The 54563-nt window shown below is 68.9% G+C and carries 60 protein-coding genes (2 of these 60 cut by a window edge); 39 read left to right on the forward strand and 21 right to left on the reverse strand.

The window, feature by feature from the left end:
- The 4 genes from EV644_RS16970 to EV644_RS16985 form a co-directional block, all read left to right on the forward strand.
- A protein-coding gene (locus EV644_RS16970) for an AAA family ATPase (RefSeq protein ID WP_132189227.1) crosses the window boundary here: on the forward strand, positions 1-11 show its 3' portion. It extends 2437 nt beyond the left edge of the window; the window shows 11 of its 2448 coding nt (coding positions 2438-2448); its start codon lies beyond the left edge, outside the window; the stop codon is at positions 9-11.
- A 1-nt stretch (position 12) separates the two neighbouring features.
- Positions 13-1248, forward strand: coding sequence for a hypothetical protein (locus EV644_RS16975; RefSeq protein ID WP_132189228.1), 1236 nt, complete (start codon positions 13-15; stop codon positions 1246-1248).
- A gap of 3 nt (positions 1249-1251) precedes the next feature.
- Positions 1252-2703: a M20/M25/M40 family metallo-hydrolase gene (locus EV644_RS16980; RefSeq protein WP_132189229.1), complete on the forward strand. Its 1452-nt coding sequence runs from the start codon at positions 1252-1254 to the stop codon at positions 2701-2703.
- Positions 2704-2801: 98 nt separating this feature from the next.
- Positions 2802-3194: a helix-turn-helix transcriptional regulator gene (locus EV644_RS16985; protein ID WP_132189230.1), complete on the forward strand. Its 393-nt coding sequence runs from the start codon at positions 2802-2804 to the stop codon at positions 3192-3194.
- Here EV644_RS16985 and EV644_RS16990 read toward each other — a convergent pair.
- Positions 3191-4048: a class I SAM-dependent methyltransferase gene (locus EV644_RS16990; protein ID WP_132189231.1), complete on the reverse strand. Its 858-nt coding sequence runs from the start codon at positions 4046-4048 to the stop codon at positions 3191-3193. The two genes, EV644_RS16985 and EV644_RS16990, sit on opposite strands and share 4 nt — an antisense overlap.
- Positions 4049-4161: 113 nt before the next feature.
- On the opposite strand from EV644_RS16990, the gene EV644_RS16995 reads away from it, so the two are divergent.
- On the forward strand, positions 4162-4839 hold the full coding sequence (locus tag EV644_RS16995) for a winged helix-turn-helix transcriptional regulator (RefSeq protein WP_132189232.1): 678 nt from the start codon (positions 4162-4164) through the stop codon (positions 4837-4839).
- 90 nt (positions 4840-4929) lie between these two features.
- Positions 4930-5289, forward strand: coding sequence for a cupin domain-containing protein (locus EV644_RS17000; RefSeq protein WP_132189233.1), 360 nt, complete (start codon positions 4930-4932; stop codon positions 5287-5289).
- Between the two features lie 343 nt (positions 5290-5632).
- Here EV644_RS17000 and EV644_RS17005 read toward each other — a convergent pair whose 3' ends face one another.
- Positions 5633-6496, reverse strand: coding sequence for a DUF427 domain-containing protein (locus EV644_RS17005; protein WP_132189234.1), 864 nt, complete (start codon positions 6494-6496; stop codon positions 5633-5635).
- 109 nt (positions 6497-6605) lie between these two features.
- Between EV644_RS17005 and EV644_RS17010 the strand changes: the two genes are divergently transcribed.
- From EV644_RS17010 to EV644_RS17020, 3 genes are read left to right on the forward strand one after another with little or no spacing between them, the layout of a single operon-like run.
- Positions 6606-7190: a CGNR zinc finger domain-containing protein gene (locus EV644_RS17010; protein WP_199239862.1), complete on the forward strand. Its 585-nt coding sequence runs from the start codon at positions 6606-6608 to the stop codon at positions 7188-7190.
- Complete coding sequence (locus tag EV644_RS17015; RefSeq protein ID WP_241998269.1) at positions 7187-8014, forward strand: pyridoxamine 5'-phosphate oxidase family protein; 828 nt, start codon at positions 7187-7189, stop codon at positions 8012-8014. The genes EV644_RS17010 and EV644_RS17015 overlap by 4 nt, the downstream gene beginning before the upstream one ends.
- The gene (locus tag EV644_RS17020; protein ID WP_241998271.1) at positions 8014-9771 is read left to right on the forward strand and encodes an MOSC and FAD-binding oxidoreductase domain-containing protein; all 1758 of its coding nucleotides are present in this window, start codon (positions 8014-8016) and stop codon (positions 9769-9771) included. Before EV644_RS17015 ends, EV644_RS17020 begins: the two co-directional genes overlap by 1 nt.
- A gap of 15 nt (positions 9772-9786) precedes the next feature.
- Here the strand turns inward: EV644_RS17020 and EV644_RS17025 are convergent, their stop codons facing one another.
- Positions 9787-10179 (reverse strand): VOC family protein, encoded by a 393-nt coding sequence (locus EV644_RS17025; protein WP_132189235.1) that lies wholly within the window; start codon positions 10177-10179, stop codon positions 9787-9789.
- A 102-nt stretch (positions 10180-10281) separates the two neighbouring features.
- Between EV644_RS17025 and EV644_RS17030 the strand changes: the two genes are divergently transcribed.
- Positions 10282-10788, forward strand: coding sequence for a tetratricopeptide repeat protein (locus EV644_RS17030; RefSeq protein WP_199239863.1), 507 nt, complete (start codon positions 10282-10284; stop codon positions 10786-10788).
- Positions 10789-10880: 92 nt separating this feature from the next.
- On the opposite strand, the gene EV644_RS17035 is transcribed toward EV644_RS17030, so the two are convergent.
- From EV644_RS17035 to EV644_RS17055, 5 genes are all read right to left on the reverse strand, one after another.
- Entirely contained in the window at positions 10881-11474 is a 594-nt protein-coding gene (locus EV644_RS17035; protein WP_132189236.1) for a dihydrofolate reductase family protein, read from the reverse strand.
- Between the two features lie 104 nt (positions 11475-11578).
- Positions 11579-12034 carry a rhodanese-like domain-containing protein gene (locus EV644_RS17040; RefSeq protein ID WP_132189237.1) on the reverse strand — a complete coding sequence of 152 codons (456 nt, stop codon included), beginning with the start codon at positions 12032-12034 and terminating at the stop codon, positions 11579-11581.
- A 93-nt stretch (positions 12035-12127) separates the two neighbouring features.
- On the reverse strand, positions 12128-12775 hold the full coding sequence (locus EV644_RS17045) for a DNA-3-methyladenine glycosylase family protein (RefSeq protein WP_132189238.1): 648 nt from the start codon (positions 12773-12775) through the stop codon (positions 12128-12130).
- On the reverse strand, positions 12772-14706 hold the full coding sequence (nhaA, locus tag EV644_RS17050; protein WP_132189239.1) for a Na+/H+ antiporter NhaA: 1935 nt from the start codon (positions 14704-14706) through the stop codon (positions 12772-12774). The genes EV644_RS17045 and nhaA overlap by 4 nt, the downstream gene beginning before the upstream one ends.
- Positions 14699-15496 carry a TetR/AcrR family transcriptional regulator gene (locus EV644_RS17055; protein ID WP_241998273.1) on the reverse strand — a complete coding sequence of 266 codons (798 nt, stop codon included), beginning with the start codon at positions 15494-15496 and terminating at the stop codon, positions 14699-14701. Before EV644_RS17055 ends, nhaA begins: the two co-directional genes overlap by 8 nt.
- Before the next feature lie 63 nt (positions 15497-15559).
- On the opposite strand from EV644_RS17055, the gene EV644_RS17060 reads away from it, so the two are divergent.
- From EV644_RS17060 to EV644_RS47520, 4 genes are all read left to right on the forward strand, one after another.
- Positions 15560-15886 carry a hypothetical protein gene (locus EV644_RS17060; protein WP_132189240.1) on the forward strand — a complete coding sequence of 109 codons (327 nt, stop codon included), beginning with the start codon at positions 15560-15562 and terminating at the stop codon, positions 15884-15886.
- 234 nt (positions 15887-16120) lie between these two features.
- Positions 16121-16825, forward strand: coding sequence for a GAF and ANTAR domain-containing protein (locus EV644_RS17065; protein WP_132189241.1), 705 nt, complete (start codon positions 16121-16123; stop codon positions 16823-16825).
- Between the two features lie 61 nt (positions 16826-16886).
- Positions 16887-18050, forward strand: a complete 1164-nt coding sequence (locus tag EV644_RS17070) for an ROK family transcriptional regulator (protein WP_132189242.1) — start codon at positions 16887-16889, stop codon at positions 18048-18050.
- Between the two features lie 45 nt (positions 18051-18095).
- The gene (locus EV644_RS47520; RefSeq protein ID WP_132189243.1) at positions 18096-18785 is read left to right on the forward strand and encodes a GNAT family N-acetyltransferase; all 690 of its coding nucleotides are present in this window, start codon (positions 18096-18098) and stop codon (positions 18783-18785) included.
- A 5-nt stretch (positions 18786-18790) separates the two neighbouring features.
- On the opposite strand, the gene EV644_RS46310 is transcribed toward EV644_RS47520, so the two are convergent.
- Positions 18791-19348 carry a CGNR zinc finger domain-containing protein gene (locus EV644_RS46310; RefSeq protein WP_241998275.1) on the reverse strand — a complete coding sequence of 186 codons (558 nt, stop codon included), beginning with the start codon at positions 19346-19348 and terminating at the stop codon, positions 18791-18793.
- 214 nt (positions 19349-19562) lie between these two features.
- Between EV644_RS46310 and alr the strand changes: the two genes are divergently transcribed.
- From alr to fdhD, 9 genes are all read left to right on the forward strand, one after another.
- Positions 19563-20690, forward strand: a complete 1128-nt coding sequence (gene alr / locus EV644_RS17085; RefSeq protein ID WP_132189244.1) for an alanine racemase — start codon at positions 19563-19565, stop codon at positions 20688-20690.
- Positions 20687-21652 carry a D-alanine--D-alanine ligase family protein gene (locus tag EV644_RS17090; protein WP_199239864.1) on the forward strand — a complete coding sequence of 322 codons (966 nt, stop codon included), beginning with the start codon at positions 20687-20689 and terminating at the stop codon, positions 21650-21652. The genes alr and EV644_RS17090 overlap by 4 nt, the downstream gene beginning before the upstream one ends.
- Positions 21649-22284 (forward strand): M15 family metallopeptidase, encoded by a 636-nt coding sequence (locus EV644_RS17095; protein WP_132189246.1) that lies wholly within the window; start codon positions 21649-21651, stop codon positions 22282-22284. The genes EV644_RS17090 and EV644_RS17095 overlap by 4 nt, the downstream gene beginning before the upstream one ends.
- A 172-nt stretch (positions 22285-22456) precedes the next feature.
- Positions 22457-22951 carry an NAD(P)H-dependent oxidoreductase subunit E gene (locus tag EV644_RS17100; RefSeq protein WP_132189247.1) on the forward strand — a complete coding sequence of 165 codons (495 nt, stop codon included), beginning with the start codon at positions 22457-22459 and terminating at the stop codon, positions 22949-22951.
- On the forward strand, positions 22948-24513 hold the full coding sequence (locus EV644_RS17105) for a formate dehydrogenase beta subunit (RefSeq protein WP_132189248.1): 1566 nt from the start codon (positions 22948-22950) through the stop codon (positions 24511-24513). The genes EV644_RS17100 and EV644_RS17105 overlap by 4 nt, the downstream gene beginning before the upstream one ends.
- Entirely contained in the window at positions 24510-27332 is a 2823-nt protein-coding gene (fdhF, locus tag EV644_RS17110; RefSeq protein WP_132189249.1) for a formate dehydrogenase subunit alpha, read from the forward strand. The genes EV644_RS17105 and fdhF overlap by 4 nt, the downstream gene beginning before the upstream one ends.
- On the forward strand, positions 27332-27571 hold the full coding sequence (locus EV644_RS17115) for a formate dehydrogenase subunit delta (protein WP_132189250.1): 240 nt from the start codon (positions 27332-27334) through the stop codon (positions 27569-27571). The genes fdhF and EV644_RS17115 overlap by 1 nt, the downstream gene beginning before the upstream one ends.
- Before the next feature lie 14 nt (positions 27572-27585).
- A complete protein-coding gene (locus EV644_RS17120) occupies positions 27586-28782 on the forward strand; it encodes a molybdopterin molybdotransferase MoeA (RefSeq protein WP_132189251.1) in 1197 nt (398 codons plus the stop codon).
- On the forward strand, positions 28770-29606 hold the full coding sequence (gene fdhD, locus EV644_RS17125; RefSeq protein WP_132189252.1) for a formate dehydrogenase accessory sulfurtransferase FdhD: 837 nt from the start codon (positions 28770-28772) through the stop codon (positions 29604-29606). Before EV644_RS17120 ends, fdhD begins: the two co-directional genes overlap by 13 nt.
- A gap of 5 nt (positions 29607-29611) precedes the next feature.
- Here fdhD and EV644_RS17130 read toward each other — a convergent pair whose 3' ends face one another.
- Positions 29612-30253: a response regulator transcription factor gene (locus EV644_RS17130; RefSeq protein ID WP_369410499.1), complete on the reverse strand. Its 642-nt coding sequence runs from the start codon at positions 30251-30253 to the stop codon at positions 29612-29614.
- Positions 30250-32358, reverse strand: a complete 2109-nt coding sequence (locus EV644_RS17135) for a sensor histidine kinase (protein WP_132189253.1) — start codon at positions 32356-32358, stop codon at positions 30250-30252. The genes EV644_RS17130 and EV644_RS17135 overlap by 4 nt, the downstream gene beginning before the upstream one ends.
- 158 nt (positions 32359-32516) lie before the next feature.
- On the opposite strand from EV644_RS17135, the gene EV644_RS17140 reads away from it, so the two are divergent.
- On the forward strand, positions 32517-33221 hold the full coding sequence (locus EV644_RS17140; RefSeq protein ID WP_132189254.1) for a DUF4386 family protein: 705 nt from the start codon (positions 32517-32519) through the stop codon (positions 33219-33221).
- Positions 33222-33232: 11 nt separating this feature from the next.
- Here the strand turns inward: EV644_RS17140 and EV644_RS17145 are convergent, their stop codons facing one another.
- Positions 33233-33712, reverse strand: a complete 480-nt coding sequence (locus tag EV644_RS17145; RefSeq protein ID WP_132189255.1) for a MerR family transcriptional regulator — start codon at positions 33710-33712, stop codon at positions 33233-33235.
- 34 nt (positions 33713-33746) lie between these two features.
- Entirely contained in the window at positions 33747-34793 is a 1047-nt protein-coding gene (locus tag EV644_RS17150) for an aminotransferase class V-fold PLP-dependent enzyme (protein ID WP_132189256.1), read from the reverse strand.
- A 58-nt stretch (positions 34794-34851) separates the two neighbouring features.
- On the opposite strand from EV644_RS17150, the gene EV644_RS17155 reads away from it, so the two are divergent.
- Positions 34852-35976: a GNAT family N-acetyltransferase gene (locus EV644_RS17155; protein ID WP_132189257.1), complete on the forward strand. Its 1125-nt coding sequence runs from the start codon at positions 34852-34854 to the stop codon at positions 35974-35976.
- Positions 35977-36068: 92 nt separating this feature from the next.
- Here EV644_RS17155 and EV644_RS47525 read toward each other — a convergent pair whose 3' ends face one another.
- From EV644_RS47525 to EV644_RS17170, 3 genes are read right to left on the reverse strand one after another with little or no spacing between them, the layout of a single operon-like run.
- On the reverse strand, positions 36069-36638 hold the full coding sequence (locus EV644_RS47525; RefSeq protein WP_132189258.1) for a COG4315 family predicted lipoprotein: 570 nt from the start codon (positions 36636-36638) through the stop codon (positions 36069-36071).
- 9 nt (positions 36639-36647) lie between these two features.
- Positions 36648-37151 (reverse strand): Rieske (2Fe-2S) protein, encoded by a 504-nt coding sequence (locus tag EV644_RS17165; RefSeq protein WP_132189259.1) that lies wholly within the window; start codon positions 37149-37151, stop codon positions 36648-36650.
- A 24-nt stretch (positions 37152-37175) separates the two neighbouring features.
- Positions 37176-37820 (reverse strand): DUF6529 family protein, encoded by a 645-nt coding sequence (locus EV644_RS17170; RefSeq protein ID WP_241998277.1) that lies wholly within the window; start codon positions 37818-37820, stop codon positions 37176-37178.
- Positions 37821-38065: 245 nt separating this feature from the next.
- On the opposite strand from EV644_RS17170, the gene EV644_RS17175 reads away from it, so the two are divergent.
- Positions 38066-39115, forward strand: a complete 1050-nt coding sequence (locus tag EV644_RS17175) for an aldo/keto reductase (RefSeq protein WP_132189260.1) — start codon at positions 38066-38068, stop codon at positions 39113-39115.
- A gap of 83 nt (positions 39116-39198) precedes the next feature.
- On the opposite strand, the gene EV644_RS17180 is transcribed toward EV644_RS17175, so the two are convergent.
- The 3 genes from EV644_RS17180 to EV644_RS17190 all read right to left on the reverse strand — a co-directional run bounded on the left by EV644_RS17180 (position 39199) and on the right by EV644_RS17190 (position 41329).
- Positions 39199-39633, reverse strand: a complete 435-nt coding sequence (locus EV644_RS17180; RefSeq protein WP_132189261.1) for a DUF1003 domain-containing protein — start codon at positions 39631-39633, stop codon at positions 39199-39201.
- 117 nt (positions 39634-39750) lie between these two features.
- Complete coding sequence (locus EV644_RS17185) at positions 39751-40125, reverse strand: hypothetical protein (protein WP_132189262.1); 375 nt, start codon at positions 40123-40125, stop codon at positions 39751-39753.
- Between the two features lie 541 nt (positions 40126-40666).
- Positions 40667-41329: a TetR/AcrR family transcriptional regulator gene (locus tag EV644_RS17190; protein WP_132189263.1), complete on the reverse strand. Its 663-nt coding sequence runs from the start codon at positions 41327-41329 to the stop codon at positions 40667-40669.
- A 144-nt stretch (positions 41330-41473) separates the two neighbouring features.
- Between EV644_RS17190 and EV644_RS46320 the strand changes: the two genes are divergently transcribed.
- From EV644_RS46320 to mhpA, 6 genes are read left to right on the forward strand one after another with little or no spacing between them, the layout of a single operon-like run.
- Entirely contained in the window at positions 41474-41707 is a 234-nt protein-coding gene (locus EV644_RS46320) for a VOC family protein (protein ID WP_241998279.1), read from the forward strand.
- Positions 41704-42600 carry a VOC family protein gene (locus EV644_RS17195; protein ID WP_241998281.1) on the forward strand — a complete coding sequence of 299 codons (897 nt, stop codon included), beginning with the start codon at positions 41704-41706 and terminating at the stop codon, positions 42598-42600. The genes EV644_RS46320 and EV644_RS17195 overlap by 4 nt, the downstream gene beginning before the upstream one ends.
- Complete coding sequence (locus tag EV644_RS17200) at positions 42597-43535, forward strand: fumarylacetoacetate hydrolase family protein (protein WP_132189264.1); 939 nt, start codon at positions 42597-42599, stop codon at positions 43533-43535. The genes EV644_RS17195 and EV644_RS17200 overlap by 4 nt, the downstream gene beginning before the upstream one ends.
- Positions 43535-45418 carry an acyl-CoA synthetase gene (locus EV644_RS17205; protein ID WP_132189265.1) on the forward strand — a complete coding sequence of 628 codons (1884 nt, stop codon included), beginning with the start codon at positions 43535-43537 and terminating at the stop codon, positions 45416-45418. Before EV644_RS17200 ends, EV644_RS17205 begins: the two co-directional genes overlap by 1 nt.
- Positions 45415-45768, forward strand: a complete 354-nt coding sequence (locus tag EV644_RS17210) for a DoxX family protein (RefSeq protein WP_132189266.1) — start codon at positions 45415-45417, stop codon at positions 45766-45768. The genes EV644_RS17205 and EV644_RS17210 overlap by 4 nt, the downstream gene beginning before the upstream one ends.
- Positions 45765-47300, forward strand: coding sequence for a bifunctional 3-(3-hydroxy-phenyl)propionate/3-hydroxycinnamic acid hydroxylase MhpA (gene mhpA, locus EV644_RS17215; protein ID WP_132189267.1), 1536 nt, complete (start codon positions 45765-45767; stop codon positions 47298-47300). Before EV644_RS17210 ends, mhpA begins: the two co-directional genes overlap by 4 nt.
- Positions 47301-47341: 41 nt before the next feature.
- Here mhpA and EV644_RS17220 read toward each other — a convergent pair whose 3' ends face one another.
- On the reverse strand, positions 47342-47770 hold the full coding sequence (locus EV644_RS17220; protein WP_132189268.1) for a MarR family winged helix-turn-helix transcriptional regulator: 429 nt from the start codon (positions 47768-47770) through the stop codon (positions 47342-47344).
- A 59-nt stretch (positions 47771-47829) separates the two neighbouring features.
- Here EV644_RS17220 and EV644_RS17225 point away from each other — a divergent pair, with 59 nt between their 5' ends.
- Positions 47830-48234 carry a VOC family protein gene (locus EV644_RS17225; RefSeq protein ID WP_132189269.1) on the forward strand — a complete coding sequence of 135 codons (405 nt, stop codon included), beginning with the start codon at positions 47830-47832 and terminating at the stop codon, positions 48232-48234.
- Here EV644_RS17225 and EV644_RS17230 read toward each other — a convergent pair.
- Entirely contained in the window at positions 48228-48932 is a 705-nt protein-coding gene (locus EV644_RS17230) for a GAF and ANTAR domain-containing protein (RefSeq protein WP_132189270.1), read from the reverse strand. The two genes, EV644_RS17225 and EV644_RS17230, sit on opposite strands and share 7 nt — an antisense overlap.
- 183 nt (positions 48933-49115) lie before the next feature.
- Between EV644_RS17230 and EV644_RS17235 the strand changes: the two genes are divergently transcribed.
- From EV644_RS17235 to sthA, 6 genes are all read left to right on the forward strand, one after another.
- Positions 49116-49319 carry a hypothetical protein gene (locus EV644_RS17235; protein WP_132189271.1) on the forward strand — a complete coding sequence of 68 codons (204 nt, stop codon included), beginning with the start codon at positions 49116-49118 and terminating at the stop codon, positions 49317-49319.
- 115 nt (positions 49320-49434) lie between these two features.
- The gene (locus tag EV644_RS17240) at positions 49435-49641 is read left to right on the forward strand and encodes a hypothetical protein (RefSeq protein WP_132189272.1); all 207 of its coding nucleotides are present in this window, start codon (positions 49435-49437) and stop codon (positions 49639-49641) included.
- A 109-nt stretch (positions 49642-49750) separates the two neighbouring features.
- The gene (locus EV644_RS17245; RefSeq protein ID WP_199239865.1) at positions 49751-50755 is read left to right on the forward strand and encodes a LacI family DNA-binding transcriptional regulator; all 1005 of its coding nucleotides are present in this window, start codon (positions 49751-49753) and stop codon (positions 50753-50755) included.
- 180 nt (positions 50756-50935) lie between these two features.
- Complete coding sequence (gene arfA / locus EV644_RS17250; protein ID WP_132189273.1) at positions 50936-52435, forward strand: arabinosylfuranosidase ArfA; 1500 nt, start codon at positions 50936-50938, stop codon at positions 52433-52435.
- 89 nt (positions 52436-52524) lie between these two features.
- The gene (locus EV644_RS17255) at positions 52525-53157 is read left to right on the forward strand and encodes a TMEM175 family protein (RefSeq protein ID WP_158292848.1); all 633 of its coding nucleotides are present in this window, start codon (positions 52525-52527) and stop codon (positions 53155-53157) included.
- A gap of 141 nt (positions 53158-53298) precedes the next feature.
- Positions 53299-54563, forward strand: the 5' portion of a protein-coding gene (sthA, locus tag EV644_RS17260; RefSeq protein ID WP_132189275.1) for a Si-specific NAD(P)(+) transhydrogenase. Its footprint extends 142 nt past the window's final position; the window shows 1265 of its 1407 coding nt (coding positions 1-1265); its start codon is at positions 53299-53301; the stop codon falls past the right edge of the window.

Consider the following 54563-nt stretch of genomic DNA (forward strand, 5'->3'; position numbering starts at 1 on the left):
AGGAGCAGTGACATGCTTTCCGAGCGGGATTATCAGGATCTGCTGGATCGGATGCAGGCGTTGCGGAGTCAGGTTTCCGAGCGGCTGTCGGGGAGCTTGGTCTCCAATCCGGCGCTGGCCGAGGAGATCAATCGGCAGCTGGAGGATCTGGTCACCGCGGCGCGGGAGGCGGATGCGAGTGGGCCGATGCCGCCGGACCGAGGGCTGGCCGAGCTGGTCGGTGTGGGGCCGGATGCTGCGCAGAAGTTCGGTGACGTCAAGATCCCGCAGGGCGTCGTCGAGTACGACGAGAACGTCAACTCCGAGCGCGTTGTCGCGGTCGGGGATCTCTACTACATCTACCAGCACGAGCGGATCGGCGTGTTCCGTGTCGTGCAGAAGCTCAAGGAACTGTTCGAGGGCGGCGCGATCCGGCTGTCCGGCGGCGAGGGCGCGTACAAGCTCTACCAGTTCGACCGCCGTGACGTACTGCGGTACACCCGGAACGACCGGGTCGCCGCCTACCGCCGGGTGCTCGGCTACGGCCGCGGGCTCGGCGCGGGGCAGAGCCGGCCGAACACCGACTTCCACATGTTGTTCTCGCATTTCGTCAACCAGGTAACGCTGTTCTGGCGGGACAAGCGGATCAGCGACGTGATCCGGGAGCGGGCGCTGGACCCGAGCTTCGGATCGATCGCGGTGGTCCGCCGGGCCGGGCTCGACCTGCGGAACAACCTGAAGTTCACCTCGTACGGTCACCTGAACGTGCTGCGGGTCGAGGTCATGCAACTCCTGGAGGAGTGCTTCGGGATCCTCGGGTCGGAGGACGTCAAGGACCTGTTCGGCGCGGCCAACGCGTGGGACGTGGTCGACGAGGTCCTGATCCGGTACTTCGACGTACGGCTGCAGAGCAGTCCGCGCCAGCGGATGGCGGTCAACGGGCGCGAGGTGCTGCGCTGGCTGTCCGGCAACCATGTGATGGAGACCGGCCGCGGCCAGTTCGAGGCGCTGCTGATGGAGATCGCGGAACCGGCCGAGGAGTGGCTGACGTCGGCACAGGCGATGAGCCTCGCCAAGCGCACGGGCACCGACCGCGTCATGCCGTGGGAGCAGATGGGCCAGGCAGGCGTCGCCGCGCGGTACAGCGAGCGGTCGCCCGCGCAGATGCCACCTGCCGCACGAGCCGGCGGGCCGATCTACCCGCGCCGGAACGGCCTGGGCACTTACCGCGGCGGGCAGGGCGGCGTCCCCGCTCGGCCGCGCCGGTGAGAGGTGTTGCCGCCCGCGGTGCTCGGCACCGCCCGGCGGTGGCGCTCCGACCGGCTGGCCGACCTGCGGGCCTGGCTCGCGATCCCGTCGGTCAGCGGAGACCCGGCGCGAGAGGCTGACGTCGCCCGCGCGGCGCGGTGGCTCGCGTCGTGGCAGCGTGCTCATGGCGCAAGGGTGGAGGTCGTGCCGACCAGCCGCGGGCGGGACGTAGTACTGGGTCATTGGGCTGCACCGCCGGGCGCGCCGTTGGTGGTGATCTACGGCCACTACGACGTGCAGCCCGCCGGGTCGGGGTGGTCGTCCGACCCGTTCACGCCGGTGGTTCGGGATGGCGTGCTCTATGCCCGGGGCGCCGGAGACGACAAGGGGCAACTGTTCGCGCATCTCTGTGCGCTGGACGCCTGGCGGCAGGCCGGTGTCCCGCCGATGCGGGTGCTCGTGATCGCGGAGGGAGCCGAAGAGGTGGGAAGCCCCGGGTTCGAAGCAGTACTGCGCAGGCTCGCCCGGCGGGTGACGCCGCGAGCTGTGGTGGTGTCGGACACCGAGCGGGACGCCGAGGGCGCGCCCACCGTGACCGTCAGCCAGCGCGGTCACCTGGTCGGTCGGCTCGAAGTCGACACCGGTGGACCGGACGTGCACCCGGGCCGGCTCGGAGGCGCCGTCGTCGACCCCAGCCTGGTCCTGGCCGAGGCCCTGCTGGCGCTCCGCGACGGACTACTCCCCCAGTTCGACACCAACCCGGCGCAGTACCTCGGCGCCCACCCCGCGCAGTACAAGGGCGCCGGCGCGGCGCAGTACGTCGAGGCGCGCACGGACGCGGCCGTGGCGAGGGCTGCGGGCGGCCGGGCCATGGTCGGGGCCGGGCTGGATGAGCGGATCACCCTGCGCGGCGCGCTCGACGTCACCCGGCTCGCCACCGAGGCGCGGGGTGGCGCAGTACCGGCCCGGAGTGAGGCGCGGATCGACCTCCGACTGCCGCCACGAGCGGACCCGGCCGCCGTACTGCGCCGCGTGCGTCGGTTGCTCGACGGGCTCGCTCCGCCCGGGACCACTTTGCGACTCCGGGTCGCCGCAACGACTCCGGGAGTGGCAACGATGCCGGATCCACCTACCCGACGAGCTGCCGATGAAGCGTGTGTGGTTGGTTTTGGGCGAACACCGACGTACGTGCGGTCCGGCGGGACCGTGCCCGCGGTAGGCATGATGGCTCGCGCCTTCGGGATTCGCCCACTGTTGTTGGGGTTTGGGACCCCTGATGGCAATGCGCACGGACCGGACGAAGCGATGGATCTGCGCGGCTGGGCGGCCGCTGTAGACACGTCCGCGGCATTTCTTTTCACACTTGCCCGGCAAATTCGCGCCGGTCCTGTTTCCGCGGGGCGCCAAGAGATCACCATGAGGAGAGCCGACAGATTCGCTCCGGCGCTCTCGGCGCGCATCGAGGGGGATGAGTGATGAGTGCGACAGCTGTGCCGATGTCAGCCCGGCGAGACGGCCCCAAAGCCGACCCGCCACCAGAACCGCCCCGAGCCCGAACCACGGAGCCTGCGCACATGGCGGTCCTGAGACAGCACATCGTCGCGGCACTGCGAGCGATGCTCGATCAGGTCGAGCTTCGCGCCATCACCGCGCGGACGACCGAGAACGGTGTCTCCGTGATGCTGGAGCACGACAACGTCCGCTGCGTACTCGTCGTCTCCCCGCAGGTACCCCGCCATTCGCTCAGCCCGCGGGAGCTGCAGATCGCCCAACTGGTCGCGGACGGCGCAACCAACCGCGCCATCGCCAGCTCGCTCGACATCAGCCCCTGGACCGTGTCGACGCACATGCGCCGCATCTTCGCGAAGCTCGACGTGTGCAGCCGAGCCGAGATGGTGGCGCAATTCTTCGGCGGCGGCGAACCCGGCCGCCCGACAATTCCGGGGCGGCTCGACGCTCTCGATTAGCGGGTGCCGGTGATGACCAGCATTTCGCACGGGCCGGTGAAACCGGTGGGGGTTTCGAACTGAGTTAGGTCGCTGGTGATCTCCTGCCAGGCTGCTGCACGGTCTGAGGCGTCGAGGCGGGAAAGCATTTGGTGGAGGGCGCCGAAGGATTCGCGTTCGAAGCGGACACAGTCGGCGGCGGTGGGGAGGCGGACCGGCGACGGGACCGTTGTCACGGTGACGTCGTGGAAGCCCGCTGCGGAGAAAGCCTTCTCGGCGACGCCTGGGCTGCCGAGGCTGAAGGGCCCCGGCTGACCGGGCGCCGGTGCGGGGAGTTCCGCCCGGCGGCGAATGATGCCTACCGGGATCGAGAAGAACCCGTTGCGGTCGGGAGTGGAGTACACGACCGCCGAGAACCTGCCGCCGGGGCGGAGTGCTCGGTGGATGCCGGTCAGCGCGGCCTGCTGATCCGGGAAGTAGATCAGGCCGACCCGGGAGATCGCAGCGTCGAAGCTGCCTTCTTCGAGCTCGAACAGGTCCTCGCCGTCGGCCTCCAACGTCTGCACCGACGACAGGCCTGCCTCGGAGGCGACGCGAGCGGCGTACTCGAGGATGGCCGGCGAGATGTCGGTGGCCAGCACGCGGCCGGCCGGCCCGACCAAGCGCGCCGCGGCGAGGGTCTGACCTCCAGCGCCAGCAGCGACATCGAGAACGCGGTCACCGTCGCCGATAGCGGCGGCGCGGAGCATGACGGCGGTGGCCTCACCGAGCCAGTCCTCGATCGTCGGTCCCCAGCGGTGCCAGGCCTCCGCGGCCTCCTCCCACTGGGCACGGGTGGTCCGCTTGAACACGATCGGGTCGAAGCTGATGGTCATGGTGTCCCCTCCGTCTGATGAGGGCTCCAATGCATCACCGGGCCGAGTCGCTTTCCTAGTACAGGTTCTGGACTCAGCTGGTACAACTCCTGGACCTGGCCGCACAATGAGCCATGCGAGACTACGGGCAGTACTGTCCGGTCGCACTGGCGAGCGCGGTACTGGCGGACCGGTGGATGCCGCTGATCGTGCGCGAGCTGGTGCTCGGCAGCCGCCGGTTCAACGACATCGATCGCGGACTCCCCGGCATCTCGCGGACGCTGCTCAAACAGCGCCTCCACCATCTGGAGCGCAAGGGTGTGCTGCAGCGAGTTCCGGTCGCGCGCGGCCACGAGTACCAACTGACCCCGGCGGGCCGCGACCTCGAGGGCGTGATCATGGCCATCGGCGAGTGGGCGGTGCGATGGATGTTCACCGAACCGCAGCCGAGCGAGGTCGATCCGATCACGCTGACCTGGTGGATGTCGCGCCGGGTCAACCGTGACGAACTGCCCGTGAAGCGGGTCAACATCGAGTTCGACTACCGCGGTGACGATCCGACCCGGATCTGGATCATCCTCGAGCGGCAGGAAGCCTCCGTCTGCACGGAGCATCCCGGGTTCACCTCGGACGTCGTCGTGACCACTGAACCCGTCGAGCTCATGCGGGTCTTCTCAGGCATCATCACCCTGACCCAGGCCACCGCCAATGGCACCGTCGCCCTCGCCGGTCCCCCAAGCCTCCTGCGCGCCCTTCCCACCTGGTTCCTGTGGAGTCCGTTCGCTCCCGCCGTACGAGAACGGATCGGCTAGGCCCGCTGGCTCTCTTTCCCTGCAACGACTCTCTCGCGGGGTAGCTTCGATTTCGTACTGCGGGGCGCCGGCTAGAGGGAGGACAGCGAGATGAGTCAGGTAGATGTCAGTGAACTCGTCATCCGTCGCCAGGACGGACGGGAGGACGGAGAGGACTGGACCGAGAACTACGAGGAGCTACCGGGGTCGGCCGGGATCTCGATCATTCTCGAGTCGACCTCGAAGGAGGGCGTCGGGCCCCGGCTGCACCGGCACCCGTACGCCGAGACGTTCATCATCCGGAAGGGTTCGGCCAACTTCACCATCGGCGACGAGCACGTCCTGGGCACGGCCGGCCAGATCCTGGTGGTACCGGCCGGCGTAGCCCACAAGTTCGCCACCGGCCCCGGAGGCTACGAAGCCGTCCACATCCACGCCAACTCCCGCTTCGAAACCGAGTGGCTGGAGTAGCCGCCGGCCCACCGAAGGCGCCCCATCACTGTCTGTCACCGAAGGGCGCGGTGGTATTGCGGGGTGTGGGTTGCGGGGGCCGACGCGTTGGGAGTGGAAGCTGGATCCGCCTCACCATCAGCGATAGGTCAGGCACCGGCCAGGACGTCGGTGCCTACCTGGCTGATGGTGTGGCGAACTGCGCTGCCGACGCGCTGTGTGGTGACCAGACCGGTTCGGTGTAGCACCCGGGCATGCTCACTTGCCGAGCCCACGGAGATGCCCGCTCGTGCCGCCAGTTCGATGGTCACAGCCTGTCAGGACCTGCAGTTGGCAAATTGTTGCACCCGCGAGAACTAGACGGTCATCGGACTGGCGCCACTTCGTCGATGTCGAGGCCGCGGTCGATGCCGTGGGGGCGGACCTGCTGACCTGGCTCGAGCTTCAGGACCACGCCGTCGAGGGAGACCTCGACCTTGTCCGGCTCGAAGGACACCAGGTCGGACACCCGGTCGACCTCCGGGTAGGCGTCGCGGTACGACCAGGCCGCGCGACCCGCGGTACCGACGTCGTAGTAGTCGGCGAGTCCCTTGTACGGGCAGAACGTCTGTCCGCTGACAGGAGTCAGCGCGTCGCCCACGATGTCAGCTCGCGGCACGTACCACCGCGGCGCGAACCCCGACTCGTAGAGCACCACCGGTCGCGTCGTGTCCGCCACCACCTGCCCACCGGCCCGTACTACGAGGTGGCGCGAGGTCTGCCGGATGTCGATCCGGTGGTAGGCGTCCGCGGCATGTCCGAGGATGCGCTCGTCGTCTTCGTAGAAGCCGTCCATCGCCCGCCAGGCGAACGCCACCCGGCCGGCTAGGTCACCGGCATACGCGGGGAGGTCGATATGTTCCCAGGCGGCGCGTTCCGCCTGGCGGTCGTCGAGGCCCACCGTGAACCACGCAGTGGCACCGAGATCACGGTGCCGGGTCTGCCGGTCGCCGCCGGAGAGCGCGTCCAGCCGGACGTCCTTCCGCGGGAAGTACGCCACCGGGTAGCGGCCGGGCTCGTGCAGGAGCACCACATCCTCACTGTCGGCGATCCACTCGCCGGCGAACTTCACCCGCATCCGCCGCCGCAGGCGCTCGGCGTACAGCAGCCGCTCGGGCAGCGCCTCGGGCGTGAGGAACCTTCCCACCGCGCCGCCACTCAGCGGACCTTGTTGCCAGGACAGACCCATGATCGTTCTCCTTCACCAGAGGCTCTAACGGATAGAATGACAGTAAAACCATTAGTCAATCTTTGGCAAGGCCTTGTGTTCGCCGTCTCCTAATGCCTAGAGTGACGCCATGACCATGAGCCCGAGTGTCGATGACCTGCTGGCGGCCGGCTTCGCGATGGGCGGGGAGCGGCTGGTGGCGATCGATCTGGTCGACACGCTGATGCTGGCGGTCGACCCGCCTGTCGACCTGCTCGAGTCGCCCGAACAGCAGGCGGCGTGGTGGCAGCTGCAAGCACCCAGGCTCCCGGCCGGGCCGATGCCCGAGGAAACGGCTGTCCGCAGGCTGCGCGCCGCGATCCGCGACGTCCTGGACGCGCGGCTCGAACAGCGGAGCCCGGCGCGGAGCTCGATCGACGACATCAATGCCGCCTCGGCGGCCGCGCCTTCGAGCCTGCGCCTGCTGCCGGAAGGCGAGGTCGAGACCCGCTGGCACACGGAGTACGGCGGGAACGCGGCGCTGGCGGCGATCGCCCGCGAGGTGATCGAGCTGATGGGTGACGCTGAGCGGCTGAGCACGTTGCGCAGGTGTGCGAATCCCAACTGCTCCATGCTCTTCCTGGCTGAGCGGTCGCGCCGGCAGTGGTGTATCGGGAGCGTCTGTGGGAACAGGACGAGGGTTGCCCGGCACTACGAGAAGACGAGGCGGTCATGAGCGCCATCGGGTTCCACGAGGGTGAGCTGAGCGTGCAGCGCAAGGCCGGCGTCTCGCACGACGCGGCCAGGTTGGAGGGGATGTTGCGGCCCGCGCTGCTCGAAGGTGGCGCGAAGAAGTTCCTGGCCCAGCGCGAGTTCGCGGCGATCACCGCGCGGGACGGGGCCGGCCGGATGTGGACGACGGCGCTGACCGGCCAACCGGGCTTCCTCGACGCCGCGGGCACGACGTTGACCGTGCACACCGCGCCGGGCCCGGGCGATCCGTTGCACGGACTTCCCGCTCACCAGCAGGTCGGACTGCTCGTCATCGAACTGGCGATCCGCCGGCGGGTGCGGATCAACGGCGAGCTCGTCAGGTCCGCGAGCGACGAGCTCGAGATCGCCGCGGAACAGGCATACGGGAACTGCCCCCAATACATCCACCCACACACGATCACGCAGCCCGCTTCCAGCCTCCCAGTGGTCACCGACGGGGCGCTCGGTGAAGTGGAGACCGCGCTGATCGAGTCGGCGGACACCTTCTTCCTCGGCACCTCGCACCCGACGCGTGGCGCCGACACGTCGCACAAAGGTGGCGAGCCGGGGTTCGTGCGGATCGACGGCCCGGACCTGTGGTGGCCGGACTTCCCGGGCAACAACATGTTCAACAGCCTCGGCAACATCGCCGTTGATCCGACCACCTCGCTGCTCTTCCTCGACTTCGCGACCGGTACCGCCCTGCATCTCTCCGGCACCGCGACCCTCCAATGGGACGCCCCGGGTGAGACCGGCCGGGCGGTCCGCTTCCACCCGACCCGCGCCGTACTGAACAGTTGGGGCTGATGATGGCGACACTTCGCTCACTCAACGTCGGAATGCCGAAGGACGTGGGCTGGCACGGCCGGACCGTGCACACCGGGATCTGGAAGGCACCGGTCGACGGGCCGCGGATGGTCCGCCGGCTCAACATCGACGGCGACGGCCAGGGCGACCTGAACGGACATGGCGGCGAGCAGCGGGCGGTCCTCGTCTACCAGCTCGACTCGTACGACTACTGGCAGCGGCACTTCGGCCGGGACGACTTCAGCTACGGCCAGTTCGGCGAGAACTTCACCGTCGACGGGCTGCCGGACGACGAGGTCTGCGTCGGCGATCGGTACCGGATCGGCGAGGCCGAGTTCGAGGTCACCCAGCCGCGAGTCACCTGCTACCGGGTCGGGATGCGGATGGGCGAGCCCGAGCTGCCCTCCCTGCTGGTGGCGCATCGCCGCCCCGGGTTCTACCTGCGCGTCATCAAAGAGGGCCGCGTAGAGGCGGGCGACGAGATCGTCCGCACACGCGTCGGCCCTGAAGAGCTGTCAGTCGCGGACATCGACGCCCTCCTCTACCTCCCCGACCGCGACGCGACCAAGCTTCGCGCCAGCCTCCACATCCCCGCCCTCAGCCCTGGCTGGCAACAATCCTTCCGCGAACTGGTGGAAGCGCTCGACACCGGTACGCCGACCGCCGACGGCCGGAACGCCGGCCCGTACTCCGAGCCGCAGCCCGGCCTGTCCTCCGGGGCGGCTGAGGTCGACGGCCAGGCGGCTGGCGTGGTCGCCGACTGGCCGGGATTCCGTCCGCTCACGGTGAGCGCGGTGACCCGCGAGAGCGACACGGTCCGCTCGGTCTACCTCGAGTCCGCAGACGGGGAGCCGCTGCCGGCCGCGCGTCCCGGGCAGTTTCTGGTGATCCGCTTCGGTGACCAGGGCATCCGGAGTTACTCGCTCTCCTCGGCGCCCGGCTCCTCGACGTACCGGATCAGCGTCAAGCGCGACGGTGTGGTGAGCACCTACATCCACGAGCACCTGACCGCGGGGATGACGGTCGAAGCGGCCGCACCGCGCGGGGAGTTCGTGCTGACTGAGGAGCCCGGGCCCGTAGTACTGGTCTCCGCGGGAATCGGCATCACGCCGGTCATGGCGATGCTTCACCGACTCGCGGATGAGCGGAGTCGACGGCCTGTCTGGTGGATCCATATCGCGCGGAGTCCGGAGCAGCAGGCGTTCGCGACGGAGGCTGCCGGACTGATCGGATCGCTGACGGACGTCCATCCGCAGGTCTTCTTCACGGCAGGCGGCCATCGGCCGGGCAAGGCACAACTCGCCCGGTTGGGGATCCCGCGGGGCGCGTCGGCGTACGTCTGTGGACCGGCCGGCTTCATGGAACAGATGCGTGTGCTGCTCACCGAGCTCGGAGTCAGCGAGGTCCGAACGGAGTTGTTCGGGGCGCTCCCCTCGATCAACCCGGGCCTAACGGATGCTCGCGCGGTACAGCCTCATCCGCCGGAAGGCGAGCCGGGGACCGGGCCGTTGATCACCTTCTCGCGGAGCGGCCTGTCGGTGCCGTGGTCGGATCAGCACTCGTCGCTGCTGGAACTCGCGGACGCGTGCGACGTCCCGACGCGGTGGTCCTGCCGGACGGGCGTCTGTCACACCTGCGTGACCCCGTTGATCTCCGGCGAAGTCAGCTACCAGCCGCAACCGCTGGAGCCTCCGGCCGCCGGCGAGGTGCTGCCCTGTTGCGCACGCCCCACCGGCGACCTGGTGCTCGATCTCTGAGCTCTGCCTGGCGTTCTACTTGGCGATCTCCCAGATGTGCCCGGCCGGGTCGGCGAAGGCCGCGGTACGGATGCCCCACGGCCGGTCCATCGGCCCGTTCACGAACTCGACGCCGCGGCTGGTGAGCTCGGCGTGCAGGGCGTCGACGTCCTCCACCTCGACGGTGAGCTGGAACCTTCGGCCTGCGTCGGCGCCACCGACCGGCGCCGGCGCGATCAGCTCGGGCGCCGAGGCGACGTCCAGCAGGTTCACCATCAGGTCGCCGAACTTGAAGACCGCCGAAGCGTCGTCCTCGTACGCCACCGGCAGCCCGAACGTCTCCCGGTAGAACTGCTTGCAGCCCGCCAGATCCTCCACGAACAACGTGATCGCGGTAACGCCTCGCGGCCACCCACCCTGCTCAGTCATCACTGTCTCCTCTTCCGCCGGCTATCGCTTGCGCAAGCCACGTCGGACCGGGCCTGGCGACCTCGACATTCTGCCCCGGCGGCCGCGAGGCATGATGGAAGCGTGAGTGACGAACTGACGCCGGACCTGGCCGCGACCATCGAGGAGGCGTTCGCCCGGCGGGACCGGTCGAACATGCAGCCGACGATCGACTTCTTCGAGAACCTGCTGGCCGAGCATCCCGGCAACCCGTACGTGCTGTACGAAGTGGGTGGTTCGTACGACACCGCCGGTCAGGAGGAGAAGGCCATCGGGTACTACGAGCAGGCACTCCCGGGACTCAGTGGTGAGACCAAGCGGAAGTGCCTGCTGCAGTATGGGAGCACTCTGCGCAACCTCGACCGGTTCGACGAGTCGCTCGAGGTGTTCAAGCAGGCGTGCAAGGAGTTCCCGGAGTCGGACTCCCTGCGCGTGTTCAAGGCGCTGACCCTGCAGGCCTCCGGCCACGGAGACAAGGCCCTCGCCACGCTGCTGCTACTCGTTGCCGACCGCATCGATACCGCCGAAATCAAGCGCTACGAGGCAGCCATCCGCGGCAACGCCGAATACCTCGCAACCCGCGAACCCTGAGACCGGCAATCCGGCCATCGCCGCAGCCGGCCAGGCGAGGTTGCTGAGTGGTGGCGGTCCGCTGGACCACCCAGCCTGCGCTGGCGGCGGCGTCAGGCTCGGTAGTGGAGGCCGACGGCGCCGTGCGCGAGGGTGGTGGTCTCGGCAAGATGCCACTTCGACTCGGGCAGGTCGTCGGTGAACAGGCGGAGTCCGCCGCCCACGATCGTCGGCACCACCGCAACGCGGAGGTCGTCGACGAGCCCGGCGCGGAGCAGCGCCTGGATGATGCTGGCGCTGTTGATCGCGAGGATGTCGCGCCCGAGCGCCGCCTTCAACGCCCGCACGGTCCCTTCCAGATCGTCGGAGACCCGGGAGTTCTCCCACTTCGTGTCCGTCAGCGTCCGCGAGAACACCACCTTCTCCACGGAATCGAGCCACTGACCGAGCGCCCGGGTCCGGTCGTCCGTCGCTGGATCGCGGGTGATCCCCGGCCAGACCGAGAAGAATCCCTCATAGTTCGTGCGCCCGAGCAGCGCCGTGTCTGCGCCGCGCCAGATCGACTCGAAGTACGCGAGGGTTTGTTCCTGCGTCGCGTGCTCGTAGAGCCAGGTGTCGTGCTCCGGTCCTTGCGGTCCGCTGGTGTACCCGTCCAGCGAAAGGCTCGTCCACGCGACCAGTCGGCGTCCTGCTGTCTTGTCAGACATACTCATCCCCTTCTCTCGACACCGGTGTACGTCGGTGCCGGTTCGGGTTTCTCGACGCGCAAGTGCCCGGCGACGCCGGGCACTAACCGCGACGAGCGCTCGAGTCAGCAGGCGCAGGCGATGCCGGTGGGCGCGGTGAGCGGGTCTGACGGCCGGCGGGTGATGCCTTCGGACGTCTCGACGGGCAGACCTTCGCGGCTCCAGTACTCGAACCCGCCGATCATCTCCTTGACGGGATAACCCAGCTTCGCGAACTCGAGCGCCGCCCTGGTCCCGCCATTGCACCCAGGACCCCAGCAATACGTCACCACCGCAGTACCAGCCGGTACTACGGACGCGGCGCGAGCGGCGATCTCGCTGGTCGGCAGGTGGATCGCGCCGGCCACGTGGCCCTGCTCCCAACTCTCCTGGCTGCGGCTGTCCACCAGCACCCAGCCGACGACACCGGCCCCGATGTCGGCAGCCACGTCGGACGGGTCGGTCTCGAACGCCAGACGTCCGGCGAAGTGCGCGATCGCCTGGTCCTGGGCGGCAGGCAGGGTGTTCAGCACCGTCGACATACTCGGATCTCCTTCACGGTCAGGTCGGAGATCCCAGCCTCAGGGAGCGCACCCCGCCTCCACCAGTGGCAGAAATGACCTACTACAACAAGATCATGCCAATGCAGGCTGGGCCTCGGCACTCGGCGACAGCGATCGCCAGAGGAGGGCCGCCGCGTAACTCCGGTACGGCGCCCACGGAACCGCGAGCGCCTCGACTTCCTTGACAACGGGCAGCTCCGCCAGACCCCAGGCCTTCTCCACCGCGCGGCGAATCCCGACGTCACCCGCGGGCAGGATGTCCGTCCGGTGCAACTGGGCGAGCAGGAACATCTGTGCCGACCACAAGCCGATCCCCCGGACCGCCGTCAACGCCGCGACCGCCTCGGCGTCGTCGAGCCCGGTCATGTTCTCCAGGTCGATCCTGCCGTCGGCCTGACGCTGCGCGAGATCCAGCAGGTATGACGCCTTCGCGCGGGACAACCCGCACTCGCGGAGCTGGTCCGGAGTCAACGCCAGCAGCGATTCCGGGACCACCTTGCCGCCGGCAGCGGCGAGGACTCGGTCGAAGAGGACGAAGGCGACCTTCGTGGAGATCTGCTGACCGACGATGTGCAGCACCATCGCGGCGAAGTTGCTCGTCTCCATCCGCTCGTCGGACCACCCGAACGGATCGACCTCGCCGTACTCCTCGATCAGTCGGGCGAGCACCGGCTCGCGCTTGGCCAGCTGTTCGTACGCAGCCGTGACCTGGATTGTCATGTCGAATCTCCGGCTCGGGAGCGGCGGCGACGGACGAGAGGGCCGAGGTCCTCGGTCTTGATGGCGGCACGGGCGCGTGCCACCTTGATCGCCGTCGTCAGGGTGTCGACGTCGTATGCGCCGTAGTGGCGTTGCCCGTTGATGAAGAAGGTGGGCGTCCCGGAGACACCGCTGAGGTCCGCCGTCTCGATGTCCCGTGCGACCCGGGCGGCCGCCACGTGCCGCTTCACGTCCTCATGGAGTCGCTCGCGGTCGAGGCCCAACTCTTCCGCATAGCCCATCAGGTCGGCCGGCTGGAGGTTCTCCTGGTTCGCGAGCAGCACATCGTGCATCTCCCAGAACTTGCCTTGAGTCCCCGCGGCCTCGGCCACCTCCGCCGCGATCTGCGCGCGGGGGTGGACGTCGACCAGCGGGAGATGGCGCCACACGTAGCGGAGGTCGTCGTCGTGCAGCAGGTCCCGAACCACGGGCTCCGCCATACCGCAGTACGGGCACTCGAAGTCGCCGTACTCGACCAGGGTCACCGAGGCGGACTCGGGGCCACGGATGTGGTCGAGCTCGGGGTCGACCGGATCGCTGAGATCGACGAGTTGCTCGGCATCACCGAGCATGGCGACGGCTTTGCGGGCCGGCGAGAGCAGTGCGGCGGTGCGGAACACGATCCAGGTCACGAACGACGCCACGATCACCGCCGACAGCAGGCCGAGCTTCGCCTCGATCAAGGCGGGACCCTCGAAAGCCAAAGTTGCTATCAGCAACGAGACGGTGAACCCGATGCCGGCGATCGTGCCACTGCCGACCACCGCGGCCCAGCCGACACCCGGGCTGAGCCGGCCACCGCTGAGGCGAGTCAGCAGCCAGGACGCGGTCGTCACCGCGATCGGCTTGCCCACCACGTAGCCGATCAGGATGCCGAGGGTGATCGGCGAGGTGTAGGCCGTCGCCAGGAACCCCATGTCGATGGTGATGCCCGCGTTGGCCAGGCCGAACAGCGGGACGATCAGGTAGCTCGTCCACGGATGGTAGAAGTGCTGCAGTCTTGCGTTCGGCGAGAGCGTCGAGGTCAGGCCGACCGTCGCCGACCGGGCCAGTTCAGGGGTCGGCTGCTCGCGGAAGAGCCGGAACAACCCGGTCGCCTGCTCGAGCTCGTCGCGCCCGGGCGAGTACGCCGAGGCGGTCAGGCCGATCGCCAGCCCGGCGACCACCGGATCGACGCCGCTGGTCAGCAGCGCGGCCCAGGTGATGATGCCGAAGACAACGTAGAATCCGGCCTGCTTGACCCGCAGCAGCGCCGCGACGAGGAGACCACCGAAGGCCAGCAATGCGACCAGCAGCGGCATGAGTTCGATGTTCTCGCTGTAGACGACCGCGATCACCAGCAGCGCGATCAGGTCGTCGACGACGAACACGGTCAGCAGGAAGACCCGGACCCGATCCGGCACTCCACGGCCGACCAGCGCGAGCAGGCCGAGCGCCAGCGCGGTGTCCGTGGACATCGCGACACCCCAGCCGTGCGCGCCCTCGCCGCCGTAGTTGAAGGCCAGGTAGATCAGCACCGGCGCGACCATGCCGGAGACGCCCGCCACCAGTGGTAGCACGAACCGGCGCCGCTCCCGCAGGTCGCCGAGGTCGAACTCCCGCCGCGCCTCCAAGCCGACCACCAGGAAGAACAGCGTCATCAGCCCGCTGTTGATCCACTCCTGCAGGTCAAGGCTCAGCTCGCGATCCCCGAGACTGATCGAGAGGTCGGTGTGCCAGAACGACTCGTACGACCCCGGCGCGATGTTCGCCCAGAGCAGCGCCAGCACGATCGCGGCCGCGAGCACCCCCGAACTCCCCGACTCGGTCTGCAGGAACGCCCGCAACGGGGCCGCGAACTCCCGCGTCCGGGTCCAGCTGGTCCGCCCACTCAACCCAGAGAAGTCAGCCATCCCATTCCCACCGCCCGCCGGACTCAGGGTCGGCCGAGGCTGCTTCGGCGGAGGTGGAGTCATTGGAGGCCGGGAAGGCGGACGCCGCGTCTGCGGGGGCCGGCCGGGCCGGCCTCGGGTCGGCGGTGGGCGCCCCGGCGGACGTTCGGTTGGTGCGGACTGAGGCTGGGTCGGTGGCGAAGGACTCGATGTAGGTGAGGGTGGCGTCGAGTGCGGTTGCCAGGGGTGCTGGGTCGCGTTTGGTCTGGGTCAGCAACAGTCCTCCTTGCAAGGTGGCGAGCAAGGTCGTCGCCAGCTTGTCGGGGTCGGCCTCCGGGCGGAGGTCACCTCGGTCGTACATCGCCTGCAGGCCTTCTCGCAGCACGCCTTCCCATCGGTCGAAACCACTCGCCAACTGCTGTCGCGTATCCCCGTCCGATTCCACCAGTTCCGCGGCGAGCGAACCGAAGTCGCACCCGCCGGTGCACCCGCGCTCGACCTGCCGCTGGACGTGCAGGTCGGCCCAGTGCCGCAGGTCGGCGAAGCTGTCGAGCCTGCCCATCTCCGGCTGCCGGTGCAGCCGGACCACGACGTCGGCCTGGTGACCCACGACGTCGATCACCAGCCGCCGCTTGTCATGGAAATAGTGCGCCATCTGCGAGCCGCTCACCCCGGCGGCCTTGCGGACATCCTCGATGCTGGTGCCGGCCACGCCGTACTCGAAGATCAGGCCGGCGGCCGCGCTGACGATCCGCTCCTTGGTCGCGCGGCCCTTCTTCGTCAGCCGCGCCGCCTCGACAGTCTCGGTCATGGCGCCAGCTTACCCGCAAAACTGGGATCGACAACCCAAAACAACAGGTCTACGCTCAGAGGCATGACAGCAGGCGACTACATCGCGCGGATCGTCGACGTGCCCGATCACGGCATCCGGCTCGAGCCCGCTCCGGACTCGACCACCCCCGAGCAGGCGAACGAGGTCAACCTGCTCGGCCTGGCGGTCGCGCTCGCCCTGGGCAGCGCGGGATACCACCATCACCCGGAGCCGCGCGATCCCGAGCTGCAGACGCTCGACGCCCTGCTGGCGGGCGAGGTGACGATGCCCTGGCTGAGCGAGGACCCGGCCGGCGAGACCACCTACATCGTCTGCGAGTCCACCTCGACCGGCGCCCCGAAATGCCGCGTGGAGCAACGCCAGCTCTAGCACCCGCAGGACTTCGTACTGCGCCTGAACCCCGCTCCACCGCCGCGTGGACCAGCACCCGCCTCCTCCCCCCGGACTCGCCGACGGGAGGTCCGGCGGGGGCTGGATCACGACACGGACACGGTGGGGGTGGATCGGCTAACGCAAAGGCGGGGCGAGGTTGCATGATGTCCGCTGAAGGATCACTCCAGCCACGGGGTGCCCTGACGGTGACGTATGTCTGGAGCCCCCGGTATGGCTGATTTCCACCTTGCCGCGCCGACCTCGGCCGACGCCTTCGCGCGGCTCGCGATCGAACTGCACGACGCCCCCTCGGTCGAGGAGACGGTCGATGCCGTCGTCCAGTTCGCGCTGCAGGCCCTGACTTGTACGTACGCGGGAATCGCCCTCAACGTCCGGGGACCGCGGGCCGAGATCGCGGCGGTCACGGACCCGGTCGTCGCCGATGTCTACCAGCTCCAGATCAGCACCGACAACGGCCCGCTGGTGACCGCGATGAAGCAACGCACGCCGATCCTGATCAGGGACACCGCCACGGACGACCGGTGGCCGCAGTGGGCCGCGAAGGTCTCCGCGCTCGGCGTACGCAGCGTGCTGGACGTCCCCCTGACGACAGGCGACTGTTCCCGCGCCGCGATCGGCGTACTGGGGTTGTACAGCCCCGCGCCGGACGCGTTCGACGAGGACGACGAGGCGATCGCCCACATCCTCGCCCGGCACGCCTCGGTCGCGGTGGCGTCCGCGCGGCACGAGGAGACGATGGCGAAGGCGGTCGACGCCCGCAAGCTGGTCGGACTGGCGATGGGCATCCTGATGGAGCGCTTCGACGTGGACGACGACCGCGCCTTCGCCATCCTCAAGCGCTACTCCCAGGACACCAACACCAAGCTCCGCGACGTTGCCCAGCAACTCGTCGACACCCGCAGACTCCCCCGCTGACTCCGGCCGGGCCGGAGTGCTTGCTCGATCGGGCCGGAGGGCGCGGCGTAAGCTCAACGCGATGTCGTCGGGGAAGGAGACCCGGGTGGGTGCAGGCGCCTGGCAGCCGCTGACCGGGCCGTCGCACCAACTTGCCCTGGAGATCCTGCTCGACGGACCGCTCTCGCGGGCTGAGCTCGCGCGGCGGGTCGACCTGTCGGCCGGAAGCCTGACCCGGCTGACCAAGCCGATGCTCGAGTCCGGCCTGCTCGTCGAGGTGTCCGGCGGCCCCACCGATCCCCGCGTCGGACGCCCTTCCCAGCCGCTCGACATCGTGCCCACCTCGCACCACTTCGTCGGCGTGAAGCTCACCGCGGACGCCGCGCTCGGTGTCGTGACAACCCTGCGGGCCGAGGTGATCGCGACCGAGGAGCGGCCGTTGCCGGACCACTCCCCCGAGGTCGTCGCGGACGTGGTCGTCGAGCTCGCGCGATCGCTCGCAGACGAAGTCCCCGGCATCACCGGGCTGGGCGTGAGCCTGGGTGGTCACATCACCAGCGCCGGCGACGTACTGCGGGGCGACTTCCTCGCGTGGTTCGACGTACCGTTCCGGCGGCTCCTCGCCGAGCGGACCGACGCCCAGGTGGTCGTCTCGAACGACGTCACCGCGGTGACCGAGGCGATCCACTGGTTCGGCGCGGGGCGCGGAGTGAGCCGCTTCTGCCTGCTCACGATCGGCGCCGGGATCGGGTACGGCCTGGTCGTCCACGACAAACTGGTCGACACCACCGACGTCGGACTCGGCCTGGTCGGACACGTCCAGGTCGATCCGGACGGGCCGCTGTGCGATCGCGGCCACCACGGTTGCGCGAGCGCGATGCTCACCACCGAAGCCATCACCAGCCAGGTCGGTACCGCGCTGGGCCGCCGCATCGAGTACGACGAATGCCTCGACCTCGCCAAGGACGGCGTACCGGAAGCGCGCCGGGTGATCAGCACAGCCGGGCATGCGTTGGGCCGGCTGATCGCGGCGGCGACGAACTTCACCATGCCCGAGGCGGTGATGCTCGGCGGCGAGGGAGTCCGGCTCGCCTCGGTCGCCCACGACCAGGTGCTCGCCGGTCTCCGGTCCGACCGCCACCCCGAGGCCGCCATCCCGCCCCTCGTCCTGCTAGACCCCACCTTCGCCCAGTGGGCCCGCGGCGCCGCCGTCATCGCCATCCAGACCTTCGTCCTCGGCCGCTGAACTATGTAACTGACTATCTCCAAATAAACAGTTACCATCGTCTTCATGGACGAGCTTGGTCTGGTGGAGGACTTGGTACGGCGGTGGGAGCGGGGCTGGGGTCTGTGCCGCGGCCTTCCGGAGGCGACCACTCGAACAGCGAGTGACGCGCTGGAGGTTGTGCTGGGGTTGCCGGGCCGGGAGTGGGAGTTGTTCCTGGTCGATGGGGGCGACGAGGTGGTTCGGGCACTGGCCGAGGAGGTGCTGGGGTCTCCGGGGTGGCTGACGGTTACCACCCAGCGGGCCGATGAGGTTGCGGCGTTGCTCGAGCACGCCGGGCTCGAGGTCTTCGCCGAGCGGAAGTTGCTGATGTCGATCGACCTGCGGAACCAGGCGACGCCGGCCGCACCACCCCCGGAGTACAGGCAGGAACTGAGCGGCGACGGGGCGGTTCGGTCTGCGCAACTGCTCGACACGCGGGGCAACGTCGCAGCGCGGGGGATGGTGGCGGTGGTGGGGACGGATGCGGTGATGCATGACATCCACACGGACCCGGGGCATCGGCGGCGCGGGCTCGGCAGTGTGGTGATGGGGATGCTCGGCCGTCGCGCGATCCAGCGAGGCGCTACCACTGGCTTGCTGATGGCAACCGTGGACGGCGCCCACCTGTACCGACGCCTCGGCTGGTCGCCGGTAGCGACGATGGTGACAGCGACGAATCGCACGGCAGCAAACAGCAGGTCGACAGCCGCCTAGAGAAATCAGGCTCCGCGGGCGCGGAAGGCGGCCACCTTGGTGCGGTTCTGGCACGCCGTGGAGCAGAAGCGCTGGGTGTGATTGCGGGTGGCGTCCAGGAAGAGGTTGTCGCAGCGTTCGGCGGTGCAGGCCCGGAGGAGTTGCTGATCGGAGCTGCCGAGGAGCATCGCGGCAGCGGTGGTGAATTCGGCGAGCCAGCCGGTGGCCTCCGAGACTCCGGGGGCTGAGAAATGCAAATGCCATGGCGAGCCCATTTGCCGCAGTAGTTGCGGTGCCGCTCTGGTCGCCTGTAGTAGCTCGTTCAGCTCCTGCGCGCTCTCGTCCACCGAACCGTCCGCCAGCAGGTTCAGCGCGCGATACAGCCGCTTCCCGCCCTCGGCGAATTCCGTCAGCGCCGAGTCGTCGACGACCACCACCCTGTTCGTGGTCAGCCGGAGCGCCGCCTCGACCACCCCGCCGTCACCCGCGAGCTGCCGACGCCCCTGGCTCCACTCGGCGCCGAAGCTGTTCGCGAGCGCGATCGCGGCCGCCAGCGATGCCTCGAGGTGCTCGGTCGCGTCCACCCGCCCAGTATCTCTGACGTCCCCCGGCCGATCCGCCCGGCGGGTCCGCGCGCGTAGTGCCCTGAGCGAAGGGATGAGGGGAGGCGCGGGTGGGGTCGTTCGAAAGGACCAGACGGCACGAGGTCACGTGCTACCAGGGTCGTACCCGTGCGGCGGGCAACATCCGACCGCGCACCGATGCGCCGGACCGTTGCCGGAAACAACAATGACGGACATGAACCTGGTCCGGAGTCCGGCGCGGAGCCGCGTGGGGTTGGCAGAGGCCGTCGTCGACCTGTCCGTTGTCAGGGACAACGTACAAACCATCTACAAACGCCTCCGGCCGGGCACCGAGGTGCTCGCCGTGGTCAAGGCCGACGCCTTCGGCCACGGCGCCGTCCAGGTCGCCCGGGCAGCCGTCGAGGCCGGAGCCACCTGGCTGGGCGTCGCCCGAGCCGACGAGGCCCTCCAACTCCGAGCAGCAGGGCTGACCGTCCCGATCCTCACCTGGCTGTACGACGCGACCGAGCTGGTGCTGCTCGCCGATATCGACGTCAGCGTGTCCACCGTCTCCGAGCTGAATCAGGTGGTCTCGGCGCCGAACGTTCACAACGTCCAGCTCAAGCTGGACACCGGGCTGCATCGCGGCGGCAGCGCCCCGGACCAGTGGATAGAGCTCACGCGCGCGGCCGCGCACTACGAGGCGCTCGGCGCGGTCCGCGTGCGTGGCATCTGGTCCCACCTCTCGCATGGCGACGAGCTCGACGCCTCGCACAGCCGTCGCCAACTCGAGCTCCTGCGCACCGGCGTCACGCTCGCCCGGCGGGCCGGCCTCTCGCCCGAGGTCGTGCACCTGGCGAACTCCTCCGGCGCGATCACCCTGGACGCCCCCGACTGCAACCTGGTCCGGATCGGTGCGGCCCTGTTCGGCATCGACGAGGTCGACGCCGGCGTCCGCTCACCGATGCGACTGGTGACCAAGGTCGCGCAGGTACGGCGAATCCGTGCCGGCGAAGGTGTTTCCTACGGTCACGACTACACGGCGCCCCGCGACACCACGATCGCGCTGATCCCACTCGGCTACGCGGACGGGATCCCCCGGATCGCCGCGGGCCAGGCGAGTGTGCTCTGCAGGGGCGTGCGGATGCCGGTGCTCGGGCGGATCACGATGGACCAGTTCGTCGTGGACGCGGGCGAGCTGGCCCTCGAACCAGGGCAACCGGTGACCGTCTTCGGCGACGGCTCGGACGGTGAGCCGACGGCAGCGGACTGGGCCGACTGGGCCGGAACCATCCCCCACGAGATCTACTGCGGCCTCGGAGCCCGGGTGCCGCGACGCTACGTCGAAGGAGTGCAGCGGTGAAGGTGGTCGTGATCAGTGGTGGCGCCAGCCCGGAGCACGAGGTGTCGCTCGCCAGCGGACGAGGGATCGCCGATGCCGCCACCATCCTGGGGCACGACGTCGTCCCGCTGGTGATCGATGCCGAGGGCAACTGGCAGGACGGGCAGCACGAGGCGATCGCGCTGATGCAGGACGCCGACGTGGTGGTACCGGCGCTGCACGGCGAAGGCGGCGAGGACGGAATCATCCAGGGATTCCTTCAGCAGTTGGCCATCCGGTACGTCGGAAGCGGTGTGGCGGCGAGTGCCGTCGGGCTCGACAAACACCTGACCAAGGCCGTCCTCAAGGCGCACGGCATCCGGGTCACACCGGGAATGACCCTCCGAAGCGAGGAATTACGTGACGCCGAGTTCGCCGTGCAGCAACTGAAGGCGGCCGGGCTCGACTTCCCGGTGTTCGTCAAGCCCGGCAGCGGTGGTTCGAGCTTCGGGGTCACCCGCGCGACAGACCCACCCTCACTCGCAACCGCACTGGCCGAGGCGGTGGCACTGGACCCGAATGTCCTGGTGGAGCAGGAGATGTGCGGCCGCGAGATCGACCTGGCGGTGATGGAATTCCCCGACGGCCGGATCGAGGTGGCGCCCGCGCTGGAGATCCACCCGGACCCGGATCAGCCGTTCTTCAACGCGACCGCCAAGTACGACAACGCGGCCACCCGCTTCGTCGTACCGGCGCCGCTGGAGAGCACGCTGGCCGACCGACTCCGGCGTACTGCGGTCGAGGTGTTCGAGACGCTCGGGTGCTCCGGACTGGCGCGGGTGGACTTCTTCGTGCCGGCCGACGGGGAGCCGGTCGTCAACGAGATCAACACGTTCCCCGGGTTCACCCCGACCTCGCAGTTCCCGCGGATGTGGGCGGCCGCCGGGCTCTCCTACACCGACGTGGTCCAGAACCTGCTCGAGACGGCGGTGCGGAAGGGATGACCGTGTTGCTGAGCGCCGAGCGGATCACCCGCATCCCCGCGATCGAGACCGGTGATCCCCTCGTGGATCTCTACACCTATGGCATCCCCGCCAACGGCCTCCAGTGGGTCCGCCAAGGTCTGGCGGACCGGCTGGCCGTGGCGAACAGTTTCCTGCCGGTGGGAGTCCGGCTGCACGTGGCCGAAGGGCTGCGTGCGATCGAGATCCAGCGGGAGATCTACAACGGCTACAAGGCGGAGATCCACCGGCTGAACCCGGGGATCTCCCATGCCGACGCGCAGGTGCTCGCCAGCCGGTTCGTGTCGCCGGTCGAGGTGGCACCGCATGTGGCCGGTGCCGCGGTCGACCTGACGCTGATCGGCGAGCACGGGCCGTTCGATCTCGGTACTCCGATCGACGCCACTCCCGAGCAGAGTAACGGCGCCTGCTTCTTCGACGCCGCCAACATCAGCCGCGAGGCCCGGACGAACCGCGCGCTGCTGGCCGACGTCCTGACTGCTTCGGGGCTGGTGAACTACCCGACCGAGTGGTGGCACTGGTCCTTCGGCGACCGCTACTGGGCCTACCTCGAACAGCGCGACCACGCCCTGTACGGCCCGGCGACCGCGCCGCAGCTGTCAACCTCCGCCTGAACCGAATGCCCTGCCTGGTGCGTAACAGAATACCGGAAAAGGCTCTGGCATTCGGCAAGGAGAATGTGCACTAATTGTTCCACGGTGATTCCCGGGAATTGATAGAAGCCGCCTATCACGTCATAGGCAGGTTTGCTTTGACCTGTGGGTAATGGCCCGCGACAGTCGTTGTATGACGTCCGAGGTCATCACCCCCGCCCCCGTCCCGGCTCCCGGGCGCGCTGATCGCGTCCGCGAGATCGCCACCGAGCTGCGCGGTCTGCGCGGCGCGTTGATCCCGATCCTGCACGCGGTGCAGGAGGATCTCGGGTACATCGACCAGACCGACCTCCCGGTGATCGCCGACGTACTGAATCTCGCCGTCGCCGAGGTGCACGGCGTGGTCACCTTCTACAAGGATTTCCGCCGCGAACCCGCGGGCCGGACCACCGTACGGATCTGCCAGGCGGAGGCCTGCCGCTCCGTCGGCGCCGAGGCACTCGCCGAGCACGCGAAGCGGCGTACCGGGGTCGGCTTCGGGGAGACCACGTACGACGGCCGGGTGACCGTGGACGAGGTGTTCTGTCTCGGCAACTGTGCTCTCGGACCGGCCGTCCAGGTCGGCGACAAACTGCATGGCCGGGTCACGCCGGCCCGGCTGGACGCGATCCTCGGGGAGGCACGATGACGTTCTCCGCAACGCCGATCGGCGGCAGCATCAAGGTCTTCGTACCGCGGGACGCGGCCGCGCGATCTGTCGGGGCCGACAAGGTCGCCGAGCGGATCGAGGCGGCGGCCAAGGCAACCGGTCAGCAGATCGAGGTGGTCCGCAACGGCTCCCGCGGCATGCTCTGGCTGGAACCACTCGTCGAGGTGGAGACGCCGCAGGGCCGAGTGGGGTACGGGCCGGTCGCACCCGAGGACGTGGACGGGCTCGTCGCGGCCGGGATGCTCGACGGCGCCGCGCTCACCGTCGGCGCCTACCTCGGCGTGGTCGAGGAACTGCCCTGGATGAAGCGCCAGCAGCGGCTCACCTTCGCCCGGGTCGGCGTGATCGACCCGCGCTCGGCGGACGACCACGCGGAGTACGAGGGCAACGCGGGGCTGCGCAAGGCATTGAGCATGACGCCGGCCGAGGTGGTCGAGGAGGTGGTCGACTCCGGTCTGCGCGGCCGCGGCGGCGCCGGGTTCCCGACCGGGATCAAGTGGCGCACGGTGCTGGGCGCGGAATCCGACCTGAAGTTCGTCTGCTGCAACGCGGACGAGGGCGACTCCGGCACCTTCGCGGACCGGATGCTGATCGAGGGCGACCCGTTCACCCTGATCGAGGGCATGACGATCGCGGCGTACGCCGTCGGGGCGACCGAAGGCTACGTGTACCTGCGGTCGGAGTACCCGGATGCGGTGGAGACGCTGAACGCGGCGATCCGGACAGCCCGCGACCGCGGCTGGCTCGGGAAGAACATCCTCGGCTCAGACCTGGTCTTCGACCTGCACGTACGGGTCGGCGCCGGGGCCTACATCTGCGGCGAAGAGACCTCGATGCTGGAGAGCCTCGAGGGCAAGCGCGGCATGGTCCGGGCGAAACCCCCGATCCCCGCGCTGGAAGGGCTTTTCGGCCGCCCGACCGTGGTGAACAACGTGTTGTCGCTGGCAACGATCCCGACGATCCTGGCGAACGGCGCGGCGACGTACGCGGGGTACGGGATGGGCCGGTCGCTCGGCACCAACGTCTTCCAGCTCGGCGGCAACGTGGCCCGCGGCGGCATCGTCGAGACCGCGTTCGGCATCACCCTCGGCGAACTCGTCAGCGACCTCGGCGGCGGAACGGCCAGCGGGAGACCGACCCGGGCCGTCCAGGTGGGTGGGCCGCTGGGGGCCTACCTGCCGGTCGAGCAGTTCGACCTGCCGATGGACTACGAGGCGTTCGCCGCCGTCGGCGCGATGGTCGGGCACGGCGGCATCGTGGTGTTCGACGAGACCGTGGACATGTCCGCGATGGCCCGATTCGCCTTCGAGTTCTGCGCCGAGGAGTCCTGCGGTAAGTGCACGCCGTGCCGGGTCGGCGCGGTCCGCGGAGTGGAGACGATCGACCGGATCCGCAACGGCGAGGACCGGAAGAAGAACCTGGTGCTGCTCGACGACCTGTGCGACCTGATGACCGACGGCTCGCTCTGCGCGATGGGTGGGCTGACACCGCTGCCGGTGCGCAGCGCCGTCCGCCACTTCGGAAAGGACTTTGGTGCATGACCCTGCTCAAGGAACCTGACTTCGGTACGCCGGCCCGCGATGGCGAGGCGACCGTCGAGCTGACCATCGACGGGGTGAGCGTCACCGTTCCACCTGGTACCTCGGTGATGCGTGCCGCCAAGCACGCGGGGCTCGACATCCCCAAGCTCTGCGCCACCGACAACCTCGAGGCGTTCGGGTCCTGCCGGCTGTGCATCGTCGAGATCGACGGCGCCCGAGGTACGCCCGCCTCCTGTACTACGCCCGTCGCGCCCGGGATGGTGGTCCGCACCCAGAACGAGAAGCTGGGCAAACTCCGCCGCGGCGTGATGGAGCTCTACATCTCCGATCACCCGCTCGACTGCCTCACCTGCTCCGCCAACGGCGACTGCGAACTGCAGGACATGGCCGGAGTCACCGGCCTTCGCGAGGTCCGGTACGGCTCGGGTGTCGAGGCGGGCGCGAACCACCTGGACGCCCCGACCGACAGCTCCAACCCGTACTTCGACTTCGACGCCTCCAAGTGCATCGCGTGCTCGCGGTGTGTCCGGGCCTGCGACGAGGTCCAGGGCACGCTGGCTCTCACCATCGAGGGACGCGGCTTCGACTCCAAGGTCGCCGCGGGCGCGGGTGTCTCCTTCATGGAGTCGGACTGCGTCTCCTGCGGCGCTTGCGTCCAGGCCTGCCCGACCGCAACCCTGCAGGAGAAGACGGTCATCGAGCTCGGCATGCCGACGCGCTCGGTGATCACCACCTGCGCGTACTGCGGCGTCGGCTGCTCGTTCAAGGCCGAACTCCGCGGCGACGAGCTGGTCCGGATGGTGCCGTACAAGGACGGCGGCGCAAACGAAGGCCATTCGTGCGTGAAGGGCCGGTTCGCGTTCGGGTACGCGAGCCACCCGGACCGGGTGATGGAGCCGATGGTGCGCGACGCGATCACCGACCCGTGGCGGAAGGTGTCGTGGGAGGAGGCGATCGGCTTCACGGCTCGCCGGTTGCGGGAGATCCAGGCGAAGTACGGCCAGGGGTCGATCGGCGCGATCACGTCGTCGCGGACGACGAACGAAGAGGTCTACGTGGTGCAGAAGATGGTTCGCGCCGTCTTCGGCAACAACAACGTCGACACCTGCGCGCGGGTCTGCCACTCGCCCACGGGGTACGGGCTGAAGCAGACCTTCGGCGAATCGGCCGGCACCCAGGACTTCAGCTCGGTGGACCACGCCGACGTCATCCTGGTGATCGGCGCGAACCCGACCGACGCGCACCCGGTGTTCGGCTCGCGGATGAAGAAGCGGCTCCGTCAGGGCGCGAAGCTGATCGTGATCGACCCGCGCCAGATCGACCTGGTCCGGTCACCGCACATCGAGGCGGCCCACCACCTGTCGCTGGCTCCGGGCACGAACGTCGCCATCGTCAACGCGCTCTCCCACGTGATCGTGACCGAGGGACTCGTCGACCGCGCCTTCGTCGAGGAGCGGTGCGAGGACTTCGACCAGTGGGAGACGTTCATCTCGGGCCCCGAGCACAGCCCCGAGGCAGTCGCCGAGCTGACCGGAGTACCGGCTGAGGAGGTGCGGGCCGCCGCGCGGCTCTACGCGACGGGTGGCAACGGCGCGATCTACTACGGACTCGGTGTCACGGAGCACAGCCAGGGTTCGACCACGGTGATGGGCATGGCGAACCTCGCGATGGCCACAGGCAACATCGGCCGTCCCGGCGTCGGCGTGAATCCGCTGCGCGGCCAGAACAACGTGCAGGGCTCCTGCGACATGGGCTCGTTCCCGCACGAACTGCCGGGCTACCGGCACGTGTCCGATGACGACGTCCGCGACGTCTACGAGAAGCTGTGGGGGACGCCGCTGCTGAACGAGCCGGGGCTGCGGATCCCGAACATGTTCGACTCCGCGATCGACGGCTCCTTCCGGGCACTGTTCGTCCAGGGTGAGGACATCGCCCAGTCCGATCCGAACACCGCGCACGTGTTCGCCGCACTCGGCGCGCTCGAACTGCTCGTCGTCCAGGACCTGTTCGAGAACGAGACCGCGAAGTGGGCGCACGTGCTGCTGCCCGGTACCTCGTTCCTGGAGAAGGACGGCACCTTCACCAACGCCGAACGCCGGATCAACCGGGTCCGGCCGGTGATGGCGCCGCAGACCGGCAAGCACGAGTGGGAGATCATCTGCGAGATCTCCCAGGCGATGGGCTACCCGATGCACTACGACTCGGCCGCCCGGATCATGGACGAGATCGCCATCACCACCCCGACGTTCGCGGGGGTGTCGTTCGACCACCTGGACAAGGTCGGCTCGGTCCAGTGGCCGTGCAACCTCGAGGCTCCGAACGGGACGCCGATCATGCACACCGACGAGTTCACCCGGGGCAAGGGCCGGTTCATGGAGACCGTGTACGTGCCGACGACCGAGCGGTCGACGCGGAAGTACCCGCTCATCCTGACCACCGGGCGGATCCTGTCGCAGTACAACGTCGGCGCGCAGACCCGGCGTACGGCGAACGTCGCCTGGCATCCCGAGGACATCCTCGAGCTGCATCCGCACGACGCGGAGGTCCGCGGCATCGAGGACGGCTCCACGGTCGCGTTGTCGAGCAGGGTCGGGCGGACCACGCTGCGGGCGAAGTTGTCGGAGCGGATGCCGGTCGGGGTCTGCTACACCACGTTCCACCACCCGGTGACCGGGGCGAACGTGATCACCACGGACAACTCGGACTGGGCGACGAACTGCCCGGAGTACAAGGTGACCGCGGTCCAGGTGGATCTGCTGGTGGAGCCGGTGAACGCGCAGGCCGCCGAGAACCTCGAGCCTGCCGTGGCGGGCCACTGATGAGCGCGACGGGACTCCCACCGCACGTCCGGCTGGCCAACGAGATCGCCCGCCAGTTCGCCCACCGGGAGCCGGCCGACGCGGCGGCCCGGATCGCCAACCACATCAAGGCGGTCTGGGATCCCCGGATGAAGGCGGCGCTCGTCGCTCAGCTCGACTCCGGCGGCGAGGACCTAGATCCCATCGCGGCACTCGCGGCTGCGCAGCTCCGCCCTGTCGAAGCCCGAGGAGCCCAGTAGTGCAGACTGCGGGGATGCGTCGTCACGCCACGTCGGCGCTCCCCTGGGATGCCGCCCGAGCACTCGCCCACGCTGCTGCGACACCATTGGCGCCCTGCTCGCTTCCACTGGCCGACGCCGTCGGCAGCGTGCTCGCGACCCCACTGGTCGCCCCGTCTGCAGTGCCACCAGTGGACCGCTCCGCCATGGACGGGTACGCCGTCTGTGGTTCCGGTCCGTGGCGGGTGGTTGGCGTGGTGAAGGCGGCCTCGGGCCTGGTGAGGCCGCTGGAGGATGGACAAGCCTGCACCATCGTCACCGGTGCCGCCATTCCTGCGGGCACCACCGCGGTCCTGCCGGACGAGGAAGCGGTCGTGTCGGCAGCCGGGCAGGCCGGGATGGTCGCGGGACCGGTCTCCTCGGGTAGACACATCCGGCGGGCCGGCGAGGAGTGTGCGGCCGGCGAGACGTTGTTGCCTGCAGGCGTGGCGGTGGAGCCGCAGGTGCTCGGGTTGGCGGCTACTCTCGGGCTCGACCGGCTGACAGTGATTCCCAAGCCCCTGGTCGCTTCTCTGGTCACGGGCGACGAGCTGGTCCATCGGGGTCCATCCGGGCCTGGCCGGGTGCGTGATGCGATCGGCCCGATGCTCCCCGGCCTCATCAGCCGTGCCGGCGCCACTGCTGCTCCGCTAGTGCATCTACCAGACTCCCGCACAGCACTGGTCGACGCCCTGACGAACACTGACGCGCACCTGATCCTGGTGTCTGGTTCGTCCGCGTCCGGACCAGCCGATCACCTGCGGGCCGCATTGGCCGCGCTCGGCGCCGAGTTGATCATCGACGGCGTCGCCTGCCGACCGGGGCATCCGCAGGCGCTCGCGCGGTTCGACGACGGCCGGCTGGTGCTCGGGCTGCCGGGGAATCCCCTTGCTGCGTTGACCGCGTTCCTCACTCTGGGAGTAGCCGCGCTGCAGCGACTCCGCGGCCAAGGCCTGCCGCCGCTGCCGGTGGCGCCAGTACCTGGTGGACTGGCGTGTCACCCGCACAGCACTCGGCTGGTCCCCGTCCGGGTCGGCCCGCAGGGCGTAGTACCGGTCGGGCATGGTGGGTCGGCGATGCTGCGAGGTGCGGCAGGAGCGGACGCGTTGGCCGTGGTTGATCCGGGTCCGGCCGAGGCGATCGCGGCGCGGCTCTTGCCGCTCGATCCGGGAGCGCGGCCATGGGGCGTCTGATCGCACGCAAGCCGGTACTGCGGCTCGGGCCTGCCGGCGAACGCATGCGGCCGGACTCGATCGCGGTCGAGGAACCGCTCGAACTGCGGGTCGACGGACGACCGCTCGCCGTCACGATGCGGACGCCCGGACACGACGTGGAACTCGCCCACGGCTTCCTGCACACCGAAGGCGTCATCGGCAGCCCCGACGACATCCGCGACGCACGGTACTGCGATTCGCGGGACGACGAGGGCCAGAACACCTACAACGTGTTGGACCTCGGCCTGAGCCCGGGCGTGCCTTCTCCCACGGTCGGAGTCGAGCGGAACTTCTACACGACCTCGTCCTGCGGCGTGTGCGGCAAGGCGTCGCTGGACGCCGTCCGGGTGAAGACCCGCTTCTCCCCGGCAGACGACTCCGTACGAGTCCCGCTGGAGGTGCTTGCCGGGCTGCCGGACGCGCTGCGGGAGCGGCAGCAGGTGTTCGACCGCACCGGCGGACTGCACGCGGCCGGGCTGTTCACGGCGGCCGGCGAACTGCTGGTGGTTCGCGAAGACGTCGGCCGCCACAACGCCGTGGACAAGGTGGTCGGCTGGGCCCTCCTCGACGGGCGCATCCCCGCCCGCGGCTGCATCCTCGTGGTCTCCGGCCGCACGTCGTTCGAGCTGGCCCAGAAGGCCGTGATGGCAGGTATCCCGGTGCTGGGCGCCGTGTCCGCCCCCTCGTCCCTGGCGGTGGAACTAGCCGACGAGTGCGGCCTGACGCTGGCCGGATTCATCCGCAACGGCTCCCTGAACGTCTACGCCCACCCTGACCGCATCACGGTTTCCGCCCGGGTCTAGAACACCTAGCTGCCGCTGAGCCCGGAGGTGCGCGCTCGGACGATGGCTTCAGCACGGGTGGTCACCTGGAGCTTGGCGAAGATGCTGGTGATGTGGTTGCCGACGGTGGCGGTGGCCAGGCTGAGCCGGGTGGCGATGGCGGCGTTGCCGAGGCCGTCGGCGATCAGGCCGAGGACCTCGCGTTCGCGGGGTGTCAGTTCGGGGAAGAGGGTCTCGTCGGTGCGCGGGCGGGACAGGTAGGCGAGCGTTCGGCGGGCGACACCGGGCCCGAAGATCGCCTCTCCTTCAGCGACGGCCGCGATCGCGCGGACCACGGTGTCACCGACCGCGCCCTTCAGCACATACCCACGAGCACCTGCCCGCATCGCCGCGAAGACCGACTCGTCGTCGTCGAACATCGTCAGCATCAGTACCGCGACGTCCGGCGCGACCCGGCCGATCTCGCGAGTCGCCTCGATCCCGCTCAGGTCGGGCATCTGGATGTCCATCACCAAGACATCCGGCTTCAGCGTCACCGCCGCCCGGACCGCCTCCGCACCGGTCGCGGCGGTGCCGACCAACTCGTACCCGTCGCGGCCGGACAGCAATGCACCCAGCCCTTCCCGGATGATGCCGTGGTCATCGGCGACCACGATGCGGATCGTCACGATCCTGCTCCCGTCTCGACCCCGGCCACTCGCCCTGTCCCCGGTGGCACGGTCTCCGGTGGCAGGGTCGCTGGTGGCAGGGTCGCTGGTGACGCTAGTGGCAATGACACCCGCACCTGACCGCCCGCGCGGTCGTAGCGGATCTCGCTCGCACCACCGAGTTCCGCCGTACGCTCGCGGATCGAGGTCAGTCCGACGCCCGGCTGCCAACTGTCCTCGGCATTGACGCCGTTGTCCCGCACCTCCAGCCGAAGAGCGGTCTCCTCCACGGTGAGCGTGACGACCGCGCGAGTGGCTGTGGAATGCCGGATCACATTGGTGAGCGCTTCGGTGACGATGCGATAAGCGGCCACCTCGACCGCCGCGGGAAGGTCCTCGATCGCGGTCGGCGCCTCGACGCTGACCGTGAGGGCCCCATCGCCGGCCAGCACCGCCGCGTGCTCCCGAAGCGCACCGATCAGCCCCATCCCGTCCAGCACCGGCGGCCGCAGATCGTAGGCGAGCCGGCGGATCTCCTCGATCGCACCGATGGTCTGATCTCTCAAGGTCTCCAGCAGTTCGGCGCTCCGGGCCCGGTCGGCCTCGAGCAGGCGCAGAGCAGCGTCGGCGTTGAGGACCACCCCGGTGAGCACCGGCCCGAGCCCGTCGTGCAGATCCCGGCGGATCCGGCGGCGTTCCTCCTCACGACCGGTGATGACCCGCTGCCGCGAGACCTGGAGCTCATCTGCGAGCCGTCCTGCCTGCACAGCCACTGTCAACGGAGCCGCCAACAGCGACAGCACCTGCTCGTCGGCAGCATCCAGGCGATGCTCGCCCGACCTCAGCCCGACCACCAGTTCACCGACCCGCTCCTCCCCCGAGTGCAGCGTGATCGCCTGCCGAGCAGCCGGCAGTTCCCCGTAGCCGGCAACCTGATGCTCGTCGACCACCAGGACCGCTGCCGGGAAGTGCATCACCCGGCAGAGCGCCTCCAGTACTCCGTCCAGCCCGGCGCCGGCCGCAGTACCGGTTCCGACCTCGCCGAGTCGCTCACCGATCGCGGCGATCGCGCGCACCGGATCGCGCCGGGCGCCGTAGAACGCCCGATGGATCACGCGCTGCAACCACAGCCGGACCGGGTTGAACGCCAGCGCGATCAGCAAAGTGGCCAGCACCGACGAGCCGAGCGACACCTGGCGTCGTACGGCCTGATCCAGCAGTGCCACCAAGCCCAGATACGCACCGATCACCCCGCCGGTGAGCAACAGATAGAGCAGGGACCGGGAGACCACCAGACGAATGTCGAGCACCTGGTGGCGCAGTACTGCGATCGTGATCGACAAGGGGATCAGGACGATCGGCAGGATTCCCAGCAGCAGGGACTCGGTCTCCAGTACGGCTTCGAGGGTGAACGCCGTGACCACCACGACCATCGCCATCAGGAGCCACAGCATCCTGCGGCGGACCACGTCGCTGCCCCGGCGATAGGTGACGGCCAGAGCGGCGAAGGCACCCAGGTAACTGGCGACGATCCCGGCCTCCCAGATGATATGCAGCCACATCGGCTGCCCGAGCCAGGGACGAGCCGGATAGGCCTGAACACCCAGCTCTGCGGACATTCCGCCCCTGAGATCGAAGATGCCGGCCGCGGTCAGGAGGAGCGTGTTCACCACCAGCAGGCCGACGAACCAGCGCCACCGGCGACTCGGCAACTGCCCTTCGGGGAACAGGAGCAGCGTCAGCGGGATGAACAACGCCAGCGCCCAGTTCCAGCCGAACCCGTTCACGACGGTCGCGAGCACCCGCCAGCCCCGGGAGTCGTCGGCGGCCCAGGCGAGCACCGCCATACCGGTCCCGGTGAACGCGTAGAAGCAGCCGCCGAGCAGGAGGCTCCACCCGATCAGGTTGCGCGGACGGTAGTAGGCGATCGGCCAGCCGGCCACAGCCAGGGCCAGACCGCAGATCGTGTTGCTGACCACGAGCAGGTCCACCAGCCGTGACCAGGGCAATCCGGACAGTACCGACGCGATGACGGTCAGTACGGCCTCCGCGAACACCGCCCCGAGCACCACTGTGGCCACCACGCTACGGCGGCGGTCGTACTGCGCTTCGGGCTCTGCGGTCACTTCCTCATCATCAAGACATCAGGCCACACCCGCATAGGGGCCTGCCCCCAGGCGAGCCAGGAAATTCTCCCGAAACCCGGTGAAGCAGCGCCCTGCGAACCAGGGGTCCGCCGACCGGACGCTGAAGCCGCAAGCAACCACCGATCCGAGGAGTTCCCATGTCGACCAGCCGTACCGAGGCGTCCACCGTGACCCGGAAACCACTCCGTGACGTGCGCGGATTCTGGCGGATCCTGCTCGCGGTCATCGCCCCGCTGCCGATGCTGTCCAACGGCATCTACTACCTGCTCAGCCCGACCGAGGGCAACGCGCCGTTCGAGGAGAACGTCGCCGCGGCGATTGCGCACGGCGACCGGATGTCGGCGCTGGAGTGGATCCAGGTGCCGTTCGTGACCCTGCTGATCCCCGCCGCGTTCGCCGTGGCCTGGGTCGCGCGACGCGGCGCACCGAGGTTGACCACCGCCGGCGCACTGATCGCTCTGACCGGCTTCTGCGCCGGCCTCGGCAACCTGCCCGGCACCGTGTCGTTGGCGAACCTCACGGTCAAGGAAGGCCTGGACCCGGGCACGGTGTCGAAGCTGTCCACCGCGCTGCAGGAGCACCCGATCATGCAACTGTCCGGACTGCTCTTCATCCTCGGGATCACGTTCGGTCTGCTGCTGCTCGGGATCGCGTTGTGGCGCAGCCGGGTCGCGCCGGCCTGGATGGGGATCGCGCTCGCGGTCGGCGGCTTCACCCACCCGTTCCTGCCCAACCACGTGATCGCGGGGATCGGCCTGCTGGTGGCGGCCGTCGGCTTCACCGGTGCGACCTACGCGCTGCTCCGGATGCGCAACGACGACTTCGACCTGCCGGCGAAGTGAGCCCGCAGACCTCAGCCGGCTTGGCCGGCCTGGCTTCGAACAGCCTGGCCGGCCTCGTCGGCTGAGGTCTGCGGCAGGGTGGACGGGGCCACCCAGAGGCATTCGGCGGTACCGCGGTCCAGGTGCTCCTGGTAGACCTCGACCTTGTGGCTGATCACGTTCAGGCACTCGGTGAGTTCCTGGATCTGGGCGGTGACGGACTCCTGGTGGCTGCGCAGCAGGGCCAGCCGGTCCTGTTCGTTGCCGGGCCCCTGCCGGACCAGATCGGTGTACCGGCGGATGGTGTCGAGCGGCATCCCGGACGAGCGGAACTTGATGCACATGTTCAGCCACTCCACGTCGTCCTCGCTGTAGACGCGCCGGCCGTTGGACTCGCGGCGGACCGGGTCCGCGAGGATGCCCTCCCGCTCGTAGAAGCGCAGGGCGTGCACGCTCAAACCGGTGCGCTCGGCGACCTGCCCGATACTCAGACCCGCGGTGACCTGTGACATGCCGGCCACCCTAACCCCCGGGCTAGAGCCGACTCTAGATATTTTTCAGGGCGTTCAGGGCCAGGTTGACGTCCGCGATGGTCGAGTAGATGTGGAACGACGCCCGCAGCCTGCCACCCCGTACCGCGGCCCGGACGCCGGCGGCCGCGAAGGCTTCCTCGGCGCCGGGGATGTCCGCGCTGACGATCGCCGAGTCGCCCGGCGGCATTCCGAGCCCGGCGCGGAACTCGTTCGCCAGGTCGAGGTTGTGGCGGTTGATCACGTCGACGCCGATCTGCTCGATCAACTCGAGGGCGGGAGCCGCTCCGACGAAGCTGAACCAGGCCGGCGACTGGTCGAACCTGCGGGCGTCACGAGCCAGGTCCATCTGCGTCCCGTAGTACGAGGTGTGGACGTTCTCACCGGCGTACCAGCCGGCTTCGAGCGGGCGGCAGCGCTCCTGCAGGCGGGGCGAGAGGTACCCGAGGGTGGCGCCGCGCGGCGCCATCAACCACTTGTAGGTGTGGGCGATCAGCGCGTCCACGCCGCTCACGTCGAGCGGCAACCAGCCGGCCGCCTGGCTGGCGTCGACCACCAGGAGCGCGCCGATTTCCTTGCTGGCAGCAACCACTGCCGCGAGGTCGAGCACGGTGCCGGTGGAGGACTGGACCGCGCTGACGGCGACCAGGTCGATCCCCGGCCGGATCGCCTCGACCAACTTGTCCGTCGCGGCCGCGATCACCTCGACACCCCGATCGCCGTGCACCATCCACGGGTAGACGTTCGAGGTGAACTCGACCTCGTCGACGAGCACCTTTGCCCCGTCCGGCAGGGCGGCCGCGATCGGCGCGATCGCCGCGGAGACCGTGCTGCCGACGAAGACGTCCGCCGAATCGGAGCCGATCAGCCGGGCGAAGGATTCGCGCGACCGGGTCGTCGACTCGTCCCACGGCTCCCAGCTGGTGGCTCCGACCCGCCAGTCGCTGAGCACCGTCTGCAGGGCCTCCCAGCCGGGCTTGGGCGGGAGCCCGTACGAGGCGGTGTTCAGCCACCCCGGCTGCGGATCCCAGAGCTGCGAGAAAGATTCGGCCACGGCGGTCATCCGTGCACTCCCTTGCTTGCGTACTGTCGGACCAGACCATTCGACCACGGGAGTGTGGATGCGGTTTCCGAAGGACGTACCGGTACTGACCGACCAGGGGATCCGGCTGCGCGCACCGCGGCTGGAGGACGTCGAGGCGATGGTGGAGATGTACCGCGACCCGGACACGCAGTACTGGAGTGGCAGTCCGCCCACCGACGACCGCGAGGAAGCCGAGCTGGATGTCACCGAGCGGATCCCGAAGGGCTGGCGGGTGGGCACTCGCCGAACCTGGGTGATCGAGTACGGCGGTGAATACGCCGGGGCGATCACGCTCAGCGGCGGGGAGAGCGGTGTCGGCTCGGTGGGGTTCACCGGCCACCCGGCTTACCGCGGCAAGGGGCTCGCCACACGCGCGGTCCGGCTGGTCCTCGCCCACGCCTTCGACGACCTCGGCTGGCACCGGGTCACCTGGTGCGCCTTCGTAGGCAACTGGGCAGCCCGCAGGGTCGCCTGGCGGACGGGATTCCGCAACTTCTTCACGACCCACGGCGCTGGGCCGGCCGACGGCGAACGCCGCGACGAGTGGATCGCGTCGATCGGCCGGGACGACGAGCGCGAGCCGCAGAACCACTGGTGGCAGGTGCCGGTGATCGAGACCGAGCGCTTCCGGCTGCGCGAGTACCGGGACAGCGATGTGGAGCGCGCGGCCGAGATGAGCAACGACGAGCGCACCCTGCACTGGCTCGCGAACCTCCCGAAGCCGTTCGGCCGGCAGGACGCTGAGCAGTACCTCGCGCGCGGTCGGGAGGGCCAGGCCAGCGGCGAACGGGTGGGCTGGGTGGTGGCGGATCCCGACACCGACGAGCTACTCGGCGATGTCGGCGTGTTCGGTCTGCACAGCAGGTCCGACCAGACCAGCGGGGAGCTCGGCTACAGCGCGCATCCCGAGGCGAGAGGCCGCGGTCTGATCACGGCCGCCGTGGGCCGGGTGATCGAGCAGGCGTTCCTGCCGATCGACGAGGGCGGACTAGGGCGACTGCGGCTGGAAATCCGTGCAGCCAAAGGGAATTTGGCCTCGATTCAAGTTGCCGAGGCCAACGGCTTCACCCGGGCGGGGGTGCTCCGGGCCGCGGATCACCGACGAGACGGGAGCTACGACGACCTGGTGATCTTCGACCTGCTGATCAGTGACCGCGGCTGAGGAACAGTTTCAGCGCGAACCCGGTCTTCCAGGTCCGGTGGGAGCTCGGCCCAGATGTCGGGTCGGCTCAGCAGGTCCTCGAGGTCGTCCATCTACCTCACCCGTTTGCCTTGTGGGCTGATCGCGTGCCAGGTCCCCTTGACGCCCTCGCCCAGCACGTCACCGGGCTTGGTGTCCTTGGCGAACCGGTACAGCGGCCAGCCGCCGAGTGTCGCCTGCACATCCTTGTCCGGGCGGACGACCGTGCCGACCCTTGCCTCGCTCACGCCGGCACCGGCGCGCACCCCTGCCTTGGTGACGTAGACCGGCTTCCAGGCGGCCAGGCAGGTCTTGCTCACGCACACGGACCTCGGTGGATCGGTGCTGTCGAGGACCGACAGGTAGAGGGTGAACCCATCTGCGTCGACCGCTGTCGGCCCGAGCTTCGTAGTACTGGCTTTGATCACCACAGGACCGGCCGGCTGGTCTGCCGGAGTGGCAGGTGCTGACGGCTTCGGTGTAGCTGAGGGTTTGGCTGTCGGCGGCGGTTGACTGGCTGCGGGAGCCGGGGCCGGTGCAGGCGCAGGGGCTGTCGTGGCGATGTTGCCGACGACCGGGCTCAGTGCCGCCACGGCGACGGTCGCGCCGATCACCCAGAGCATCGTGGGCAGGCTCTTCAACATGGCGAACCCCTATGCCTGGAAGACCGCGCCATCGCGCTGCTGCACCGCTACTGGAGGCAGCGGATCCTTGGCCGGCCCAGCCACCCGTTCGCCCGTCGCGGCGTCGAACTTGCTGCCGTGGCACGGGCAGTCGATCGTGCCGCCGCCCACGCCGGTCACCACGCAGCCCTGATGCGTGCAGGTCGCCGAGAACGCCGAGACCTTGCCACTCGCGTCCTTGGTCAGCACCACGTTCTGTTCCGTCAGGATGACCCCGCCGCCCGCCGGGATGTCCGCCAACTTCGCGAGTGGCGTTTTGCCCGGATCGGCGCTTGCCGTCCCCTGTGAGGCAGGCGCCGATCCGGCCGGCGAGGGCGGAGCGGTGGTGGCGGGCTGGGCGGGTTGGCTGGGAGGGGTGCTCGCGGCCGGCGGAGCCGCCTGCTGCACGATGCACCCGGTCAGTACCGCGGTCGCGGCGGCGCCTCCGGCCAGCAACACCGTCCGGCGTTCCACCACGCTCTTGTTTTCGGTCATAGGTCTGGCTCCTGTTCGCGAGGGTCAGCGCAGCGGAACGCCGGGTTGGGCGAAGTACCAGAGCGCGGCTGTTGCCCAGGCTCCGACCAACAGGGCGAACAGCAGCCCGCCGGCGATCGGCAGAGCCCAGCCAGGCATCCGGTTGGCCCGTAGCGCGAGCATCTTGGTCGTGAACGCCCCGTAGAAGGCACACCCGAACAAGGAGTGCAGCGTGGTCCTGGTGTCGAAGGTGCTGAATCCCAAGCTCCACAGGCAGTGGTAGGCCACCGGCAGTGTCGCGACGAACGCCACGGCACCACTCCACCGGTGCGCCTGCGACAACGCCGGAGGCGCCTTCCGCTTGACCGGCAGCCGCCCGTACATCCACATGGCCGACACGACCTGGAAGATCCCCAGTGCCACGGCCGCCGTACCCAGCCAGGCCTTCATCGGGGTCAGCCCGGTGAAGCCGACCAGCAGGGCCAGCGGCCTCCCTGTCGGAGTGTGCGTCCGCCCGTAGTACCCCAGCGACAAGGACACCAACGCACCCACCACCGCGAACACCAGGAGCAACGCGATCCCCTTGCGCGCGGGACCCTTGCCCGCAGTACCGGCCGGGTCCTGGCCCGTCGAGCCCTGACCCGGCGGCTCTGTCACCAGGCCCCCGGTCGCGTCCGCGTCCGCATTCATCGCGGTTCCACCCCTCCGCAGCGACAACTTGTTGAGCCCTATACGTGGCTCACGACCCCTTGGTTCAACGCCCCCAGGTCCAGCCTCCGCCGCGTGTCCCCTTCCTCGGCTCCACTCTGGCGGCTCCACCCACCCCCGGCAACCGTCCAGCCGCCCTTTCCTCCCGCTCTTGGTCAGGGTTGACCTAGACAGCGGTCTAGCTCCTAGGTTCGGGACTCCACGACCTGAACCTAGGAGCCACACCCATGCGCTACCGCACACTCGGCGGGACCGGTATCGAGGTGAGCGTGCACTGCCTCGGCACGATGATGTTCGGCACGGTCGGCAACCCCGACCACACCGACAGTGCCCGAATCATCCACGCCGCCCTCGATCAGGGCATCAACTTCGTCGACACCGCCGACATGTACTCCGCGGGCGAGTCCGAGCAGATCGTCGGCAAGGCCCTCAAGGGCGCGCGTGACGACGTCGTCCTCGCCACCAAGGTGCACTTCGCGATGGGCGAGGGCCCGAACCGCGGCGGCAACTCGCGGCGCTGGATCACCCACGAAGTCGAGCAGAGCCTGCGCCGCCTGGATACCGACTGGATCGACATCTACCAGGTGCACCGGCCGGACCACACCACCGACATCGAGGAAACCCTGTCGGTGCTGACGGATCTGGTCGGTCAGGGCAAGATCCGCGCCTTCGGCTGCTCGACCTTCCCGGCCGAGGAGATCGTCGAGGCGTACCACGTGTCCGAGCGCCGCGGCCTCGGCAAGTTCCGCACCGAGCAGCCGCCCTACTCGCTGATCTCGCGGGGCATCGAGCGCTCGCTGCTGCCGACCTGCCGGCGGCTGGGGATGGGGGTGCTGACCTGGAGCCCGCTCGCGTCGGGATTCCTGTCCGGCAAGGTGCGCAAGAACCAGCCCGTCGACCTCAGCACCGGCCGCGCCGCGCTGACGCCGTTCCGCTTCGACCCGTCGATCCCGTCCAACGCGGCCAAGTTCGACGCCCTCGAGCAGCTGGTGGAAGTTGCCGACGGCATCGGTTGCTCGTTGCCCGAACTCGCGCTCGCCTTCGTCGTCTCGCACCCGGCGGTCACCTCGGTGATCAGCGGACCGCGCACGATGGAGCAACTGGAAGGTCTCCTCAAGCGAGCCGACCTCACCCTCGATGACGAAATCCTCGACCGCATCGACGAGATCGTCCCACCCGGCACCGACCTCTACCACCCCGACGGCGCCTGGCAACCCGCCAGCCTCACCGACCCCACCAACCGCCGCCGCCCCCTCGCCGACCGCTCCGCCGCCTGACCCAGGCCGCGCAGTCTGTGGGGTTATCGACCAAGGTGCAGAGTGGCCCCCGGATTCTCGGGGGCCACCCCGCCTCTGCGGAGTCACGACAGTTGGCCGATCCTCCCGGGACGACTCGTTGGCGTGGCAGAAGCGCCCGCCGCGTGGATCTCCTTGGTGAGATCGAGGATCTCGCTGGACAGGCGGAGCAGCCTCTCGTTCTGTTGCTCCTCCTCCTGGACTGTCCGCCAGGCCTCGTCCGCGATCACTTGGCGCTTCTCGTCGGCGCGGTTCTGGCTGATCATGACGAAGGTCGACAGGAAGATGGCCTCCAGCGACACGATCATCGTCAGCAGTCCGAAGGGGTAATCCTCGACCCCGAGGGCGATCCACATGCTGAACCAGATGGCATGGATGTATACGAACTTCATCGAGCCTGTGAACAGCGTGATCTGGTCGGCAACCCGGTTCTCCCCGCGCTTGCTGCGCTCGCGGAGATGCCGCACCAGCGCCGGGCTGCCCGCTTCCGGGTGGGTCATCGCAAACTTCCTTTGGCTGATGCCGCCGCGGGCAGGTCATTGACCGTTCCTGCCCGCGGCAACGGGCGTGCTGCAAGGAGGACTGGGGGCTTGCTGACCATCAGTCCGACTGGACGACTACGAGTTGACTTCGGCCTTCGCCAGCTGGTCTGCGTAGGCGCGGGCGTGGATTGCGTCGAGGACGGTCAGATGCGCGTTCTCGACCGCCCAGTTGGCGAAGTCGAGAGATTCGGCCGCGTCGGTTTCCGCCCAGTCCGCGTCCTTCGCCGCGACCTTGGCATCGACGTGGCGGGCGCGCTTGTCGGCGTTTGCCTTGGCGTCGCTCATCTTGGCCGCGGTGTCAGCCTTCAGTTGCGCCCATTTCGCCCGAGCACTGTCGGCGGTCTGCGAGACCTCCTGCTGTGCATTCTGGACCGACTGGTCCAAGTCGGCCTGAGCCCGATCGATCCGCTCCTTGAGCTTCGCATCGGACTCGGTCGCGGCCGCCTGCACCGCCGACCTGGCCGTCTCGACCCGCTTCTGTAGATCATCCAGCCGCGTTGAGAAGTTCGTGTGCTGAGTCATGCGCTTCCACCTGTCTTGGATTCCGGCCTGGCAAGGGCCATTTGTTATGTACCTATAACACTGACGATATCGTCAGTTCTGCAGACCTGGCAAGGGTCATGGCGAAGATCTGACGAAATCTTCAGTCTGCCGCCTCACGACGAGCGGCCGTCAGATGTGAGAGAGCCGCCTGCGGGGGGCCCTTCTGGAGCACCATCACCTGCGTTGTCCGCGATGGGCGAGACATGCGGCTACGACGGAGGTCGGGTAGGCGAACCGAAACCGGCCAGAGTCTGGCACCGGGTCGACTCAGGCCACCGACGTCAGGGTCCGAGTGGTCGCGGCAGCTCGTGCCCGACCAGCGGCCGGCGAGCTGGCCCGCCGAGTCAGCCGCAATCACGCCCAGCCCGGAGGTGACTTCGCCGCGGTGCGGCTGCCGCGGGACGCGCTACTGATCGATTCTCGCCAAACGCTGGGCAGAAGCGATCTGTCAGGCCGCCGAGCCGTTGCCGGGGACGGCGTCGATCTCCGGCAGCGGGAGCGTGCAGATCCGCCGTGCCGATCGCCGCGGTACGCCGAACATGCGCAGCAGGTCCTCGGTCACCCGGTCGGTAGTCTCCTCGACGTCGCGGTCCGGCTGGTCGTGCAGCAGGTGACCGAGGGCGAGCAGGGCTCCGGCAGACATCGTGACGGCGACGTCGAGGTCCTCGACGTCGAAGCGGCCGGCATCCACGGCGGCCGCGATGTCCCGCCGGACGCGTGGCGCCAGGCCGTTGTCGGCGCTGAGCAACCGCAGCATGTTGTTGAGAAGGACGCGGCTGAGTTCCGGCTCCCTGCGGTGCAGCCGCCCAGTGAGCCGGAAGCTGCAGGCGAACACCTCCGCGGGGTCCTCGATGCCGGCCGTCAATTTGTCGAGCAGCTGACCGTAGGCGTCCATCACTGCCTCGACAGCCGCCTCGAACAGTTGCTCCTTGGTCTCGAAGTGGTTGTAGAAGGAGCCCAGCCCGACGTCGGCGGCCTGGGTGATCTCCAGGATCGGCACGTTCGTCCTGCCCTCGGCGATGAGCGTCTGCGCAGCCCGGATGAGAGCCGCTCGCGTCTGGGCCTTGCGCCGGCCCAGGCGGTTGGCCTGCTGCGTGGGTGCGTTGCTCAAGACCGCTCCTCTGCGTCTTCGTCCGGGGGTTCCGTGCGCCCATCCTAGCGTGGCCAGTCAGAAATGACGAAAACCTCAAAGAGCACTTGACTGAGCATATACTCATAAGTGACGATTCCGTCATCCACTATCCAAGGAGCGGCAATGAGCGGTCACCACGGGACGCACAACGACCTGCACAGCGAGCATGGTGCGCTGCCCGCCGAGCACCCGGGACGTGCGAAGAACCCCGTCGTCAAGGTGCTCGACCTGGCCTGGCTCGAGTTCGTCAAGCCCGACCTGGTCGCCTCGGAGCGCTTCGCGCACGCGTTCGGGTTCACCACGGTGAGCCGGACGGCGGACGAGCTGCAGCTCCGCGGGACCGCGCGCCCTGTGTGATCGTCCGGCGTGGTCCGCGCTCGAGGTATCTCGGTGCGGCCTTCCGGGCCGCGGACTCCACCGACGTGGCGCGGCTCGCCGACGCCAGCGGGACGAAGGTCCGAAAGCTGCCGGAGCATCTGGGCGGTGTCACTGCGGACCTGACCGACCCGGGTGGGGTCATGGTCCGGGTTGTCGCCGACACCCACGAGCTCCCGACACTGCCGCCCCAGCCGACGCAGGTGTTCAACTGGGGGCACGATGTGCATCGCGCCAACTCCACGCAGCGCCCGCCGCGTGCCCCCGCGAAGATCCTGCGGTTGGGCCACGTCGTGCTCCAGACAACGAGGTACGTCGAGTCCCTGAACTGGTACCTGGAGCACCTCGGTCTCATCGTCAGCGACTTCAAGTACTTCGAGGGGCAGCGCGAGCGTGGCCCCACGATGAGCTTCATCCGCTGCGACCGCGGCATGACTCCCACCGACCACCACACGCTGGCGATGATGCTCGGTCCCAGCAACCGGTACGTGCACTCGGCGTACCAGGTGGGAGACCTCGACGCGATGGCCGCCGGTGGCGCGTACCTCCGCGAGCTCGGCTTCCACCGCTCTTGGGGGATCGGTCGTCACGTGGAGGGTAGCCAGATCTTCGACTACTGGCGCGACCCGGACGGGCTCCTGGTCGAGCACTTCGCGGACGGTGACCTGTTCGACAGCACCCTGGAGCCTGGTTGGTCGCCGATGACGGCGTCCGGGCTGGCCCAGTGGGGACCGCAGGCCACCAAGGACTTCCTGGGTCTCACACCAGGACGAGACGCGTTGCGCGAGCTGGTGTCGATGGCTCGCTCACTTCGCGAAGAAAACGAGTTCGACCTGACCCGCCTGCGCGGCCTCCTGAAAGTGACGAGTTCATGAGCATCACGATCCTTCGTACGCCCGACGCCTGGTGGGTCCGCACTCCCGGCGGCGCCGCACGCATCGACACCGAAGCCACGACCACCAGCGGGCTGCTCGCCGAGCACGAGCAGATCGAGGCCGCCCGCGGTGGTCGGACGACCGTCGACCCGGCCACCCTCGACCTGGCGTCCCCTGTTACGGCGCCGTGCCGGGTGGTGGCGCAGATGACGAACTTCGCCAGCCATGTGAAGGACTCAGGACTCGACCCGGACACCATCCCGCTCACGTTCTTCCGCAAGACGTCGGGCTCGCTCAGCGGTCCCTTTGACGACATCGTCCGCCCCGGTCACGTGCGCTACCTGGACTACGAGGTCGAGATCGGCCTGGTGATCGGCCGGGAGCTGCCGGTCGGCACACAGGTCACCGCGGACAACTGGACCTCGTTCGTGGCCGGCCTGGTGGTGACCAACGACGTCTCGGCCCGAGACGTGCAGCTGCCGAAGACCCAGTTCTTCGAGTCCAAGTCGTACCCGACCTTCACGCCGGTCGGGCCGTCGCTGGTCCTGCTCGACGACGACGAGCTCAAGCGGTTCGGCGACCTGCGCCTGCGCCTCTGGGTCAACGGCGAGCTGCGCCAGGAGTCGGTGGTCGACGACGACATGATCTACTCACCGCTCGAGGCTCTGCAGGCGCTGAGCCGGTTCCAGCGGCTGGACGCCGGTGACCTGCTCCTCACCGGGACCCCGGAAGGCACCGCCCTCAGCGCACCGCCGAAGCCGGTCGAGGTCATCGCCGCGTTCCTGCCCCCCGCGCTGAAATGGAAGATCTTCTTCCGGCGGCAGGCCCAGAACCCCAAGTACCTCAAGCACGGCGACGTCGTCGAGGTCGCCGTCGGCACCGACGACGGTGCGATCGACCTCGGCCGGCAGCGCACCGTCGTGAGGACAGCCTGATGGGCGACCTGCTCTGGCCGACGTACGACGGGCCCGGCGACGTCGCCGCGATCGAGGCCGTGCCGCTCGCCGACCGTGGCCTTCCGGGTACGACGTACGAGCTCCTCGTGCGGGCCGCCGGCCTCTGGCCGGACCGCGTCGCCCTGTCCGTGCTCCCGGACGGCGAACGGTGGGAGCAGCAGGCGGAGCGAACGTACGCCGAGCTGCTGATGGACGTGCATCGCTACGCCAACGTGCTCCACACGCTTGGAGTGCGTCGAAGCGACGGGGTCGCCCTCTTCGCCCCGAACTGCGACGAGCTCGTCACCGCAACCCTGGCCGCCCAGCTCGCCGGGATCGCGGCGCCGATCAACACCGGGCTCTCCGCGGAGCACATCGCCAAGCTCCTGCGCAGGTCGGGCGCCCGGGTCCTCGTGGCTGCCGGTCCCGAACTCGCACTGGAGGTGTGGGAGAGCGCCCGGCAGCTCGCCGTCGAGGCCGGCATGGAAGCCCTCCTCGCCCTGGGTCCGACGCGGGCCGCGCCGGCCGAGGCAGAGCTACATCCGCTAGAGATGGTACGCATCGGCGACCTGTCCGCCCTCGCGGCGGAGCAGCCACACGACGCCTTCGTGGGTGAAACACCCTCGGCCACCGACCTCGCTGCTCTCTTCCACACCGGCGGCACGACCGGCACGCCGAAAGTCGCCACACACACCCACGCCAACGAGGTCAGCGACGCCTGGATGATCGCTGCCGGCAACCTGCTGCACGACGATGCAGTGGTGTTCGCGGCCCTGCCGCTCTTCCACGTCAACGCACTCCTCGTGACCGTTCTGGCCCCGCTGTTCAGGGGCCTCCAGGTCATCTGGGCAGGCCCCGAGGGCTACCGCGACCAAGCGCTCCACACGCACTTCTGGAAGCTCGTCGAGCGCTACGGGGTCACCACGATGAGCGCCGTGCCCACCGTGTACTCCGTCCTGGCCGGCTATCCCATCGACGCCGACATCAGCAGCCTCCGCTTCGCCGTCGTCGGCGCTTCACCCCTTCCGCAGGCAGTCCGGGACGGCTTTGAATCCGCCACCGGCATCCGGCTGGTCGAGGGCTACGGCCTCACCGAGGCCACGTGCGTCAGCGCACTGAGCTTTCCCCACCATCCGCGTCCCGGGTCCGTAGGCCGGCGCCTGCCGTACCAGCACGTTCGGGCGGTCCAGATCACCGCCGATGGTGAGTGGGTCGACCTGCCTGCCGGTCAGGTCGGGGTGCTCGCCATCAGCGGGCCGACCGTGTTCCCCGGCTACGTCACCGGCAGGACTCCCGACGGGCCTGCGCTGGACGGCATGGGCAAGCTGCGCGACGGCTGGCTGGACACCGGGGACCTGGCCTGGGTCGACCCGGACGGCTTCATCCACCTCGCCGGCCGAGCCAAGGATCTGATCATCCGCGGCGGTCACAACATCGACCCGGCGGTCATCGAGAGCGTGCTGCTGGCACACCCGGCGGTCGCGGCCGCGCAGGCGGTGGGTCGTCCGGACCTGCACGCCGGCGAAGTGCCCGTCGCATTCGTCACGCTCACCCCCAGCACCAGCGCGACCCCCGAGGAACTACGTGCCTGGGCCGGCGACCACGTGCCCGAGCAGGCGGCGGCGCCCAAGGCCGTCACCGTGCTGGACGCACTCCCCGTCACCCTCGTCGGCAAGCCGTTCAAACCCGCCTTGCGCGCCAAGGCCACCCGAGACGCCGTCGCCGACGCGCTCCGCGACATCCCCTCGGTCACCGGAGTCCGAGCAACGGCGGAGGACGGCGCGGTCCTCGTCGTGGTCGGTCTCGCCCACGGCGCCGACGAGGCCCCGATCAGGAAAACACTCGACCGCTTCGCCATCACCTGGAGATTGGAACTGTCATGAACCCCACATCGATTCTTGCGGGCATCCTCGTCGTAGCCTTCGCGGCCCTCGGCTCCGCCAAGCTCGCCGCCGTACCCGCCATGCGTGCAAAGGCCGAACACGTGGGCTTCAGCGTCGCGGCCTACCGACGGATCGGCCTTCTCGAGGTCCTCGCCGTCGTCGGCCTGCTCGTCGGCGCGTTCGTCCCGGTGATCGGCGCCCTGGCCGCCGCGGGACTCCTGATGCTCCTCGGTGGAGCAGTCGTGGCACACCTCCGCAACGGCGACCGCGCGCGTGTGATCGCACCGGCTGTGGTCCTCAGCCTGGTGACGCTCAGCTTCCTCCTTCTCGTGGTCGCAGACCTGCGATGAACCGTTCTCAGCGGACCAGCGCCGACCCGGTACCCGTCGTCATCGTGGGGGCCGGCCCCGTCGGCGTCACCGCCGCCACCCTTCTCGGTCAGTACGGCGTCGACTGCCTCGTCCTGGATCGCTGGGACGGTGTCTACCCCCAGCCGCGGGCCGTCCACCTCGACGACGAGACCTACCGGATCCTCGTGCGACTCGGCATAGCGAAGCAGTTCGCAGCGGTGTCCCGGCCTACTCGAGGACTGCAACTGATCGACCGGAACCACCGGGTGTTCGCGGTGCTCGACCGGGCCGACGGCCACAGCCGGCACGGGCACCCCAAGGCGAACATGTTCGACCAGCCCGAGCTCGAGCACCTGATGCGCACCAACCTCGAGGACCAGACCACAGTCAGCCTGCGCGGGGATGTCGAAGTCACCGACGTTGCCCAGGACGGCCGGAATCGGGTCCGGGTGGACTTTACCGACCGGCTCACCGGCGAGCACGAGTCCGTGCTGGCCACCTACGTCCTGAGCTGCGACGGAGCCAACAGCGTGGTGCGCACGGCGATCGGCTCGACGATGGAGGATCTGAAGTTCGAGCAGCGCTGGCTTGTGGTCGACGTGGCCTGCACGGTCGAGCTCGACCAGTGGGAAGGCGTGCACCAGGTCTGCGACCCCGAGCGCGCGGCGACGTACATGCGCATCAGCGACGCCCGCTACCGCTGGGAGTTCCGGCTGCTGGCGGGCGAGACCGCCGCTGACTTCGAATCCATCCGAGCCCTCCAAACCCTCATCGGACCGTGGGTCGAGGGCATCCCCAGCGACCGGCTCGAGCTGGTGCGCGTCGCGGAGTACACCTTCCGGGCTCAGTTGGCGGACCGCTGGCGAGACGGCAATGTGTTCCTCCTCGGCGACGCCGCCCACCTCACGCCCCCCTTCATCGGACAGGGTTTGTGCGCTGGACTCCGCGACTCGATGAACCTCAGCTGGAAGATCGCGGGCGTCCTCTCCGGAGATCTGCCCGAGTCGGTGCTCGACACCTACGAGGTGGAGCGCAAGCCACACGCCCGGGCCCTCATCCAGCTCGCCAAGCTCGTCGGCGTGTCCATGACTCAGGGCGGCAGGGCGGGTGGCCTGCTCCGCGGCGCTATCGCCCCGCGGCTGCACTGGGTACCCGGCCTCCGCGCCCGCCTCCTCGACAGCGAGACCCCACCACTGCGCCGGTCCGATCTGGTGGATCGTCCTAGGCTCCGCAAGTCTCTCAACGGACGGCTGTGTCCGAACGCGCCCCTGACGAATGGCATCCGATACGACGAGGTGACCAGTCGCGGGTTCGTGTTCTTGAGCCGCGTACCGCTATCACCCGCGCAGCAGGCGGTGCTGGCGGGCCGCGGGACGGAGGTGCTCGAGGTGGCACCCGGCTCAGCCCTGTACAAGTGGCTCGCACACGGCAAGGCAGCGGCCGCACTGGTACGACCGGACTTGACGGTGCTGCGGGTCGGCCGCGACGTCGCAGCGCTCTGCGAAGCAGCACCGAGGTTCCTGGTTGCCTGACGGACGCGTCGTCAACAACCTCCCCGGTCACGACCAACCCCTCAGAGGCCGCCGTAGATCCTGGCCACCAGGTCGTGCAAGGTGGCGCGCTCGGTCGCCGACAAGGGGGCCAGCGTCGTTTCCTCGACCTCCTGTACGACGGATCGCCCGGTGGCGAGTGCTCGGCGGCCCTTGGCCGTCAAGGTGATCTGGTAGCGCCGGCGGTCGGCCGGATCGCGATCACGCGCCACCAGGCGGTCCTCGATCAGCTCGTCCATCAGCCGGACCATGTCGCTCGGGTCGATCCCCAGTCCCGCGGCGAGCGCGTGCTGCGCGGTGGGCCCGTGGTCGTCGAGCTCCGCCAGCGCGGCGAACTGCCACAGCGTGATCCCCGGCTTGTGCGCCAGCCGCTCCGCGATCACCCGGCGTCCCGCGACGGCCACCTTGTGCAGCACGAAGGTGGTGATCCCCGCGAGGGTCGACTCGTCCATCGACTTATTGTAGGCTCGAACCAATCGTTGGTGATTCCCCACTATCTTCGGAGCTGGAGATGGACGCGCTCTACCCGCGGCTGCTGGTCCGCGATTTCCCTGCCACCGTGGAGTTCTACCGCGGCGTGCTGGACGAACTGTTCGGCGTACAGCCGGTCAAGGTGATCGCCGAGGCGAGTTATGCGAACTGGGATCTCGAGGGACAGGCCGGGCTGGTCCTCTTCGGCAAGTCGATGATCGCCGGCACGGTCCGGACGGATTCGTTGCCTGCCGAGGCACCGGCCCAGGACAAGGCGATGCTGGTCTTCAAGGTCGCGGACGTCGACGCCGCGACGAAGACCTTCGAGAAGTTCGGCGCCAAGCTCGTGACGCAACCGCAGGACCGGCCGCAGTGGGGTCCGAACCTGCGCACCGCACACCTCCGCGACCCCGAAGGCACCCTGCTCGAGCTGCAGTCCTACTGAGTGACCAGGCTGTCGACGGGGAGACGGCGGGTCTCGGTGAGGAGGAGAGCGACCTCGTGAAGCCTGACGCTGTGCTCCTGCGAGTAGCGGCGCAGTACGCCGAACGCCTGCCGGCCGTCGATCCCGAGCCGCTCCATCAGGATTCCCTGCGCCTGGCCGACCAGTTTGTGCGCGTCGGCCGCCTGCCAGAGGGATGCCTGGTCCTGTGCACTGGCCACCGCGACCGAAGCGTGCTGGGCCAGCACGTACGCCACTTCCTCGTCCGCCGGCTGGAAGGCGTGCGGCCGCCGGTCGAACAACTGCAGGACCCCGAGCGTGCCGCCGTTCACGGCGAGCCGCACGGTCAGCACGCTGCGCAGCCCCAGTTGGGCGATCCCGGTCGACCACGCCGGCCAGCGGATCTCCTGGCAACTGTCCGGCACCAGCAGGAACTCGGCACCGTCGGCGATCATCGCGTACGCCGGACCGACACCGGTGTCGAGTTGCAGCTGGTCCGACAGTTCGATCAGCGGGTCGGTCGCCGCGGCCGTCCGCAGGATCCCACTGCCGCCGGCCAGCACCAGCCCGGCGTACCCGCAGCCGACGGCACTTAGAGCGAACTGCAACACGGCCTCGACCGTTTCGGTGACCCCGTGCTCACCGTGCAGTTCCTGAGCCAGCCGGGCGAAGGCCTCGGCAGTCGAACTGTCATCCCGCATTTCCGCGTACCTTTCTCGCCCTGCTCCGGCCCTCATGATGCCCCCGCGAACACCCCACCGCACAACTTCCTCCGCCGAACTTATGCAGCACGCTCGGTGGTGCCATGACTCCGGACTTTTCGATCGGGCTCGCCGGGGAACCGGGAAGCACGACCTTTCCCGACCGAGAAGAAGATGAGCTAGATGGAACTACCGCAGTCCATCCGCAATGCCGGCGAACCGTGGACCGACCGGGATCTGGCCCGCCTCGAGGAACTCGCGGCGGAGAACATCCCGCCGTCGGTGATCGGCCTCCGGCTGGGCCGGCCGGAAGAGGCCATCCAGTACAAGGCCACCCAGGCCGGCATCACCCTCAGCCCGGACAACAGACCGCCGTACGGCCTCTAGTGCCGTCGAGGGGCGCCGATCCGGCGATTTTGGGGGCGGGACGCGGTTAACTGGTGGGGCGAGAACCCCGAGCGCACCCGCCGAGGGCGCCGGGCCGGCCGGAGGAGGACCACCGATGAGCTTCGACAGACCTGGCATACCGCACCCTGGGCGCCCCGCCAACGAGCCCGATATCGACGAACTCTTCGAGGAGGAAGGCGTCGAGCTGGACAAGGACGGCGACCTGGACGGCCTGGACCACCCGGGCGCCAAGTCGGCCGGCCCCCAGCCGTACATCCCGCGTCACCCTGTCCACGAGGAACCACCGAGCGCCGAAGACTGAGCTGCCGAGACGCCGGCTTGGACTACCGTGTGCTGATCACCGATCCGCCGATCAGGGGTGGATCGGTCATCGGCGGACCAGTCATCGGCAGACGGGGAGGTGGCACGGCGTGGCTGTGACGATGCGGGATGTCGCGCTGCACGCCGGGGTGTCACCGAAGACGGTCTCGAATGTGATGAACGGGTACCCGTACATCCGCGAGGCGACCCGGCTGAAGGTGCTCGCCTCGATCGACGCCCTCGGCTACCAGATGAACCTGTCGGCCCGGAACCTGAAGTCCGGCCGGACCGGCATCATCGGCCTCGCCGTGCCCGAGCTGAGCCTGCCGTACTTCGCCGAGCTCGCCGACGCCGTCATCGACGCGGCCGAGGAGCACGGCCTGACGGTGATGATCGAGCAGACCGGCGCCGACCGGCAACGTGAACTGGCGGCGCTCGCCCGGCCGCGCGGCCACCTGGTCGACGGGTTGCTCTTCAGCCCGCTCGGTCTCGGCCACGACGACGCCGAGCACCTGCGCGTCTCGACCCCGATGGTGCTGCTCGGCGAACGGATCTTCCACGGGCCGGTGGACCACGTGATGATCGACAACGTCACCGGCACCCGCGCCGCGGTCCAGCACCTGATCGAGCTCGGCCGGCGCCGGATCGCCGTGATCGGCACCCATCCCGGCGAGGTCGTCGGCACCGCCGTCATCCGGTACGACGCGGCCGCGAGCGCGATGACGGAAGCCGGCCTCGAACCGGTGCGGCAGCTCGCCGTACCGGCCGGTCCCTGGCATCGGGCCAACGGCGCGGCGGCGATGGAGAACCTGCTGGCCACGGGCGAGAAGTTCGACGCCGTGCTGGGGCTGAACGACACCCTCGCGCTCGGCGCGATCCGAGTGCTGACCAAGCACGGGATCCGGATCCCCGACGACGTCGCGGTGGTCGGCTTCGACGACATCGACGAGGCCCGGTACAGCACCCCGACGCTGACCACGGTCGACCCGGGCCGCGCCCAGATCGCCACCACCGCGGTCGAACTGCTGGTCGACCGGATGAACGGCGACGACTCCGACCACCGCGAGATCGTCGCCCCCTACGAGCTCCACCGCCGCGAATCCACCCTCGGCTGACCCGGACCGCCACCCACCGAACGACGAGGTCTTGACGGTCCTCAGGTAGCCGGGCATCATCCTTCTACACCGATGTAGAAGTACGCACCGGAGCTCCTGACCAGGGAGCCGGTGCGGCGCTGGAGCCCGCTCTCGCCCACCCCACCGCCCCGGTCAATCACCTACGACAGGAGCCGCCTCGTGACCTCTGCCTCACTCGTCCTCGACCCCAGCTTCATCGTTGCCCCGGTCAACCGCCGGACGTTCGGCACCTTCGTGGAACACATGGGCCGCTGCGTCTACACCGGGATCTACGAGCCCGGCCACGCGACCGCCGACGAGGACGGCTTCCGCAAGGACGTGCTGGAGCTGACCCGTGAGCTCGGCGTCTCCCTGGTCCGGTACCCGGGCGGCAACTTCGTCTCCGGCTACCGCTGGGAGGACGGCGTCGGACCTCGGGAGGACCGGCCGCGGCGGCTCGAGCTCGCCTGGCACAGCATCGAGACGAACCAGTTCGGGCTCGACGAGTTCGCCCGCTGGTGTGCCAAGGCCGGGGTCGAACCGATGATGGCGATCAACCTCGGCACCCGCGGCGTACAGGAGGCGCTCGACCTGCAGGAGTACGCGAATCACCCGGGCGGAACCGCGTGGTCCGACCTGCGCGCCGAACATGGCGCCGGTTCGCCGTACGGGCTCAAGTTGTGGTGTCTGGGCAACGAGCTGGACGGGCCGTGGCAGATCGGGCACAAGACCGCCGCCGAGTACGGGCGGCTCGCGGCGGAGACCGCCCGGGCGATGCGGATGGTCGAGCCCGACCTGGAACTCGTTGCCTGTGGCTCCTCCGGCTCAGGGATGCCGACCTTCGGCAGCTGGGAGCGCGAGGTGCTGCGCGAGTGCTACGACCTGGTCGACCACATCTCCTGCCACGCGTACTACGGCGACGACAACGGCGACGTGGCGTCGTTCCTGGCCTCGGCCGTGGACATGGACCGCTTCATCGACTCGGTGGTCGCGAGTGCGGATCACGTCGGCGCGGAGCTGAAGAGCCGCAAGCGGATCGACATCTCCTTCGACGAGTGGAACGTCTGGTACAAGGACCGCTCGCGGCTGACCGACGGCCCCGGCGACCAGTGGGAGGTGGCGCCGCGGCGGATCGAGGACGAGTACAACCTCACCGATGCCGTTGTCGTCGGCAACCTGTTGATCTCGCTGCTCCGGCACAGCGACCGGGTCGCCGTCGCTTGCCTCGCGCAACTGGCGAACGTGATCGCCCCGATCATGACCGAGCCCGGCGGCCCGGCCTGGCGCCAGCCGACCTTCCACCCGTTCGCGATCACGTCCCGCCTCGCCGCCGGCTCCGTACTGCGGGTCGAGACGTCCTCACCGCTCGTCTCCACCGAGAAGTTCGGGGAGGTCCCGGCCGTCGACGCGGTCGCGACGTACGACGAGGGCAAGCTCGCGGTGTTCCTGGTCAACCGCTCGGTGGACGAGGCCGTCGAGGTCACCGTGGACACCAGCCGCACCCCGGTCGGCGAAGTACTGGAAGCACTGAGCGTGTACGGCGACGACCGGCTGGCCGTGAACTCCGCCCAACACCCCGACCGGGTGACCCCGCGGCCGAACGACTCGGTGAAGCTCGGGGACGGATCCTTGACCGTCACCCTGCCGCCGATCTCCTGGACCGCGCTGAGCCTGGGGTGACCTGAGGCCGGGCCGCTCCGCCGGATTCCACGTTCAGCCAGTGGCGAACGAGGATCGCGGGGCGCCCCCTGCGGTGCGACACTCGCGGCGTGACCACCCAGTCCGGCCTCACCCCGTCCAACCTCACCGACACATCACGGATCGAGGCGTTCAGCGACGGCGTCTTCGCGATCGCGATCACCCTGCTCGTGCTCGAGCTGCACATTCCCGAACTGGAGCCGGGTGAGCGGCTCTGGCCTGCGCTGCTGCACGAGTGGCCGCAGTTCGCCGCCTACCTGACCAGCTTCGCGATCATCGGCATCATGTGGGTCAACCACCACTCGATGTTCCGGCAGATCCGGCGGGCCGACCGCGGGTTGATGTTCCTGAATCTGGGCTTGTTGCTCTGGACCGCACTCCTGCCGTTCCCGACCAGCCTGTTCGCCGAGTACCTGCAGGACGACTCGTTCGACGCGCACGTCGCGGCGGCCGTCTACAGCACCAACCTCACCCTGGCCGCGATCGCCTTCAGCAGCATCTGGTGGTACGTGCTCCGAAACCATCTCGTCGACCACGACCTGAACCGTTCGCAGGTCCGCAGGTCCGTACTGCGGTACTCGGTGGGCACGGTGCTCTACGCCGCCGCGATCGGGCTGTCCTTCATCTCCGCGCCGTTGACCTTGCTGGTGCAGTTCCTGCTCGCCGTGTACTACGGCTTCGAGCAGCTCCGCACTCGCAGCTGACCTCTCACCGGCCGGACTGGCTGGATCGCTACGCCGGGTCAGCAGGAGTTCGTTGAGGATTCCTGCTGAGTGCCTTGCCAGTGGGCTGTCCCGCGGGGAGCCTGAGGGGACTGGTTCCGCTGCCTGCCGTGGGGAGATCGCATGTTCGACTACGACCTGGTGGTGATCGGTTCGGGACCCGGTGGGCAGAAGGCCGCGATCGCGGGGGCCAAGCTCGGGCGGAAGGTCGCGGTGGTGGAGCGCGGCTCGATGCTGGGTGGGGTCTGTGTGAACACCGGGACGATCCCGTCGAAGACCCTGCGCGAGGCCGTGCTGTATCTGACCGGCATGGCCCTGCGCGACCTGTACGGCGCGAGCTACCGGGTGAAGTCCGACATCACCATCGCGGATCTGATGGCGCGGACCCAGCACGTCGTCGGCCGTGAGGTCGAGGTGGTGCGTGCGCAACTCCTGCGCAACCACGTCGAGCTCCTGCAGGGCACGGCGAGTTTCCTCGATCCGCACACGGTCCGGGTGATCGGGAGCGGCCGCGGCGAGTCGAGCACGATCACCGCGGACAAGGTGGTGATCGCGACCGGGACCAGGCCCGCGCGGCCGCCGGAGATCGAGTTCGACGACCGGTACGTGCTCGACTCCGACGCGATCCTCAAGCTGGAGAAGGTGCCGACCTCGATGGTGGTGGTCGGCGCCGGCGTGATCGGGATCGAGTACGCGTCAATGTTCGCGGCGCTCGGCACCCGGGTGACTGTCGTGGAGAAGCGCGACCGGATGCTGGAGTTCTGCGACCCGGAGGTGGTCGAGTCGCTCAAGTTCCACCTGCGCGACCAGGCGGTCACCTTCCGGTTCGGCGAGGAGGTCGAGCGGGTCGAGGTCTCCGCGCGCGGCACGGTGACATCACTGGCCAGCGGCAAACGGATCCCCGCCGAGATGGTGATGTACTCCGCCGGCCGCCAGGGCGTCACCGACGAGCTGAACCTGACCTCCGCCGGCCTCGAGGCGGACTCCCGCGGCCGGATCAAGGTCGATGAGCACTACCGGACCACCGTCGAGCACATCTACGCGGTCGGCGACGTGATCGGGTTCCCCGCCCTCGCCGCGAACAGCATGGACCAGGGCCGCCTCGCGGCGTACCACGCCTTCGGCGAGCCGGCGCGCGAGCTGGCCGGTCTCCAGCCGATCGGCATCTACACGATCCCCGAGGTCTCCTACTGCGGCGCCACCGAGGAGGAGCTGACCCGCTCCTCCGTCCCCTACGAGGTCGGCGTCTCCCGCTATCGCGAGCTCGCCCGTGGCCAGATCCTGGGCGACACCTACGGCATGCTCAAGCTCCTGGTCTCCACCGAGGACCGAACCCTGCTCGGCGTCCACGTCTTCGGCACCAACGCCACCGACCTGGTCCACATCGG

The sequence above is a fragment of the Kribbella orskensis genome (assembly GCF_004342085.1).
In the GTDB taxonomy this organism is placed as follows: Bacteria; Actinomycetota; Actinomycetes; order Propionibacteriales; family Kribbellaceae; genus Kribbella; species Kribbella orskensis.

Bases quoted from the DNA above. Each gene is read 5' to 3' on its own strand.
- EV644_RS17220 (WP_132189268.1), bottom strand. From the start codon at position 47,770: ATGGACGAGTCGACCCTCGCGGGGATCACCACCTTCGTGCTGCACAAG.
- EV644_RS16975 (WP_132189228.1), top strand. From the start codon at position 13: ATGCTTTCCGAGCGGGATTATCAGGATCTGCTGGATCGGATGCAGGCG.
- EV644_RS16995 (WP_132189232.1), top strand. From the start codon at position 4,162: ATGCGAGACTACGGGCAGTACTGTCCGGTCGCACTGGCGAGCGCGGTA.
- EV644_RS17115 (WP_132189250.1), top strand. From the start codon at position 27,332: ATGAGCGCGACGGGACTCCCACCGCACGTCCGGCTGGCCAACGAGATC.
- EV644_RS17005 (WP_132189234.1), bottom strand. From the start codon at position 6,496: ATGGGTCTGTCCTGGCAACAAGGTCCGCTGAGTGGCGGCGCGGTGGGA.
- EV644_RS17065 (WP_132189241.1), top strand. From the start codon at position 16,121: ATGGCTGATTTCCACCTTGCCGCGCCGACCTCGGCCGACGCCTTCGCG.
- EV644_RS17170 (WP_241998277.1), bottom strand. From the start codon at position 37,820: ATGAATGCGGACGCGGACGCGACCGGGGGCCTGGTGACAGAGCCGCCG.
- EV644_RS17095 (WP_132189246.1), top strand. From the start codon at position 21,649: ATGACCGTGTTGCTGAGCGCCGAGCGGATCACCCGCATCCCCGCGATC.
- EV644_RS17180 (WP_132189261.1), bottom strand. From the start codon at position 39,633: ATGACCCACCCGGAAGCGGGCAGCCCGGCGCTGGTGCGGCATCTCCGC.
- EV644_RS17240 (WP_132189272.1), top strand. From the start codon at position 49,435: ATGAGCTTCGACAGACCTGGCATACCGCACCCTGGGCGCCCCGCCAAC.
- nhaA (WP_132189239.1), bottom strand. From the start codon at position 14,706: ATGGCTGACTTCTCTGGGTTGAGTGGGCGGACCAGCTGGACCCGGACG.
- EV644_RS47520 (WP_132189243.1), top strand. From the start codon at position 18,096: ATGGACGAGCTTGGTCTGGTGGAGGACTTGGTACGGCGGTGGGAGCGG.
- mhpA (WP_132189267.1), top strand. From the start codon at position 45,765: ATGAACCGTTCTCAGCGGACCAGCGCCGACCCGGTACCCGTCGTCATC.
- EV644_RS16990 (WP_132189231.1), bottom strand. From the start codon at position 4,048: ATGACCATCAGCTTCGACCCGATCGTGTTCAAGCGGACCACCCGTGCC.
- EV644_RS46320 (WP_241998279.1), top strand. From the start codon at position 41,474: ATGAGCGGTCACCACGGGACGCACAACGACCTGCACAGCGAGCATGGT.
- EV644_RS17060 (WP_132189240.1), top strand. From the start codon at position 15,560: ATGACAGCAGGCGACTACATCGCGCGGATCGTCGACGTGCCCGATCAC.
- EV644_RS17015 (WP_241998269.1), top strand. From the start codon at position 7,187: ATGAGCGCCATCGGGTTCCACGAGGGTGAGCTGAGCGTGCAGCGCAAG.
- EV644_RS47525 (WP_132189258.1), bottom strand. From the start codon at position 36,638: ATGTTGAAGAGCCTGCCCACGATGCTCTGGGTGATCGGCGCGACCGTC.
- EV644_RS17000 (WP_132189233.1), top strand. From the start codon at position 4,930: ATGAGTCAGGTAGATGTCAGTGAACTCGTCATCCGTCGCCAGGACGGA.
- EV644_RS17210 (WP_132189266.1), top strand. From the start codon at position 45,415: ATGAACCCCACATCGATTCTTGCGGGCATCCTCGTCGTAGCCTTCGCG.
- EV644_RS17200 (WP_132189264.1), top strand. From the start codon at position 42,597: ATGAGCATCACGATCCTTCGTACGCCCGACGCCTGGTGGGTCCGCACT.
- EV644_RS16985 (WP_132189230.1), top strand. From the start codon at position 2,802: ATGGCGGTCCTGAGACAGCACATCGTCGCGGCACTGCGAGCGATGCTC.
- EV644_RS17035 (WP_132189236.1), bottom strand. From the start codon at position 11,474: ATGTCTGACAAGACAGCAGGACGCCGACTGGTCGCGTGGACGAGCCTT.
- EV644_RS17155 (WP_132189257.1), top strand. From the start codon at position 34,852: ATGCGGTTTCCGAAGGACGTACCGGTACTGACCGACCAGGGGATCCGG.
- fdhF (WP_132189249.1), top strand. From the start codon at position 24,510: ATGACCCTGCTCAAGGAACCTGACTTCGGTACGCCGGCCCGCGATGGC.
- EV644_RS17235 (WP_132189271.1), top strand. From the start codon at position 49,116: ATGGAACTACCGCAGTCCATCCGCAATGCCGGCGAACCGTGGACCGAC.
- EV644_RS17150 (WP_132189256.1), bottom strand. From the start codon at position 34,793: ATGACCGCCGTGGCCGAATCTTTCTCGCAGCTCTGGGATCCGCAGCCG.
- EV644_RS17120 (WP_132189251.1), top strand. From the start codon at position 27,586: ATGCGTCGTCACGCCACGTCGGCGCTCCCCTGGGATGCCGCCCGAGCA.
- EV644_RS17230 (WP_132189270.1), bottom strand. From the start codon at position 48,932: ATGCGGGATGACAGTTCGACTGCCGAGGCCTTCGCCCGGCTGGCTCAG.
- EV644_RS17140 (WP_132189254.1), top strand. From the start codon at position 32,517: ATGTCGACCAGCCGTACCGAGGCGTCCACCGTGACCCGGAAACCACTC.
- EV644_RS17175 (WP_132189260.1), top strand. From the start codon at position 38,066: ATGCGCTACCGCACACTCGGCGGGACCGGTATCGAGGTGAGCGTGCAC.
- EV644_RS17165 (WP_132189259.1), bottom strand. From the start codon at position 37,151: ATGACCGAAAACAAGAGCGTGGTGGAACGCCGGACGGTGTTGCTGGCC.
- EV644_RS17040 (WP_132189237.1), bottom strand. From the start codon at position 12,034: ATGTCGACGGTGCTGAACACCCTGCCTGCCGCCCAGGACCAGGCGATC.
- fdhD (WP_132189252.1), top strand. From the start codon at position 28,770: ATGGGGCGTCTGATCGCACGCAAGCCGGTACTGCGGCTCGGGCCTGCC.
- EV644_RS17010 (WP_199239862.1), top strand. From the start codon at position 6,606: ATGACCATGAGCCCGAGTGTCGATGACCTGCTGGCGGCCGGCTTCGCG.
- EV644_RS17205 (WP_132189265.1), top strand. From the start codon at position 43,535: ATGGGCGACCTGCTCTGGCCGACGTACGACGGGCCCGGCGACGTCGCC.
- EV644_RS17020 (WP_241998271.1), top strand. From the start codon at position 8,014: ATGATGGCGACACTTCGCTCACTCAACGTCGGAATGCCGAAGGACGTG.
- EV644_RS17025 (WP_132189235.1), bottom strand. From the start codon at position 10,179: ATGACTGAGCAGGGTGGGTGGCCGCGAGGCGTTACCGCGATCACGTTG.
- EV644_RS17055 (WP_241998273.1), bottom strand. From the start codon at position 15,496: ATGACCGAGACTGTCGAGGCGGCGCGGCTGACGAAGAAGGGCCGCGCG.
- EV644_RS17105 (WP_132189248.1), top strand. From the start codon at position 22,948: ATGACGTTCTCCGCAACGCCGATCGGCGGCAGCATCAAGGTCTTCGTA.
- alr (WP_132189244.1), top strand. From the start codon at position 19,563: ATGAACCTGGTCCGGAGTCCGGCGCGGAGCCGCGTGGGGTTGGCAGAG.
- EV644_RS17100 (WP_132189247.1), top strand. From the start codon at position 22,457: ATGACGTCCGAGGTCATCACCCCCGCCCCCGTCCCGGCTCCCGGGCGC.
- EV644_RS17070 (WP_132189242.1), top strand. From the start codon at position 16,887: ATGTCGTCGGGGAAGGAGACCCGGGTGGGTGCAGGCGCCTGGCAGCCG.
- EV644_RS17145 (WP_132189255.1), bottom strand. From the start codon at position 33,712: ATGTCACAGGTCACCGCGGGTCTGAGTATCGGGCAGGTCGCCGAGCGC.
- EV644_RS17225 (WP_132189269.1), top strand. From the start codon at position 47,830: ATGGACGCGCTCTACCCGCGGCTGCTGGTCCGCGATTTCCCTGCCACC.
- EV644_RS17045 (WP_132189238.1), bottom strand. From the start codon at position 12,775: ATGACAATCCAGGTCACGGCTGCGTACGAACAGCTGGCCAAGCGCGAG.